The sequence below is a fragment of the Lyngbya sp. PCC 8106 genome (assembly GCF_000169095.1).
Lineage (GTDB): Bacteria > Cyanobacteriota > Cyanobacteriia > Cyanobacteriales > Microcoleaceae > Capilliphycus.
This window is the reverse complement of record NZ_AAVU01000021.1, coordinates 1-57671: the sequence shown is the minus strand read 5'-3', so window position 1 is coordinate 57671 and position 57671 is coordinate 1. Positions and strand designations below refer to the sequence as shown.

Sequence of the window (57671 nt, the reverse complement as noted above, 5' to 3'; positions counted from 1 at the left end):
TTCAAATCAGTAATCGCTTTTTGTGGTGCTTCTGAAGTCATGCGACTCGGACGTTCTAACCAAGCCGCCCCCTCATGTCCCATAACCTGAGCAATTTCTCGACCCATATAAAACTTACCAATTCCATCAGGACTGTGAACAAATCGTTCCTGATAAACGTCATCAGAATGCAAAATAGAAATAGACTCGAACAGAGTACAAGCGTTGAGTCCGACTGCGAATAGAACAGAGAGGAAAATCAGCGCGACTCGATGAAAAGGTTGACTGAAAATTTGCATGATAATAAGTAACTAAATTGAGGTAATCTTAACCTATTGTATAAGAGGATAGCAATTAATGCGTCAAGAACATAATAAACTGGTGCGCGATCTAATTCCCGAAATTATTCGCCAAGCCGGTCATCAGTGCGATACCATTATCCTTTCTGAAGGCGAATATCGTCAAGCATTGCGGGATAAACTCCTAGAAGAAGCCCAAGAAGCAGCTACCGCAAATGGCGAGGATTTAATTGAGGAGTTGGCGGATTTATTGGATGTGATTGATGCTTTGATTGAGAGTCATAATATTAATCAAGAATCAATTTTATTAACTCGCGACCAAAAACGTGCGGAAAAAGGAGGATTTACTCAGAAAGTAAAGTTATTATGGACTGAGTAAATTTGAGTTAAAATCCAATCAAATTCGAGGTTAATTATGTTTTCTGACGTTCAAAATTATTGGGCTAAATCGTGCATTATTGAGTTAGCTAGACGCAATCTCGTTAGCGGTTATCCCGATGGAACCTTTCGTCCTGAAAAAGATATTAATCGCGCCGAATTTGCGGTTTTAATGTGTAATATATTTCCAGATGCACCGATCAGACGTAAACAGATTAAATTCAAAGATGTTGCTGAAAAATATTGGGCATATAACGCAATAAAAATGGCTTCAGAAAAGGGATTTTTTGCAGGTTATCCAGACGAAACTTTTAGACCAAAACAGAACATTACCCGAGTTCAAGCAATTGCTGTTTTAGGTGCTTATCTACAATATATTTCTTTCTCAGATGTCGAGAGAATGCTGGATAAAATTTTTATAGATTCAGCTTTAATTCCTAACTACGCTACAGCCTATGTAGCCGAAGCAATTAGAGCCGCAATTATTGTAAATTATCCTGATATTCAAGAATTTAGACCTAATGAAAATACGACCAGAGGAGAAGTTACTGCATTACTTTGTCGAGTTTTAAATTTGGGCGGAGTTCCTCTTGAATCTATTGTTGGTTTGAATATTAAACCTACAGAAATTCGCCCTTTACCCGGTCAATTAGATACTCTCCCCACATTGAACAGCAATAGCCCTGAACTTGTACTCACAGAAGGCATTTTACTCTCCACATTTCCCCCGAATAACAAACAAGTTCCACAAGCTCATCTTAACTTTGCCTTTACGGGGAGATTTGATATTTTTTCTCATCATATTACCCGAGCAGAAACAAAATCAGAAACCCATCCTTTCTATCAAGGAATTATTCTTTACAATCCAACCGATAATCCTATTCAAGTTCAAATCTTAGCGGCTGCGAGTTATCTTAGTACACCTGATGCACCCTATATTAACTTACCTGAACAGCAAAAAAATTTGGAAGGAACGGTTTATTCTGGGCCGGGAAGTCGCACAATGAATGAGGTTCTACGAGGCGGTCAACAGGATATATTTCCTGAAGAATTGCGTCTTGAACCCGGACAGTATAAAATGCTGATGAATTTACCGATTCCTATTCCCGATTTCCCTGCTTCAAATGGTCGTTCAACAATGATACGTCTCTCTACAACAGACCAAATATATGTAGCAGATTTAGCCCAAAAAGCCTCTTTAAATTCTGATAATACCTATCGTCCTCCAACATTATCAGAATGGATTGAATTATTAAATAATAAAGGACTTGCTGAACCTCGTGATGCAACTCCTACTCCACTCGAACCTGAGGTGACTTTACCCATTGTTTTTAGTCGCGTTGCGGGTGTATCTCAAGGAACACAATGGCAAGCTGAAATTAGTGATAATTCCGAATCAAATCTTCTGAGTATTCCTCAACTCGGACAAGCTTTTTCTTATGGGATTGGAACCCTTCATAAAATTACACTCGGCACTCAACAAATTCAAAGTGCTAAAATGTTAGTTCGGTATCCAGATACGGCTTATTTTGCTCATGCAAATTATGGAATTGAGTACAAAATAGGTTTCACCTTATATAATAAGTTTAGTCAATATCAAACGGTTCAGATTATCTTTTCCTCTCCTTTAAAAAATAATGAAGCAGATCTCTTTCAAAATCAGCTACTCTTTCTAAAATATTCCTCAGACTCTACTTTTTTTCGTGGAACCGTTAAAGTTAGCTATGATAATCAAGTAGGTGAGTCTCAAACTCACTATCTTCATCTAACACAACGACGTGGACAACTCGGTCAACCCCTAGTAACATTCTTCATGTCTGCGAACTCCCGTCAACGGGTTGAGATTAATTTTCTCTATCCACCCGACTCAACACCTCCCCAAGTTATTACCATTCAAAATAATGCCATCTAAACCCCATCTTGCAGTAACATTAGGCGATCCGGCTGGAATTGGCCCGGAAGTTATTTTAAAAGCTTTAGCCGATAAAACTTTAACTTCCGAATGTGAAATTACCTTAATTGGTCATCGCCAAATTTTACAACAAACCTATGAAAAATTAAAGTCTATTTGCTCAGATTTAGCGCATCCCGATGATTTTAATCTATTAGAAATTGAACAGAATGAATACCTCGATAAAATCACACTTGGAAGCGGAAATATTGCCAGTGGTGCAGCGAGTTTTGCTTATTTAGAAACAGCAATTACCCAAACTTTAGCCGGAAAATATCACGCCATTGTCACCGCACCCATCGCTAAAACCCACTGGAAAGCTGCCGGACATCACTATCCGGGTCAAACGGAATTACTGGCTGAAAAAGCAGGAATTAAGCGGTTTGGGATGCTATTTGTGGCAAAATCTCCTCAAACAAATTGGATACTCCGCACCCTTTTAGCCACGACTCATATTCCTTTATCTGAAGTTCCGACAACTTTAACACCCGAACTTCTTAGCTTAAAATTAGACTTACTCATTGAATGTTTAGAACAAGATTTTGGGATCAAAAACCCGAAAATTGCAGTCTCAGGTTTAAACCCTCATAGTGGGGAAAATGGGCAGTTAGGAACGGAAGAAAAAGACTGGATCATTGATTGGGTAAAACAGCAAAGTATTCGCTATCCCCAACTGCAATTAGATGGCCCTATTCCACCGGATACACTATGGGTAAAACCTGGTCAAGCTTGGTATAATTCCGCAAAAAATGTCCACGATGCCTATCTTGCTCTCTACCACGATCAAGGCTTAATTCCGGTTAAATTAATGGCATTTGATCGGGCGGTTAATACTACAATTGGTTTACCTTTTATTCGGACTTCTCCCGATCATGGTACGGCTTTTGATATTGTCGGAAAAGGAATAGCAGATGCTTTGAGTATGAAAGCGGCGTTGCAATTTGCGACAGAATTGACGAGTCAAAGATTAAAAAAAATTAGCAGTTAGTTTCACAATTTACCCTTGAGAATTACCCAGGATTTATGATGAATACGACCCAACTTAATCACACCGAAAGTTTACCGCTTGTTGTACAATTGCATCCGGTAATTGAGATGACAGATGAACAATTTTTTGAATTTTGTCAAATTAATCGAGAGTTACGCATTGAACGAACCGCTCGCGGAGAATTAGTCATTATGTCGCCTACAGGCTCAGAAACGGGAGAACGCAACTTTAGCTTAATTGTACAGTTAGGAATTTGGGTTGAACGGGATGGAACAGGAGTCGGTTTTGATTCTAGTTCCGGTTTTACCCTTCCAAATGGAGCGGTGCGATCGCCCGATGCGGCTTGGATTAAAAAATATCGTTGGGAAGGGATTTCTTCAGAACAACGTCAAAAATTTGCTGCGATTTGTCCTGATTTTGTGGTTGAATTGCGTTCGGCTTCTGACCGTTTAAAACTCTTACAAGAAAAGATGGAAGAGTACATCGAAAATGGTATAAAATTAGGATGGTTAATCGATCCGATTCAAAAGCAGGTTTATATTTACCGTCCCGAAGTGGAAATGGAATGTTTGGAAAATCCCGCAACCGTTAGTGCCGATCCGGTATTGTCGGGATTTGTTTTAGATTTAAACAAAATTTGGTCGGGAATTAGTGAGACTGAAACCTAAACCAAAAAGATAGTTTGAGTGCGAGCCAAGTTATTACTGTTATCCCTAGATTTAAGGCTACATTTTCCCAACTCCAAACTCCATTAATACTGCTGGCTAACACACCTTCGATGAGAAAACTAGGAAGCACGACACCGCCTAAAGTTAACAGCATATAAAATAACAAATTACCTCGATAAATTGTAGAAATCAAGGTTAAAATTACTCCGAGAGGAATGAAAATGAGTCCGTGATAAAGCAGCCAATAAAGTTTATTATTTTGGGGATTGAGAGGCATTTTTTCAGATAATGATGAAAAAACCGTCCAAAATAAAGCGGCTTCTGGTGTAAATTTGATGGTGTACAAGTTCTCAATACTGTCTAGATAAATCTGCAATTCTGAGCCAGTATAGCTGATGACCATATGATGGGTTTTCGGCTTGGAAAATACATCAAAAATCTGAACTTCGGGTTCCATTCCATTTCGTCCAGTGATTGGATTTCGCAAACGCACCCGTAATTCTGAACCGGACTGTCCGATCATAAAATTTCGATTAATTACATCGTCAGAAATTGTGATAATCCGAGCGGGGCCATCTTGGATAGAGTTGGAAGTTGTAATTTGAGTATTGAGGGTAAATTCAGAGGTTTGTCGAATTTTTTGGCTTAACGTTTTGACGGGTTCGGTGCTGATTAAAGCGTGATTTCCACCCAGAAAAATACCTTGCTCATTGACCTGATTTGAGGGAGTTTCTATCCATTTTAAATCGGGTAGATTTCCGGTTTGATCGGAATAGCTATTTTTTAATTCGGTAAAATCGTAATCGGTAATTAACGAGTCGGCGATCGCATCACAGGAATTGTTGTCTGAAAAAAGTTGAGAAATTTGGGCGGGTGAGGCGGCTTGATTGGAAATACAAAGCCCAGTCATTTGACCTTCCCAACTGCGATATCTGATGAATTCATCACCAATAATTAAAGGAAAACTATCATCCCAATTATTCAGTTGAGTAGCGGTTTGTAAGTTCCATAATAACCAACTTACCGTAATCACATATCCAATTAATAATAATGCTAAACTCGGGAGAGAAAGCAATGGTCGAAAGAAACGATATAGAGAACCTAGAGAAGTGATAGGTATTTCTTCAAGCTGATCTCTAATCGCATAAAAACTTAAACTTCCTAAAAAACCACTGATACTATTAGAAAAAAGATCAACTGAAGTGGGCGCACGAGACGGTAAAAAAACTTGTGAAAACTCAACGGATGATGATAAAATTAGACTACACAGAAAAATAATCACAATACTCTCAGAGCGATTTAAGTCGTTTCTATCGATCAAAGCAGCCAAACTAAAGCCAAAAGGAATAAAGAGTAATAGATTTGCAAATAAATCCGTCCAGCTACTATGCTTGGTAAAGCGATCAATAATAAAATCTAAAGATAGGTTATCCGGAAAAACAAAGTTGAACGGTAAAAGTGTTGTGAATAAAATCAGCAGTATACTCACCAGAAAAATTGCACCTGCTACAGTTTTCAGTAAAGTCAAAAAATTCTTCTCTGAATCGTTATTTTTCATTGATTTTTCAGAAGTGATGAACGACGACTAGCGTTAAAACTTTCTCGTTTGATCTAGTCACAAAAAAATTATACTTTGGGCAGAGCAATTGCATTTTCGACTTGCCATCCTCCGCCCGCGTAGCAATCTTTCAACGGTTGAATCTGATATCCATAACCTTGTAAAAAGTTCTGAATTGGAGTCCGTTTTTCCGCTAATTTTTGGGGAGTGGCATCATCAACTTCATACAAAATAATCGGATGATATTGTTGAATGGTTGCAGCCATTCCCTGTAAAACCTCTAATTCAGCCCCTTCTACATCAATTTTAACCACAGATGGCGGTTCTAAAATGTGTTGTGTAACGAGATCATCAATACAAACTAATTCAACCGTTATTGCACCCTTAAGATCGGGAGGAGTACCCGCAGTTGCTAACGTGTGACCCCCTGGATATTCTGCTAGTAAAAGTTCTCCCTGTCCGCCATAATTAGAAACCGCTTTCTGAAAAAGTGTTACATTTTGAAAGTGATTCAGTTGCATATTTGCTTGTAGGCGGGTAGCATTTTGAGGATCGGGTTCAAAGGCATACACTTTTCCCTGACTTCCAACCTGCCGTGCTGTAATTGCGGTAAAAAAGCCCACATGAGCGCCAATATCGTAGAAAATGTCACCCGGTTTTAAACAGTCTACTAAGGCTTGTTGGACGGACAATTCATTCACGCCCAGGGCATAATCAGGATTTGATGTACCCGAATTAAATCTAAGTCCTGCACCCACGCCTTGCTCAATTATAACGTCACGATTTCGTATTCCCAAACGGGCTAAACGGCGAAGTGTGCGAGATGACTGAGGTTGACTCCATTTTTGTAGCAAATTCGTCGGAATAATCCGAAAACTGTACCCCAAAACATCACGGATAACATGACGAAAACTTACAGTATTCATAGTTTAAACTCTGGCAACAAAGTTATTAAATATTGTACCCATATCATCGCCTCCCCATTCCCAATTTGCCACAATGCCAACCCGACAAATCAGCAGGGGTTGTTTTAACTTCGGATAAACATCAGTTAAAGCCCGATAAAGGACAGGTTCATGATCAATAAAAGCTGTGTAATTCATCCCATCAAATACAACTCGTAATGTATGAGTTACACCCCAATTCACCCGACGCCCCACGTTAGTCCAAACTGCATCATAGACATCCTCAAATCCATTAATACAGAAAAACGACGAAATCGAAGATCCGGCATAACTCGCACTTAACCAATTCGCCACAATCAGATAATTATTTTGATCTTGCCAAAAAATCAATCCGCCTCGCCCTTCAGTTTTTTTATTTTTATACAATTTTGGGGGAGTAATATCCGCCTGTATATCTGCAAACAACGCATCATCCCAGTCAATTGTGTAAGCGGTTCTACCCGGATTCGGATTTTGCCAACTGGCTTCTACTTTTGCCCGACCTTTTCCAGTAAGTTTGATCACTCCTTTCCCTAATTCTTTTTGCCAAATCTTATTTCCAGTTGTTGTTTTTTTTGTCGTTAATTCTTGCGCTAAACCTTCAAATTTTTCAGAAACAATCACCTTTTTTCCCTTCTCCATCCAAGGCGAACCCAAGTCAATTTCTGTCGGGATCGCAATACTACGGGGATGAACTTCAAACTCTCTAAAACAAAGCTGATCATTCGATATTTCTGATCCCAAGCCCACACCTGTAGCGTTTTGAAATCGGGAGTCTTTAAAGGAACTATCAAATATCAACTTACCATTTAGATAAAGATTAAAAGTATTACCATCATCCAAAATTTGGACTGAATAAATTTGATTCGGTTTCAAATATAAAGCATTACTAACTGCAATACTATTCCAACTCCCTTCTTGCTTGATTTGGAGTTGACATTGAGTTTCACTTAGCCACAAACCCCAGAGATTTTCTTGATCTTGTACTCGCCACAAAATTGCAACAGGTGTGATGATTTCCGAAGTAGCAATTAAAGTGTGAATCAGTCCACTGGTTTGACGAGGATTTAAAACAGCAAAACTCTCTGCTTTAATGGCGATCGCACCTTGAGAAGATAACTGAAAATCCCCTTGAAAAACCTGCCATTTGCCGCCAACTTCTGCGAACTTCTGATTGAGTGAACCTTCACCCACTAATCGATCAGCCCCATGAGCAGTACCATACCACGTTGCAAAGGTTGGAATTGCCGCAATTTGTGTACCATAAACTCGGGTATCAATGCTAAAGCCAATTTGCCCCAAAACGCTTTGATAGATCGCCGCATAGACCGTTTCATCGGTGTTAAAGGGATCGATCGCCAAAGGACGCAAATCAGGATAAGCCGTCAGCCCTAAAGCATTGGGGACAGAGGCAGCGTAGTAGGCGGCTCCTTTTTCTCGTAAAATAACCACATAGTAAACTTGCAGGTTTTGCAAGCCTTTGAAAGCAGACTGAAGACTGTCACCCACACGAGTCCAAAGTTCACCGTTTTCAGGGCCAGTTGCATGAACGATAAAGGCATTTCCCTCGCGCACCGGATCTGTCGGAACCGCACTAGAAAACCAACCCACCGCCAAATTTTCATCTAGACGCGGTTGCTGAAACTGTTGAGGCGTGTTGTTGGCCCAATATTGCCATCGCCGCCACATTCGTTGTTTGTAGGGACTGGCCGCCAAACCCAACAACTGTTGGATAGGGGCGCGTGAACCACTCCCGGCGACCCAACGCAATGATCGTCGCAGGAGAGACTGGTGAATATGGCCTGTTTGCGAGGTGTTATGACCGTTCAGCATGAACACCGCTAGGGTCAAACCATTACAGCGACGGTAAGGGCCGTAAGCAATGCCTTGACGTCCCCAGGCGGGTTGAACTAAAAAAGGCAGACGCAAAGCCTCGTTATCAATCGTGATCGCGCTTTCTGCATCGCTTCCCTGACGCTTAACCCCACTCGGAGAGAGAGTTCCAATGGTTTGACCGGCCAAACGTTCATCAGAATAGGAGTCTGTTATTACCTCTTGAACGGTAATTAATGGGTCTACTTTTTTCATTGTTGAACTCATTTTTTTATACTCCAAAATGGATTAATTTAATTTTTGAGAGATGATTTTAGACGGGTAAAAAAATTCATAGTCTTGAAAAAAACAATCTAAAAATTCACCTTTTGATAAGTCACCTAAAGTCATCCAACTGGAATCATCAACCAATCGCTGGATTTGAGAACGATGTTCTTCGAGAGCCATTTTTTTCTGTTCTAACACATCTGCGACATAGACAGAACAGTTTAAATCAGTTAAAAATTTATATCCAAACCCTGAACTCCAAGTATTTTTTAGACAAGATAAAATCTCACGAGGACGACCCACTAAACTTGTCCAAGGCCATTGTCGCCAAAACCAGATTGGATATTCATAAACAGTGAGATTGAAGGTAGATTGTTGGAGTGCAGATTGGACAATTTTATAAGTTGCCCAGTGATCAGACGGTTCTTCTTTCGAGTAGGGTATAAAAACTTCTTCTGGATCAAAATTGGTTAAAATTTCCAGAACTTTAGGAAGGGCTTTTTGTTGATTAAATTTTAGGGTTCCGTCTTGAAAATCTAAAAAGAAGATATCACTGCGATCTAATCCTAAAACTTCTGCTGCTTCTAGGGCTTCATTCCTGCGTAAAGTCTTTAATTTTTGGGGATTCATCAGATGAGCATGAGAACCGCTTCCATCTGTCATAAATACGATTTTTATATCAGCCCCCGCTTGTTTTTTGCGAATAATTGTTCCTCCACAACCCAGGGTTTCATCATCTTGATGGGGAGAAAAGATAATCGCTGATTTTCTAAAATTTTGGGGATGATAGTCTTGGCGATTATTGGTTACTAAGTAGCGATACAATTGACGAGCTGGATTCATATTTTTTTGATTTTAAATTAATTATATTTTTTGATAATGTTGCTCAAGTTGTTGAGCTATTTTCTCCCAAGAAAAGTATTCGATTACGCGCTCACGTCCGGCTTTACCCATCGAGGTTCTCAAGTTTTCATCGTCTAATAAATGTAAAATGGCTTTGGCAAGATCGGAAGCGTTATTCGACTCAAAAAATAAACCCGTTTGACCGTTTAAAATTACATCTTGCATTCCACCCACTCGCGCCCCAATGACAGGTGTTTCTGTCGCCATCGCTTCAATTAAACTCATCCCAAATGCTTCACTCAAGGAGGGATTAATTAAAATATCGGCTTCTTGATAAAGTTGAGGTAATATGGTCTGCGAAACGCCTCCTGTAAATATTACTCTATCTTTAACTGCTGTATGAATTGCATTTTTGAGTTGTTGTAAATAACTTCCTTTATAAAACCGTTTCAACTCTGCAACTTGTGGATTATCACTTAATCCTACTAATAATTCTTGACCGGGAACAGCTTCGGGACCAACAATTTTTAGTTGATATTCTGGATATTGACGAGCGACAATATTAAAGGCTTCAATGAGAACATGAACTCCTTTTTCGGGAGACACTCGACCGACATAAAGAAGTTGTTTTGGGGATTGATTAGAACTCTCATTCGGCTGATTAGGAGAGAATATATCAACATCTACTCCATTAAAAACAGTTTGACATCGGTTTGCATATTCTGGAAAGCGATCACGAATTTTTTGAGTAATATATTCACTACAACCTAAGACTAAATCCGCAGAACTTAAGCGTTGTGCAATTTGATCTCGATCAAGCTGAGTTAACCATTCACAGTGCATATGTAAAACGATTTTAGAGTTGGGGTTTAGTTGCTTGACAATCGGAACAAATTGAGGATAATTGTGAAGGTGAATAATATTACAGTTTTGTTGTTTTAGGTCTTGAGCAATTTGCCGAATATGTCCTAAATTATAGAGTCGAGAGGCAAAAATAGGGCGTTTCGGATTAACAATTCTATAACGATCAAGAACTCTTAAAGGCTTTAACCATTGATCTAGAGAACTCGGAGAAATCCCACGATACTGAATTCCTTCTTCAGAATAAGAAATCACTTTTGAGGGATCATTTTTAAATTTAGGAGGTTTCTTCCCATAAAAAATGACTTCATTAGATGAACTCAAGCGAAGTGCAACTCGGTAAGTCCAGATTCCGAGCGAGTCACAGCCTTTTATGGGAACTGCTAATGTTGACGGCTGGTTAATAAAAGCAATTTTCACAGTTTTTACTCCTGGCTTCTCCAATATATCGGAGTTAACTTAACTCAGATTAGTCTTTTAGTTTTAAACTTTTTTAGTCTTTTTCAGGACAATTAAACTTTTAGACTCAATTCTAAATCCAGATGATTTAACCTACGCCCAATTCTCTTTTAAACTTACAATTTTTAACTGGACAACCACTCAAAAAAAACTTTGGTATTAATACCAACCATAATACAACCCTTCTTGAAAAACAATCATTCAATCACACTTTGATAAAATCTTTACAATTTGGGGCTGACTTGACTATTCATCTTTACAAAGCAAGGTGTTATGTAAAGTTGCAGCTTATATTTGTCTAGACATTTTCGCTTCTCTGTTCAGGAGAGAGAGCGTACTTAATCAGTTTTAGTTTTCATTGATTAAAAAATTATCGGTTTAAGTAGGAGGAAGTTCGGTTTCAGTCACCTGTTCTTGGGATGCAAAATAATAAGGCCAAAGGCGATCGCAAAAGAATAAAGTTCCCGAAGCAACACAAATCGGAATTGCCAGTAAATTCAAAAATGGAATAGTAATTAACCCAAAGCAAACCAAAGCAAAACTCCCACTCGCAGGTAAAGCTAACCGAATCATTTTCAACTTTTCTCGAAACTTTAACCGTCGCCGTTCTAAAGGGGCATCTAAAAAGTCCAGACAAACCACCGTTGTCGCGAGTGAAACTCCTCCAATTGTAAATAAAATTGAGCCATAAACAGGTAAAAAATTAAGCAGTAATAAGGGCAATCCAAACACCAATTGCAGAGCTAACTTTTTAACTTCAAACAAAATCGCTCGTCCAATATCTTGAAAAATACTCGTTAAACTATTTGGGGGAAGAACTGCGGGTTTACCTGTTCTTAATTCTTCCAATTTTTCAGACAATTGACCATACCAAGGCGCACCTAAAATTCCCCCAAATTGCAGTAATAAAAACCCAATGACTAACAGTAAACTGGTCACTAAAAAAATTCGGAGTAACCAACCCAAAATCACGGCAGATAGATCTAAATACCGCAGCCATGTCGGTAAATTCGCCACCCAAGTATCAATCTGATTGTCTAAATTAGAAACAAGAACCTCAATCCCATTCAAACCCGGAAACAGTAACCCTACATACAGGAGAATCCCGACAATAATATTAATAAAAACAGGAACAACCACATACCCCCAGAGTTTAGGTGTTCGGATAAATAAACCCAAAGCTCTAAAGGGGTAAGTGAAGCCAGAAATTAATCCTACAGGGGCATGAATAAGCGAGGGTGATTGTTTTGATTTTTGCGAGTTCATGCTCAACTAAAAACTAAAATTAAACTCGGACAACCCAACCGTGAGGGTCTTCACATTTAGCCGTTTTAATGTCTTCCAATTTTTGACCGACAGCATTACTATACTTAAATTCAGCAACCGTCGGGAAAGTCAAATCTCGTCCTTGATAATTAATCGTTGAAATCGGAGCAATGGTTGCGGCCGTACCCATCCCAAAAGCTTCCATCAAAATACCGCGATCATAAGCCTCAGCAATTTCATCAATAGAAATTAATCTTTCTTCAACAGCAACCCCCATATCTCTAAACAAAGTTAACACACTATGACGAGTAATTCCATTTAAAATCGTTCCCGTGAGTTGGGGAGTCACAACAACATTATCAATCACAAACGCCAAATTCATCGTACCGCATTCTTCAATATATTTTCGATGAATGGCATCTAACCAAATCACATTATCATAACCTTGAGCTTTCGCTTCTTTATCAGCTAATAAACTCGCCGCATAATTTCCCGCGACCTTCGCCGCACCAGTTCCCCCTTCACAAGCCCGAATATATTTGTCTGAGACGATTAATTTAACAGGTTGAGAATAATAAGCACCCACCGGACAAGTAATAATAAAAAATTTGTAACTATCAGATGGCTTTAACCCAATCAATTCATCCGCAGCAAAATAAATAGGTCGGATATATAAACTTCCTTCTCCCGAGGGAATCCAATTGGCATCAAGGCGAATTAATTCAGTTAAACCCGACATAAAAACCTCTTTTGAAATCGGAGGCATACATAATCGTTGAGCCGATAAATTAATCCGTTCAAAATTGGCGTCTGGTCGAAATAATAACGGTTCTCCCGCCTGACTTCTATAGGCTTTCATCCCCTCAAAAACCGCTTGACCATAGTGCAGTGCAGACAAAGAAGGTGCCATCTCAATGCGTCCATAGGGGACAATTTTCGCCTCTTGCCAATTGCCATTTTCGTAGGACGCCACAAACATATGATCACTGAAAACCTTTCCAAAGGCAACCTGTTCACCCTTCAGTTCGTTGAGGCGAGAATGGGTAACTTTTTCAACCGAGAGATGAGGAGCGAGTGTTGACATAAAGAGTTCTATCCTGAAATAACCTTAATTTGATCTAGGATAACCTTTCTGAGTCGAACCCGCCCCGACAAAACTTAAGCTTTGGTTGTTCCCTTCCCAAAGAACTTAGGCGGTTCAGCGAGGGTGTACACTTCAGTTTCCTCTGCGATCGCTTTGCGGATATGCAAAGGAACTTGCATCATTCCCAAAAACGCCACCCCATCAAACATCCGTAACCCACCTGTAGTTTTCTCGGCGATCAGTTGATCGACTTGACTGGGATCAGGGCGAGTATTAATCGGTTTCGCCGACGCTACCGCAAACCCCCAAGGAGCGCCATAGGTCGAAATATAGCTACTGTAGGGAACAACATGAGGAAACACCGCGTTAACGGTATGGACGAGGCGGACATGAAGTTTCATGCTTCCCGGCGAGACGGGGCCTGCTTGAATTACAAGAAAACCATCGGGCGCCAGACAGTTGCGAATTTTCTCAAAATATTCTTTCGTAAACAGCTTGAATGATGGCCCTTCTTCAATCGGATCGGACAGATCAGAAATAACCACATCCCACGGTTCATCGCTGCTATCGAGAAATTCTAACGCATCACCGATCACCAGTTGCAGTCGCGGATCATCAAAAGCGTTGGCGTGCATTTCCGGGAGATATTCTCGACAGGCTTCGACGACTTCTCCATCAATATCAACCATCGCCACCTGTTCAACCGTTTTCCAGCGCAACACTTCCCGAATAGTTGCCCCTTCTCCACCCCCCAAAACCAACACCCGACGAGGTGAGGCGTGAGCGATCATCGCCGGGTGAACTAGAGGTTCATGGTAGAGAAACTCATCCCCTGTACAAGACTGCCATTTTCCATCGAGAACTAGACCTTTGCCATAGGCTCCAGTTTCTACAATATACATCTCTTGATATGCTGTTTTTTTGTAGGCTAATACGTTCGTGACCCCGTGAGCATATATATCCCAAGGTGTGATGTACTCCGTAATCCAAAAATCGGCTTGAAGTTCGTTACCAGACATGAAGCGCCTCCCGTTCGAGCAATTAGATTGCCATCTAGCCAACAGTCTGTAGTTTTTATCACAAAATGAGTCAAAATTCAATCTCTCTAGGGTTGAAAATTGGCGAATTGAATGTAAAATCTTTCAAAAGGCTTGATTATGTATAACTTTGAGCTAGGGAGTAAAATCTAGATTAAAGTAGTCCTTGTTTAGTGTTTTTTCTACCTACAAAATCTAAAAAATTCCTTTACTCCATGAGTATTCCTACTGATTTGCTGTATTTAAACCCTGATCCCCAGAGTATGAATTGTGAAACTGTCGTGAAAAGCGATCAAACCGATTGTATAGTCAAAGAGAGTTTTACCCGGAGCAAGCCCCTTGATGACGATACCGTTTAAACTTTGTTAAACTTAAAAAAAGTTTATCAATAAATACTGCATACTGTTAACCAAAGACCCAACTCCTAAGCGTCGAATGAGTATCAAGACAGCCAACAACACAAAGACCCCCATTCTTAATGATTGGGATGTCCATCTTTACGATGATCGCCACCGTTATGTCTCTCACCTCGCCACTGACTTACTACAATTACTTCATCCCACTCAGGGAGAACACATCCTTGACTTGGGTTGTGGAACAGGCCATCTGACCTATCGGATCACAGGTTGCGGAGCAGAGGTCACTGGTGTTGATAATGCCGTTTCCATGATCGAGCGAGCCAATCATTCCTACCCTCACCTCAAGTTTGCCGTTGTTAATGCTTCTGCTTTGGGGATGAATGAACAATTTGATGGTGTGTTTTCCAATGCGGTTTTACATTGGATCAAAGAACCCGAGAAAGTGATAGAAGGAGTTTGGCAGGCTTTAAAACCGGGAGGACGGTTTGTGGCTGAGTTTGGAGGTCAGGGAAATGTTGAAACGATTATTAGTGGGATTTGTGAAGCGTTAGATGAGGCTGGATATCCAGAAAATCAAAGCTTTAATCCCTGGTATTTTCCGAGTATTGCAGAATACGGCACCCTTTTGGAACGTCAAGGCTTTCAATTACAAGTTGCAACTTTGTTTGAGCGACCAACTCGTTTAGAAGAAGGAAAAAATGGTCTGCGAAATTGGATTGAAATGTTTGCTAGTTGCTTCTTTCACAATATTCCGGCTGAACAACAAGAACAAATTTTAAAGCGGATTGAGAAGAAGTTGCACTCGAAGTTGTATCAAGAGGGAAGCTGGATCGCTGACTACAAACGACTTCGGATCAAAGCGATTAAACGTGGTTAAAAACAACAAACAAAATTAGGGATTTTCCTTAATTTCTTATCTGTTTTTCTTCCCCTCACGACTCAACACTTGACTAATAGAATCAGCTAATTGTTCGGCGCTGTCTATTACCGCTAAAGAGGCTGTTGCTTCTGCCATTTGTTGGAGTTGTTGAGGGGATGTCAGCAGATGTGATACCTTGCTTTGGAGAATTTCGCCAGTGAGGTCGTTTTGAGGCAGCAATAATCCAGCATTCGCCTCTGCAAACACTTTGGCGTTATGGGTTTGATGATCTTCTGCGGCGAACGGATAGGGAATCAAGATTGAAGGTGTCTGAGTAACGGCTAATTCAGTTAGGGTTCCCGCCCCCGCCCGACTAATAGCTAAATTGGCTCGTTTGAATAAAGCTGCCATATTGTCATAAAATGGCATTGCTAAGTATTGGGGATGCTTTAAATCATCAGTATGGGGATCGTTGGTTCCCGTTAGATGCACGACCCAAGCCCCGAGATCAAACCAAGCGGATGCGGCTTCTCGAACTAACTGGTTTACAGCAACCGCCCCCTGACTTCCACCGACAACAACAATCAGCGGCGCATTTTCGGGGATAGAAAAGGATAACGGTTCAGTTTCGGCTAAAAAGGCAGATCGCACCGGAGTTCCCACAATCGCCGTTTTTTGGGCGCGAGGTAAATACTGGGTGGAACATTCAAACCCTAACGCCACTAAGTTACACCACCCACTCAGTAGACGGGTAACTTTTCCCGGTAAAGCGTTCGACTCATGCAAGATGACAGGTAAACCCAACGAACGGGCTGCTAAAATCGCAGGGGCGGCGATATAACCTCCGGTTGAGAAGACTCCTTGAAAGTTCCCTTGTTTGAGGAGACGGCGAACTTGTAAAATGGAAGCGGTTAAACGGCTCAAGGTTCGGAGTGTTCCTAAGCCAAATCGCTGCTGAAACCCTTGAACACTAATCGTATGGAGAGGGTATTGCTCAGGAACAAGCTGTGTTTCTAAGCGGTCAGGTACGCCTAGCCATTCGATTTGATAATCTTCTAACTGGGCGGCCGTTGCGATCGCTGGAAACAAATGTCCGCCTGTACCACTAGCTGCAATCAATAATCGCATGAGTGTTTTGAATTGGGTGTATCCTAAACAGAGCTGTAAGTTTTAAGTTACCATTAAAGTTACCATTATTGGGTATCGAAAACCGGATAACTGACAACTGTACATTGGGGTTAACGGGTAGATAAAGCCGCTAATTCAATATTTATCGACTTAATTACTAACAACAAAACCGTTTCTTATGACGATTTTTCCTTCTCTGCAACTTCCTTCGCTTGTGTCTCGTCGCCGTCAAACGTTTTCTCCGATGCTTTCTGTTCTACTCGGTCTGGTGTTGTGGGGAATGACAGGTGTTGATTCGAGTCGAGTTCACGCCCAAGAACCACCCGAAACCGCCCCTTCAGAACTGACGACTTTAATAACAGGAATAGAAGCCGCAGCAAATCGTCAGGATGTTGACGGGGTACTAGAATTTTATAGTGAAGATTTTAGCACAACTGAGGGGTTAGATCGTCGGAGTTTAGAGCAGGTTTTAAACCAGCTTTGGCAAAATTATTCTAATATTAATTATCAGACTCAGTTGCAATCCTGGGAAAAAGACGGATCAGCGATTTTAGCAACGACAGTTACAGAAATTACCGGAACTCAAGACTTAAATGGTCGAGAATTTCAACTCAATTCTACGATTACTTCACAGCAACGAGTGGAAAATCAAAAGGTTGTTCAGCAAGAAGTCTTAGCCGAACGCAATCAATTAACCAGCGGACAAGAACCCCCAACGGTGACATTAATTGTACCCGAACAAGTAAAAACAGGTCAAGAATATAGCATTGATGCGATTGTTGAAGAACCTCTCGGCGATCAGATTATGATCGGAACCGCTATCGAAGAACGAGTCACACCGAGAGCGTATTTAACCGAGTTTCCTTTAGAGTTGGAGTTCTTACCCTCTGGGGGTGTATTTAAAATTGGAACGGCACCGAAAACACCGGGAAATAATTGGATTTCTGCCATTTTAATGCGTCCGGGCGGGATTACGATGGTAACACAAAGATTGAAAATTGTTGAGCGGTAAATACAAATCAGTAGGGTGCGTCAAAAAATTAGGCTTAGAATTCCCAACAGAAAACCCGAACAATTGACGCACCATATTATATTGTTAATCTTATCAATTTGTTGCCAGATCAGTCAGGGATTAAAATCCCCGCCTCAAAACCCAAGTCCTCTCAAGAGGACTAACACATAATATTATCATTTTTTCAGTCAGTTTCAACTGACTTCATTTATCAGACCGGAAATTGATTTCCGGGCGAGAGGACTATAAGAACTCTCCAAACCTCAAATTATTCCTCCTCACCCAACGCCTCTAAATCTTCTGACGAGAACCGATTTTCCGACCCTTCAAATTCAGATTGTTCTTTCCACTTTTCTGGTACGTTTATAGCTTCTTCTAACCCAACAACGTTAGACCATTTTGTGTCACTGTCCCATCGAATATTATTGAGGTTGACACCACTGAGGTTTGCACCACTGAGGTTGGCAGCGCCGAGGTTGGCAGCACCGAGGTTGGCACTACTGAAGTCGGCAACACTGAGGTCGGCACCACTGAGGTCGGCACCACTGAGGTCGGCACTTCTGAGGTTAGCACCACTGAGGTCGGCATCATTGAGGTTGGCATCATTGAGGTTGGCTCTTCTGAGGTCGGCACTGTTGAGGTAGACACCACTGAGGTTTGCACCACTGAGGTTTGCACTTCTGAGGTTGGCATCACTGAGGTTGGCACGAATGAGGTTGGCGCTTCTGAGGTCGGCAGTTCTAAGGTCGGCACCACTGAGGTCAGAGGTTCTGAGGTTGGCATCACTGAGAAACTGACCGACAATGGCTAAAAAAGCACGCACTATCAGACTATCAGCATACCCGATAATTTTTAATAATCGATATGGGTGAAACTCCTCGCTTTCCGGTTGACCACAGGGATGAAACTGTAATTTCTCTTTGAGTTCCTCTTTTGACTGTCCATAACGATGCAACTCAAACAGCAAAATCATCACGTTTAAGCCCGTATAAATATCAACCTGTCGTTGTCCGCGTTCGATGTCTTGTTGTTGGAGTTGTCGGGCTTTTTTCTGAGGTAGTGTTTCTTCAGTAGCTTCTATAAATTCTCCATCACACCACCGCAGATAAAATTCATGAAGTCGTTCAAATAGCACTGCAAAGTAAATCTCATTTTTAATGAATTTTTTAAGTAATAATGCCATCAAATATTCCACAATCTCAGCAGTCAGATTTCCATAGCCAAACAAATCATAAACTTGCCACTCTAACTCTTTTGTAGTTACTGTATAAGAAGTCTTGCGTCGTTTGACCGTTTTTTGTGTCCATTCCTTTAACGTTTCTGTCATGCGTTCGGCACAGAGAAATTCCCCAAAACTCTTATGAAAAAACTCAACAGAATTATCAGCCGTTCCCGACTTGAGATAAAAAGCAGCCAGGGCATTTTTCAACGCTTCCTCTGAACCCGTTTGACGTGCCTTTTCTATTAGTTCCTTTGCACCCTCATCTTCTTTTTCCAGGAGTCGGCTTTCAATCATTTGAATTTTCGCAAATTCCCGTCCAGACTGCACCACACAGAGTCCGGCTTCGGCTAATAAACTGCGTAAATCTTCCGGTTCTAAACCTGTATATTTCGGATTAAGATTGTCTCCATCTTCCGTTCGTTGCTTGTTCAAAACCCACTCTAACGCCTGTTCATAAATCAGAATTTTAGCTTGACCTACATTAGCATTTTCAAACATATCAATGTGGAGTTGTTCGTCACGATGCAAAACGGCTAACAAGTAAAGTAACAGGGGTTCTTTCGCCAAATCTTTTGCTTGCTGCGGACAACGTTCATCCTGTAAAAATTGCCAAAAATTATCCGTTTTTGTTTCTGCAATTGTTGGGTCAGAATCAACGACCGTTTTCCATTTTTCCAACCACTGCTGCTGAATGGTTTCATCCATTGGGATAATTTCAACCCGTTCTAAATTTGTTGGCATTAACCGTTCAATGCCGTACAATGCTAAAGGTCTACCTGTAATTAAAACTTGATGACCCTGTTCATTATTCCTTGAACAACGTTTTTGAAAATCTGCAACTTGCTCGAGAAAGAATTTTAAATCATTCCCTTTTCCTCGTTCTAAAAGTAACTCATCAAACCCATCCAATAAAAATAGAAAGCGAGTATTTTGGTCAGTTAACCAACCCCGATCAATTCTGGTAAAATCTCGATCAATTACAGTGGCGAGTGTTTCATTAATATCATTGGAAAAACTTTTTATATCCCGCAATCGAATTAAAATCGGGGTATAAATCGGATCAAGTTCTCGTCGTACCCAGTCGGAAAACATTCGACAAAATACACTTTTTCCCCGTCCTGGCCCTCCTTGAATAAACAGAACTTGACCTTTTTTGTGGTCATTGAGTAATGTTGTTTTTGCCCACTGTTCGATATTTTGCGGATCAGAATCTTTTCTAACTTCTCCATTAGAATTAACGAGTTTCACATTCATCGGAACGTAAATTTGCCGAAAACTAAACTTCTCATCAAAAACCTTTTCTTCTGGTTTTGTAGCAATAACTTCTTCTAAATATTGGTCGATGCTGTGGTAAGCTTCGATATCTTTTTGCCAACCGTCTCCATAAATTCCCGCCAACTTTTTCGCTGAGTCTCGCACTTCTGTAACGGCTTCTTTCATGTAGCGGTGAGTCTTGCGAGAAATTCGTTCTGTTATGGTTTTTGCGGTGTTTTCATCCAGTCCAGATTCTTGAAAACGTTCGACGAGAATAGCATTAAAGACTTTTGCTAAAGGAGAATTATGGAAACAAACTAGAGTTTTTCTAGCTTCTCGATCATCTAAGTTAATTTCTTCGCCATCAACTTCTAGAGTTTCACCCAACTTTTTAATCTTTTTAGCCACTTTTTCCGATGCGGTATTTTCAATTAATTCTAGTTTGGGATGTTTTTCTAAAAAAATAGGTAAAAATTGCCGTAAACTTTCCAAATAGGCAACTTGAGAAACTAACTGAACGGAATCTTCTAAACTGGGTTCACTGCGAGTTTGTTCAGCAATATAACTTAAAATCCCTGTAGCAATGGGAAGAAAAGGTAACGTAGCCTTTGCAACCTCTCCCAAAGGGGAATTGAGAACATCCAATAACGAATCAATATTTTTAATGATGGGGGCGAGTTCTTTGGCGTTTTTATTCTCTTGTAACGCTTTGGCGAGTTCAAAAACCGCTTTTCCCCCTTCCACACCTGCGGAAACCGTCCCCGTTAAAGAGAGTTCAATGTCTGTGTTGAGAACCTTCCAAATATTGCGCCAGAGTTTTCCCGCCATTGTTAAATTTTCCTAAAAATTATCTGGTGAGTTGAGATGAACCTTTTCAATTTTAACATCGTTTAAAAACGTGACATTATCAAGTATAAATATTTAACCTTTAGTTAGACCTTACACTGGATTTGCAGTTCGTTAAAATTAGAAGCTAAAATTATAAAAGCATCAATAGCCATCAGAAACACCAAAGTTCTATGATGTAGATAGAAGACAGAACTTGACTGAGATTTCAAACTAACCTACATTTTACCGACGCTTAACCGATGAAAAATCTGAATCTGCAACCCTTCGAGGGAACTACCGGAAACCGCAACCAAATGGGGATAAGCTGGCTAATTGGTGCCGCTGCTGTTACCCTCGTTTTGTGGCAATTTTCCTGGGGAGACTATATCCTTTATCCCTTTTCAATTCTCGCCACTTGGTTTCACGAAATGGGTCACGGACTAACAGCATTACTCCTGGGAGGAGACTTCCAAAAATTAGTCATGCTTCCCAATGGTTCCGGCTTTGCGGTACATTCGGGTTCGTTATTTTTAGGTCGAATTGGACGGGCGTTAGTGGCTGCGGGCGGCCCGTTGGGGCCTGCGTTTGCGGGAGGATTATTTATTATTTCTAGTCGTCGCTACAAAAACGCTCAGATTTGTTTAATGATTCTTAGCGGTTTATTACTCTTTTCTGTGTTAGTCTGGGTGCGATCGCTATTTGGGATTTTGGCAATTTCTCTCTGGGGGGCTGGCTTATTATTCACTGCCCTAAAAACCCCTCATTGGTTCCAAGGATGGGCGATTCAGTTTTTAGGTGTACAAGCGATTATTAGCACCTACCATCAACGGGGTTATTTGTTTATGAATAAAGCCGTAATCGGAGGTCAAATGATTATTTCTGATACCGGACAAATTGCTCAACAACTGTTTCTACCCCATTGGTTTTGGGCTTGTTTAATTATTCTGATTTCTGTAGGAATTTTTGTTCAGAGTCTCAGAATTGCTTACCGCGACCAACAACAAAACTTGCTCAAATAACCTAGAAAATTGCATAAAAAATCAGCCCATATTTCACAGCAAAAAGCATTGAAATCCTGATATTTTCTGGCGTGTATCCAGGGGAGGCTTCTATGGTTTCAAACTTATATATCGCAGCAGTAGACTCCGACAGTGGTAAATCTCTTGTGCTACTGGGCATAATGGAATTGCTGTCTAAACGCATTGGTCGATTAGGTGTTTTTCGTCCGATTATTCATCGTCGAGATCAACCTGATCCCGATATTGAATTAATTCGCACCCGTTATCAACTTGATTTTCCCTATGAATCTCTCTACGCTTTAAATCACGAACAAGCCCAACATATTGTCGCCGAGGGACATTATGATCAACTCCTCAAAGTTATTCTAGAAAAATATAAAACCCTAGAACAACAGTGTGATTTTATTGTTTGTGAAGGCGCTGATACAGTTGATGTAACTTCCGCTTTTGATTTTGATTTGAATGTTCAAGTCGCCAATGATTTAGGTTCAGCAATTATTATTGTCGCGAATGGACAGGAAAAAACACCCGAAGAAGTCGTTGATGGAGTTCGCTCCGAACGAGAAGCTTTTATCGAGGAAGGATGTACAATTGCAGCCACAATTGTTAACCGAGTTTTACCCGAAAATGTTAGCACAATTACCGAAAAATTTCAAAACTGTTGGTCGTCTGAAGATCCGGTTTTTGTGTTACCTGAAGAAGAAATTCTTTGGAAACCAACCATTGGAGAAGTTGCTCAAAAAATTAACGCAAAATTCATTCATGGCGATGGAGATCAACTCAATCGTGAAGTCCATGATTGCAAAGTGGCGGCGATGCAAGTTCCTCATTTCCTCGAACACATCGACGAAGGAAGTTTAATCGTCACTCCCGGAGATCGGGCTGATATTTTGTTAAGTTGTTTAGTGGCAACTTTATCAGATAATTATCCCAATATTGCCGGAATTATCTTAACGGGAAATATCCAAATTCCTCTGAGTATTTATAAACTCATTGATGGGTTTAGCCAGTGGAGTGTACCGATTATGATGGTTAAAGAAGATACGTTTGAAACCGCAACGAAAATCAGTCAAGTTCGAGCGAGAATAACCGCAGATAATCCTCGTAAAATTGCCACCGCTTTAGGAATATTTGAGTCCTATGTGCAGGGTTCAAAAATAGAAGAACGCATCTCTGTTTCTCGCTCTCATCGCCGAACTCCGTTGATGTTTGAATATGAGTTAATTGAACGAGCTAGAAAGAATAAAAAGCATATTGTCTTACCCGAAGGAAACGAAGAACGGATTTTACAAGCCAGTGAGATTTTATTACGACGAGGTGTTGTTGATATCACGCTGTTAGGTCAAGAGTTAGAAATTCGTCAAAAAATTGCGGCTTTAGGATTAAGTTTAGATGGTGTTAATATTGTTGATCCGAATACTTCAGATTGGTATAAAGACTATGCAGAAACCTATTTTGAACTGCGAAAACATAAAGGAATTAGTCGAGATTGTGCCGCCGATGTCATGCACGATAATAGTTATTTTGCAACAATGATGGTGTATAAAGGGGTTGCAGATGGAATGGTTTCAGGAGCGGTTCATACAACGGCTCACACGATTCGTCCAGCCCTAGAATTTATTAAAACTCAGCCGGGATGTTCGATTGTTTCGAGTGTGTTTTTAATGAGTTTAGAAGATCGGGTTTTGGTGTATGGAGATTGTGCAGTAAATCCAAATCCAAATCCTCAACAATTAGCCGATATTGCCATTAGTTCAGCACTCACTGCGAAGATGTTTGGAATTGAACCTTTAGTGGCAATGTTGTCTTATTCGACGGGAGAATCAGGGAAAGGAGAAGATGTGGATAAAGTTCGGGAAGCTACTCAAATTGCTCAACAATTACGCCCGGATTTAAAACTAGAAGGGCCGATTCAATATGATGCCGCCGTTGATGAAAGTGTCGCGAAAACAAAGTTACCGGGAAGTGAAGTTGCCGGACACGCAACCGTGTTTATTTTCCCTGATTTAAACACCGGAAACAACACCTATAAAGCGGTTCAACGTTCAGCAAATGCGGTCGCCATAGGTCCGGTTTTACAAGGGTTGAAAAAACCTGTCAATGATCTCAGTCGCGGGTGTACAATTACCGATATTGTTAATACTGTTGCTATTACCGCCATTCAAGCTCAATCTCAGGGAATTAACTATTAGTTCGTAGTTGCGCTTTAGGGAAGTTAACACAGGCTGAAGCACAACTACAAACTGTTTTAACTCAACTATTTAAAAGGGCTTTTTTAAGTCAGGTATTTGAGAGTTATTATCCCCCACAATTGCTTTCATTCCCTCTAATGTTGCGGGAATACTACGCGGATCAATAAACATCACCTTACTGCTGTCACTATTCCCAATTGTTGTTCCCATATCCATATAATTTTGAGCGAGTAAAAATTGCAACGCTTCTTTGGCTTTAGGATCGCTGTTGAGAACCTTGGTAATAATTTGCAGCGCTTCAGAAGTGGCGTGGGCTTTCAACACTTGAGTTTGACGGTGGGCTTCAGCTTCTAAAATCATCGCCTTTTTATGGGCTTCTGCATCCAAAACTTGGGCTTCTGCATGACCTCGCGCACTATTAACCGCAGAATCTCGTTCCCCTTCAGACTTTAAAATTGCCGCCCGTTTTTGACGTTCTGCCGACATTTGCAACTCCATCGCATCCATGACTGCTTTCGCTGGACAAATATCACGCAACTCTACCCGAGTCACTTTCACACCCCAAGGATCGGTAGCAATATCGAGATCCCGCAACAACATTTCATTGACTTCTGTACGGGCGGTAAACGTTTGATCGAGTTCAAGTTGACCCATTTCCGAACGAATTTGAGTACGGACTAAATTCTCCATCGCTGCTTGCAAATGATTGACTTTGTAGCACGCTTTTTCTAAGTCCATAATCCGCCAATAGACCACTGCATCGACACTAATCGAAACATTATCGCGAGTAATACATTGTTGGGGGGGAATATCTAAAACCTGTTCTCGAATCGTTTCTTTATACGCCATTCGATCCAAAAAAGGAATCACAAAACTCAGACCCGGCTTCAGTTTTCGACCGTTATATTTTCCCAACGTTTCGACTAACGCTTCATCACCTTGATTAACAATTTTGACCGATCCGGCAAGACCAGAACCTCCCAATGCCAGCAGAACCAATAACAAAAAATTTTCCATTTTAAATTCCCTCAATATTTAGTCATCTTTAGCAGGCAGAAATCAGTTGAATGACCGATTATCCATGAAAAAATACAAAAATATAACAAAGACTCCTCTAATTTTAGATCTACAGTTTCAAAAGGTCTAATCTCGGAAATCACCAATTCTAAACCAAACCTCAAAGATTAATTATTCCGAAGCATTGAGTAACTGTTCTGAGATCACAATCAATGTATTGCCTTCCCTTCCAATCACAATTACCCTTTGATGAGGAGCGATGGCGATTTCACTTCCATCACAACGCGCTCGCCAAGAATTCCCTTCGTACAAAACTCGACCCGTTTGACCCGGTAAAATTTCGGTTAAAGTTTCAGCTTCTTGTGCATCTTCAATCGTCGGAACTCGGTGACTCGGAAGCCATCGTCGCAAGCCAACAATTGAACCGACCGATAAAATCATCCACAATAACACTTGTACATTGGCATAGGGAACAATTAACGATACTCCCGCCACCACAAGCGCACTCAATCCCATCATTAATTCGACAAAAGCCGTCGGAATAAACAACTCCATCATACAAAGCAACACGCCAGCGAGTAACCAAAAGATTGTCGGGTTGAGTAACATAAGCGATGGGTGTGTGGGAGAACGCAGACATCAGCACCCCAGGGGTGAAGTTTGAGCAATTATTCTATTATGTACAACTCAGAACAATCCAGCCTTGGGCTACAATCATTTTATATTTGAATTTTTCTAAGTTAAGTCCTTAAGCAATATATCTTGACTCGTGTCTTTACAAAAACTGTTCCAAATTAGTAGTGCATCGCAACCCCCGATTTACTGTCCCAACCCCACCTGTCCTCAGCCTCGCAACGCTCTTGGTCGTCAAGTTTGTGAGACGTGTCAAACTCAATTGAGTTATCGTTATCTGTGGGCTGTGGGTTCAACGGCGAGTCAAATTCAACCCGGACAAGTTGTTGGAAATCGTTATTATGTCGGGGCGACTCAAGTTTGGTTGGATACTAAACCTGCTGTACCGCCAACGATTCCTGAGTCAATCAGCGATGTGATCTTGCCTTATTTGCACCTGTATTCTCATCGTTTACACCTGCCGGGAGTTCATGGGATTTATAACTTAGGTACGACTTCTCAAAGCGAAGAAATTTTATTATTAGATAATATTCCCACCGATTCTCAGGGTACAATTTTGCCGTCAATGGCGGAAGTTTGGCCGAAAACGAAAAGTGTCCGTCAAGTGTATTGGCTGTGGCAAATGTTGCAACTTTGGACACCGTTATCCGAACAAGGGGCAGCTTATAGTCTTTTAGTTAAAGATAATCTTCGGGTTGAGAGTTGGCGAATTCGATTAATACAATTGCATCAAGGGAAAGTCAAACCCACTTTGAAAGATTTGGCAGAATTTTGGTCTGCTTTTATTGAAACGGCTGACGATGAAGTGCAGCAACCGTTACAAAAAATTTCTCAACTGATGCAAAGTTATCAGGCTTCTCTTGAAACGATTTCTGGTGAATTGAACCAACTTTTATTACAACAAGCGGCTCAATTACCTTTACATTTAGCAGTTGCGGGTCATAGTGATACGGGGCCTTTGCGATCGCACAATGAAGATAGTTGTTATCCCCGAAAAGTTGATTTAGAACAGATTGATAGCTATCCCCATAATCAGTTAATTCCTCATTTAAGTCTAATTTGTGACGGAGTTGGGGGTCACGAAGGTGGAGAAATTGCCAGTCAGTTAGCGGTGAAATCAATGCAACCGTTAATTGCAACTTTTATGAGCGAAATTAATGAGCAAGAAGGCTTAACCTCTCCCGACTTAATCATCAATCAACTCCAAGAAATTACCCGAGTGATTAATAATGTTATTTCTGCCCAAAATAATGACCAAAAGCGCTCCCTACGTCAACGGATGGGAACAACTTTAGTTATGGCGTTACAGCTTCCCCAAAAGTTAAAAACTGCCAAAAGTTTAGAGTTTAAAAATGCTCACGAATTGTATATTGTTAATGTGGGAGATAGTCGCGCCTATTGGATTACTCGGGAGTCTTGTCAAGCCCTCACCATTGATGATGATGTGATTACCCGAGAAGTGAAACAGGGTCGGAGTTTGTATTGGGAAGCCTCTCAACGTCAGGATTCTGGGGCATTAACTCAAGCAGTTGGTACCCGAGAAGCAGAATTTTTGCGTCCAACAGTACAGCGATTTATTATCGAAGAAGATGGTTTATTGTTGTTATGTTCTGATGGCTTAAGTGATAATGATTGGGTGGAAAAATCTTGGGCGGCTTATGCCCCGGCTGTCTTGCAAGGTGAAAAGTCTTTGGAGTCTGCTGTAGAAGGATGGATTAATTTAGCCAATACTCACAATGGTCATGATAATACTTCTGTTATTTTAACTTATTGTGGGGTTTCACAGCAGAAATTAATTTTGATTGATACTGTCGCTAAACCCAGTATTCCCAATGAGATTGAGTCGGAACCCACCGAAGCTTCTAAGGCGTTAATGTACGACGAGGAAGAATCCGAAAAACAACCCCAAGCAACAACTTCAGGTTTGAAAAAATGGCAACAAATTCTACTTGTTATTGGTATTGCAATATTAGTCGTTGGGGGCGGTTTAGCCCTGTGGTGGCAAATTAATCGTTCTACTGAACCTGAACCCCCAAAAGAAACCGTACAAAGAAGTTCAGTCGTCGGTTAAAAGTAGCGTAGAGGCGGGTTTATTGATGTTATTTGTTGTGATTTGTTCAAAACATAAATTCACCCCGAACCCGCCCCGACAAATTAAACCTCCACCGAAACCTGTTCCCTGTTCCCTGTTCCCTGTTCCCTATCTTGTGACGAATTCGCCCGTGTAGCCCGGAACATCCCAAAGCGGCAAAGTCCCGCACCAAAGGCTAACCGCATTAACAGCAAGGTGGGTACTTCTCGCACAGATTTGATAAAACCCGACAACCCAAAACCCAGCCATCCCTGGGGCCGAATTATTCCCTGCCAAATCGAATCTATCCAAGAGGGAAGGGTTTGTTTTGTCCAATCTGCGGTGATTACCTCGCCCTCCACGAGTCCTGTTTCCGCCAAAAGTTCAGAAAAGCCCTCAATACTCGAAAACGCCGGATGTGACCATTGATCGAGGAGTTGACGCATCACAGGTTTTTCCCAAACATTTAGGGGAATTTGACGGTCATCCCGTTGGTTCCAGTCCGCGACCACTAACACTCCACCGGGTTTGAGGACTCGCAGCAACTCTTTAGCAAAAATCGCTTTATCCGGCATATGTGGCCCTGCTTCAATTGACCAAACCACATCAAAACTCTCATCAGGGAAAGAAAGGTTCATCGCATCATCCACCTGAAATTTAGCGCTGAGTCCTTCTGGGGTCAACTCCTGGGCGCGTTTAACCTGTTGGGGGCTGATGGTGACACCTGTGACCGCAAACCCATAATCTTGGGCTAAAATGCGGCTACTTCCCCCAATTCCACAACCGACATCCAAAACCGTTGTATTTGGGGGTAATTGACCTAAGCCTCCCCAACGCACCATTTCATGTACAAAGTCTTCTTTAGCCGTGATAAAATCCTTTTGTTGGGGTGGTGAACCATAATGACCGAGGTGAATATGTTCGCCCCAGTAGTATTCTAAAATGCCGTCTTCAGTCCATTCGTCGTAGGAATTGGCAACAGAATCAGACGATTGATAACGACGGGCGCTGATTAGGTAGAATACAATGGCTAGCGTTAGGATGATTAGGAAAAATCCCAGGGTATAAAATAAATTCATTTGAAATTTAACTAAAATGACATTCAAAAAATCGACAACTCAGTTCACTACAATGGGTGACTGATTCACTTTTCTGATTCCACTTTATAATAGTCTTTCCCTCAACAAATTTTCAACTCCTAAAGTCTCCATCTGTGCTTGGTCAATGATCCTTCTATACTGTAATCTCCACTGCAAAGCATTAGAAATCGTTAGATAGCCAAGTTCAGGAGGTTGATCGATAATCCGATCAGCTAATAATTCACGCCCAATCTCATCTAAAGGTAGATTACGTTCTTCTAAAAAAGCAATAATATCATCTTTGTTCCCTTGACGTCGTAGAATCTCTCTTAAACCGTATGTTGTTTGATAGTCTCCCGTCCGTTTCTTTTCCACAAAAATAGCGTGTTGAAAATTTAAAGTGGCAGTCCGAGATTCGTGAATATCTAGTTTTTCATAAGCAAAAACAAGGAGATGATAGCCGAGTCCATATACTTTCTGACTTGCATCGCGAAATGGACAGGAAGATTGAGGTTGACGAATTGAGGTAACTTTTAAATCAACTTCTAATTCAGGAAAATCAATTCCACTAGCAGCATTTCCTAAATTATATAAGTATTTAATTCCCAAATATTGGTTAAATGTTTGTTCTACATAAGTTCCTACCGCCTTCCCATCCGTGATACCGTAAAGTTGAGGAATGGCTCTTTTTTTCAACTCTTGAACAAAGTTTCCCGCTTCTATTTTGAGAAGGGATAAAGTCAGCACTCTTGTCATAATCTTAATAATTCTAACTTAAATGGGTAATTTTAATTGTTCCCAGGTTCTTGATTTAAGCTGAATATTCTGCTGACCTATTCGTTGACAAATCCATTCTACACAAGCGGGAACCACCGCATTTCCATATAGCCTATATTGATCATAAACTCTAGCAACTCGACACCAATCATCAGGAAATCCCATAAGTCGAGCATACTCTATATTAGTCAACCGCCGAAACTTGTTTCCCACTTGGTAACGTTCATAATGTCTAGACGTTGATGCAGTTAGAGTTGAAGCTACCCCATTGACTCCAAAGATTGTATAGCCCAAACGAGCGCCTCCTCCTTGATTGTACAGAATCTCAACACCGTTACAATACCGATTTACAACTGTACTTTTTTTAATTCGTTCTTGGGTATCTGCGGTAAAATCAAACTGTGCATTTATCTCCCGTTCATCTTGAAGAATATCTTTGAGTTTTGTCTGTATTTTTTGGTTAACTAAAGCAGGTATTTCCTGAGTATACATTTTATTTTGATATGCAATTCCCCAGTTATAATTTTTAGTTTGTTGTTTGAAAACAATCGGCTGAAGACATTTTTCTAACGTTTCAACGCCCATCTCTAAAACATCACAATCCCCTTGAGTAAGTAAAACAAGATATTTTTCAATATTCGGTAAAGGGTTCTTTGTTGTCGATTTTGTTCCCAAAATAAACACGCGATCGCGATTTTGAGGAATTCCAAAATGAAGCGGATTAATCAACCGCCATTCGATCAAATAATCTAAGGTCGCTAAAGCATTTAAAATCACCCGAAAGTGATAACCTTGTTCCATTGTGAGGATTCTTTTGACATTTTCCAATAAAAAATATTGGGGTTGTTTGTCTTTGATAATTTCAACAATTCGTTCAAATAACGTTCCTCGAACTTGATCTCGAATTCCTTGCTTTTTTCCCGCAGGACTAAACGGTTGACAGGGAAACCCGGCCGTGAGAAAATCATGGTGAGGAATATCTGATAAATCAATTTGGGTAATATCTGCTAAAACAATTGAATTTTGACCGAAATTACTTTCATAAACTCGACAACTCAATTCACTGCTATCATTTGCCCAAACGGTTTCAATATTAGCCCCTTTCATTCCCAGACGAAAGCCACCAATTCCCGCAAATAATTCAATCGCCTTCAATACACTTTTCCTCAACCATTAAAATTAGCTTCCCGACTGACAACTTAATACCGCTTCTCGCAAATTCCCCTGAAACTTTTCTAACAACTTTTCTCCGTCTTCTGCTTCTAACCCAGTCCAATACATCAACAAAGCCAACTTCACAGACAAACCACTTTTATCTAATAAAACCCCGGCTTCTTTGCGACTAATTCCAGTTAAATCGGCAATCATTCTTAAGGCGCGATCGCGTAATTTCTTATTCGTTACCGCCACATCAACCATCCGATTTCCATAGACTTTCCCCAACTTTACCATCACCCCAGTTGAGAGAATATTTAACGCCATCTTTGTTACTGTTCCCGCTTTTAACCGAGTTGAACCTGCAAGAATTTCCGCCCCTACTAACAAACGAATATCTACATCAACCTCAATTTGAACTTGTTCTTGGGGAACACAAGCAATAAAAATCGTTTTCGCCCCTCGCTGACGCGCCCCCTCCAACGCCCCGTGAACATAGGGAGTTGTCCCCCCGGCGGTAATTCCCACCACCACATCGAGATCAGTAATTTCCCGATGGGCTACAGCCTGTTTACCATCTTCGTTGCTATCTTCGAGATCTTCGGAACTCCGCACCAAAGCCGCAGCACCCCCGGCGATAATGCCCTGTACCAACTCGGGAGGAGTGCAGAAGGTAGGGGGACATTCAGCCGCATCCAACACCCCTAAACGCCCGCTAGTCCCCGCTCCGACATAAAATAAACGCCCACCGTGACGCATGGCTGCTGCTATGATATCGATAGCCTGAGCTAAATCTTCACGAGAATGAGCGATCGCCAATAAAGTTTGAATATCTTCTCGATTAAATAAATCGACTAATTCTAGGGAAGTTAACTGATCTAAGTTCTGACTACTGGCATTAATTTGTTCTGTTAAAAGATGTCCTCGCGTCTGAGAATCATTCATGTTTTTGCCTTGTTGAAAATTTTTGTAATTTCATCTAGAGTAAAAAAAATCGGTTTTCGGCATTTTTATTTAACCCTAACTTCCTCCAACAGATGCCTTAAAAATTTAGCGGTTTGAATTGATATCGCCAATCAAAAATACCTATTATTTTATAATAACCCTTCCAATCGACGTCGAATATTATCGAGTTCATCTGAAGAATATTCTAAGTCAGAGTCAGACTTTTCAGCTTTTTTCTCACCCTGTTGTTCATCTTTGTTTTCTTCGGGTTGCCAATCTGTCTGTTCTACGTTACTGTCAGGAGGGACAGCCAACTCGCCCGCCTGAATGAGTTGCCAGTCATAGTTAACACTGCGACAAAATTCTTTAATTTCTTCATCCTCTAGGGCTTCAACGCTGGGAGTCGGAAAATCTTGAGCTTCTAGCAGGACACCGAAGCGAGTTGCATCCTCCTCTTCCTCAAACATTAGCACAGTGTTACGATCGCCCATCTGGATGGTATGAATTCCTTCGTTCTCTGTTCCGGCATTAAACAGTAGTACGTATACGCGCATAGCTTCCCGACTTTGTGATAATTACTTTTCTTTCTGTACTGCTCTGATGCCCGTTAGTGAACGAGCAACTTACCTCACCATACAATATCATTATTGGGGTTCAGTTTCAATTTTTTCCGGTTTCAGCAGGGAGTATAATTAAATCTCGGATCAGCACGATTAATTTATGGACAATTTTCTTTCACCTTTTTCCTTTCTTTTATACAACTCTATAAAGTTATGATCATATGATTCTTAATAATTTTCAGCAACTTGATCCAGCTTTGCAAACATTCATTCAAGATCAAGTCCAATTTCCCCTAGAATTCAAGTCGGTTATCAATAAACAGGATGAAATGTATTTGTTTGCTCTCCAAAATCATCTAATTCCTGAAAAAGCTAGAATTAGATATTATTTCAATGGTCGGCGCATTTTTGATGCAGTTCGTCAGGTTGTTCAGTGGAAATTTAAAAGCTTTAATCCAATCAACTCTTTTTTGGATTTTGCCAGTGGCTACGGACGTTTTACTCGGTTTCTATTGCAAGAAATCCATCCCGAAAAAGTTTGGGTTTCTGATATTTATACAGATGCAGTCAAGTTTCAACAAGATAATTTTGGAGTAAATGGTATTATTTCAACGGTGAATCCTGCTGAATATTCAGTTGATCAAAAATTTGATTGTATATTAGCCTGTTCTTTTTTTAGTCATATTCCCGAAAAAACCTTCACACTCTGGATGAAAACCCTTTATAACTTAATTAACCCCGCAGGGATATTAATGTTTAGTGTTCATGATCGAGACTTATTACCCTCCGAGTCAAAAATCCAATCCGATGAACTTTTATTTATCTCTCAAAGCGAAAGTAATTCTCTCGATGTCAATGAATACGGCACCTCTTATGTCGGCGAAGAATTTGTTTATAATATCGTTAATATGATTAGTGAAGGAAAAGCAATTTGTTATCGTATTCCTCAAGGAATTTGTCGCTATCAGGATTTGTATTTAGTCGCAAAACCTCCAACTCCTGAGTTTTCAACTTTACAATTTAGTCATCACCCCTGGGGACGTTTAGAACAAATTAATCTCACCGCAGAAGGTAGACTTCAGATGAGTGGATGGGTGTCTGAAATTAACCCTAATAGTAAAATTGAAGCGATTTCTGTCTCGATTAATAATCACATTGTTCAAACAGTAAAACCGATTTCCAATTCTCCTTTAGATTCTAGATTATCTTGGTCGATTCAGATTAATCTTTCGAGTATTTCTCCTCAAGATGTTATCTTAATTAAAGCGATCAATACTCGAGGTTTAGAATGGGTTTTTGAAGCAGCACCTTTAGAAGTATTGCTGGCTAATAACCCCTAACACCCGAAAATAAATCCCCCCAAATAGCAAAGCAGACAGTCGAGAGACTGTCCTAAACAGAGATGTCAAAAAAACAGCCAGCTTCTAAAATTTCTAAATTTTTTAGACAAAAAGGAACAAAAATGTGTTAAAAACTATCCTGAAATCTAATCAACAGAAGTGAACAAACATTTTAGCTGTATACTCTTAAAACCTCATGTCTAATCACACTCCAGAAATTTTTACAGAAGAAATTGATACCCTATTAGGGGGTGCGGATGCTGATACTTTTACACTGCGGAACAACGGCGATCAAATCAATGTCTTATTATTAACTCCTCCGGCTACTCAGGAAGGTACTTCTCAGTCTGAAGAAATCCTGGGTACTAGCGGAAACGATAACATTTATGGTCGTCGAGGAGATGACACCTTATCGAGTTTTACAGGCGATGACTTCCTCAATGGAGAATTTGGGGATGATTTGCTCTTTGCGGGTCAAAATGATGATATCTTGATTGGAGATTCCGGTGAAGATACATTATTTGGCGATCGCGGTTTCGATACGCTCTATGGTGGATCAGGAGCCGATGTTTTATTTGGTAATAACAACAATGATATAGTGTTTGGCGATCGCGGTGATGATACAATCTATGGCGGTCAAGGTGATGATGAACTTACAGGTGGTACGGGTAGTGACTTAATTTTAGGCGATCGTGGAAAAGATACATTAACAGGCGTTACCGGACGGGGTAAAGGTTATACGTTTATTGAAGACTTTAACCCTCAAGAAGATACCATACAATTAGTTGGAAATATCGATACTTATGAGTTGGTGAATACTCAGGACTTGCAAACCAATAATTCTGTGAGTTTACCCTCAGGAACTGCTATTATTTATGAAGATTTTGATGGTTCAACCGAAGTAATTGCCGTTGTCGCCGGAAACACCTCCCTTGATCTGAGTGCCAACTATTTTAGTTTCTTCTAATCAGGAAATCAGTAGATAGGGAGATAGCCAACTTCTATCGATTACCGATTGCCTGTTCCCTGTTCACTGTAAAATAGGGATCAGGATTTTCAGCTACCCAACCCAACTCAGAGTTATAGCGAATTTCAAAATGAAGATGAGGCTCATCGCTATCGGGTTGTCCACTGATGCCAACCTTGCCTAAAATTTCTCCAGAGGGAACGTTTTGACCGACTGTAACGGTAATCTCAGATAAGTGAGCATAACGAGTTTGTTTACCGGATTGATGATTAACCACCACTAAATTCCCATAACCCCTTCTCGCTCCGACAAAAGCAACCACACCCTCACCGACAGATAGCACAGGCGTACCAATTTTAGCAATCAAATCCACGCCACTATGAAAAACAACCCGTCCGACAGTCGGATGTAATTGCCAGCCATAACCCATTTGTACTGAGGCTTTAGCGGGGAGGGGATAGCCAGACAACACCGCCTTTGCCGGAACCACCGGGCCACCCGGAGTCCAGTTCACCCCCGGAATAAACACTAATTGGGGTTGACGTTGACAGCCATTGATTTCAAAAATCACATCCGCCTGAGCGTTATAAGCCAGAGCAATCTCCTGTAACGTACTTCCGGCCGGAATTTCCACAACAATCCCATTGTAAGGCGGAATCACAATCTCTTGTCCGACAGCCATTTGATTTTGTCGTAAAATCGGATTCATCCCCAGTAAGGTTGCTGGAATTAGGTTATATTGACGGGCAATGCTTTCGAGGCTTTCACCTGCGCCAATGCGATGGCGTTTTAAACGAGACAAAACCGGAGGTGGACAAACATTAGTCGGAGTTTGATCGCGGATAAATAAATCGTTAGCCTCCGCAGTTGTAGCTTGAAGGAGTACAACTCCCGACAAGGGAATCATCCACCCCAACAAATAAGACACAAAAATACTGAAGTATGGGCAAATCATATCGGCTTTTTTTGAGCCTCATTACACTTTGAGGATAAGCGAATCAACAAACAATATTCGAGCATTGGGTACCAAAACCCGAAAATCGAGTGATCGGATCGGGATCATTGTCCTGTTGAGAAAGAGTTCACGCTCTCCTGATCCTACCGTACCAAGGCTCCCAAAGGAGTCAAAAATTAAAAACTATCTCTCTCAGCTTAAAGATTTTTAGACTAAATTGGAAATATGAGATGAAACGGGGGATAATTCATAGGTATCTTTCCTCTGCCCCGAGTTTAATTCAGTCAACACAGGTCTGATCAACGGGTGAAAGCAGGAAAGGAAAATGGGGAATCTAACCGAGAACTCTGGTCTGATCGATAATTGTTCTGGATGCTTACCGTTTATCGCTGACATCTTTTACGGTTTGAGCGTGATAGGTTCAAAAAAAGGTAGACCCGACCAGCTTGTTTAATTTCCAACTTTAAGTAAAGACTCCAGCAGATTGTTTGCTTGGGGAGATGACGTATCCATCGGAAAAGTGCAGATGAACTTGTCTATAAAACAACTCACAGTATACTTGGCTTTACTCTCCATCGGTGGAGGCACAGGATGGTTAGGAAATCGGTATATACAAGCGAAAAACTTCACTCAAAACTCTCTGGCTGTTCCTGTGGTTCGTCAGCTACCTGCTGATACTCAACCTCTAGTTCCAGAAAGACGAGTGGTTGAACGCAGCAGTCCTAACTTTATTGCCGAAGCTGCCGAAATTGTCGGCCCGGCTGTCGTGCGAATTGATGCCGCTCGTCCATCCAAAAACGGGCCGGGTGCTTTGAATAACCCACTTTTTAAGCGGTTTTTTGGCGACCAAGTTCCAGAGTCTAGCGAACGAGTACGACGAGGAACAGGTTCCGGCTTTATTGTAGCCTCGGATGGTCGGTTGATTACCAATGCTCACGTGGTTGATGGGGCGGAAACGGTACTTGTTACCCTCAAAGATGGTCGCACTTTTGAAGGTAAAGTTAAAGGGATTGATGATTTAACCGATGTTGCGGCGATCAAAATCGATGTTAAAGACTTACCGATAGCCCCAATGGGGCGTTCTGATCGGATTGTTCCTGGACAGTGGGCGATTGCGATTGGCAATCCTTTAGGGTTAGATAATACGGTAACTGTGGGGATTATTAGTGCCACAGGTCGATCGAGTTCTCAGGTGGGGATTCCCAAAAAGCGGGTGCGGTTTATTCAAACCGATGCGGCGATTAATCCGGGGAATTCAGGGGGGCCGTTATTGAATGATCAAGGAGAAGTGATTGGGGTAAATACGGCGATTCGAGCCAATGCACAGGGGTTGGGGTTTGCGATTCCCATTGAAACGGCGGTCAGAATTGCCAATCAGCTCTTTGAAAAGGGAAAAGCTGATCATCCCTTCTTAGGGGTGCAAATGGTGGAGTTAACGCCTAAAATCAAAGGGGAAATGAGCGAACAGCTTGAAGTGAAGTTGTCTGAAGACCGAGGTGTATTGGTCGTTCGGGTTGTCGAAGATTCTCCTGCCGCCAAAGCCGGAATTTTAAAAGGAGATATTCTCCTAAAAGTTAGCGGTCTTGCGGTCATTACTCCCACTCAAGTTCAAGAAGAAGTCGAAATGCGGGAAATTGGCGAGGAGTTGGCGATTGAAGTTAACCGCGAAGGAAAGGTTCAAACCCTCAAACTGAAAACCGCCACCTTTCCCGATTCCGCTTTATCGGGGGATTGACTCTTATTGAGGGTGTAAGGGAAGTAGACAAGGGATTGACGTACTCTAAGACTAAGCTTGCGCTATAGTCTTAGATTCTCGAAGGACGTTAACCCTTACAGGCTGCGTCAAACAGACCCTAGACACTCGCTCAAAAGAGAGTTTGTGTTTACTTTTTAGACCAATACAACAACTACCGTTAGCATCCGCATTAATTAAATGACCGCTTTTTGTTCGGTACAATCCACGCTTAACTCGCTTTCCTGAAAACTTAGGTTGGGCAGGATTATCAGCGTTATAAACAGGGATTTCATCACGCTCAAGACTAGATGCTTTTGAAGTGTAACTTTCTTCTTGTTCAACATAGTTTAACCCGTATCGCTCACAGAGGCTTTTCAGCTTGGCACGAAGAGTAAAGATCGGAATTTGAACAAAGTTTTGATTGTTGCGTTTGCCCAAATTAGTGTTTTGTTTAAGGGTTGGGTTATATCCCACAACAATCGTTCCAATCTTTCTACTAAGACAGAAGTTCACAACATATCTAGCTGCTTTGTTTAAATAGTCATTGACTTGATTTTTCCGTCGATAAGACAACCAAGCCTCTTGCTTGGTAAAATGCTCAATCCCCTGTTTTTCTTGGTGAGAAATTAGTCTAGCTCGACGCTTATTAAACCATTGATTAACTGATTTTAACCAACGACCATCAATGATAAAAGATTCCGAAGTAGAACTAACAACCGTTGCCAGATTATTCAATCCCAAGTCAATAGAAATCGCTTTTTCTGGATTAACATCTGCTGGTTGTTGGTTAGACTCGTAAATAAAAGCAGCGTCTAATAATCTCCCTTTTTGCTTGGGGAGAATTCGGATTTCTTTGATTCGATTTCCTCTCAAATTAGGAGGAATTGTTATGTAAACCGCCCCCTGTTCTCTGGTGTATTTACGAGAGGTAGGAATCTTGATTTTCCAGTTGTCTTTGGCAAAATTATGTCTGGCTCTAATTGGAATAATCAAGGGAAAAAAGCCATCTTTGGGCAGGTATCTAGGAAGATTAATTTTCTCTTGTAATACACCTTCTTTTTTCATTGATAGGAGTTTCAAGAATGCCTGAAAGCATCTATCAACGTATTTGAGGGTTTGTTGACCGCAATCAGTTGCTAAGAGTTGATAATTTTCATTCTCCTTGCATAGATGATAATTAGACTCATAACTGAGGTACTTGTTTTCCTGAAAAAAATCTTGACGAATTGTATAAAGCCCAACATTAAACAAGTTTTTGGACAAGTGACACAGGTTAGCCAAATTATCTTTTTCGGACTGATTCAGTTTAAGTCTAACTGTCTGAGTTAACAACATGAGCTGATCCGCTATATGTTCTTTATATAAGCGGAAACTTATCTAGATGTCAACTAGACCCTGACCGAAATTCCCCTACGACCAAGCTCCGCTATGGTCGCAGTACCCTTTCTCCGGAGCGATGGGATAACACTAATTAATCACCAATCCCTACTTCTGAATTTCTACTCTCGTTTTTCTCTTTTGGGGGAATTAGGAGAGGTTGAGGAGACTTGACCAAAACTTTCATCCAAGTGCATCCGTTGTTCCATCTGACGCAGAAAATATCCGGTCATCATCGCTGAGGCTAACAGCCCTGCTAGGTTCTCCCGGCTAGTTGTAATCTGCACATCAAAGTCATCAGAGGGTAATACACCAATCAATCCCTGAACATTTTTGGAAATGATTTCTTTGATTTCTGGGCTAGCGGATTGGGCAATGTGAGATAGGATCTCTGGATGTTGGTGTTGTAAATAACTCAATAAAGCGTTTTCTGAGGTTTCGTTACCATTGGATTTGATGAAGTCGGAGTAAAAGACCATGAGGTGATTCCGAATGTCTGCCTGCTGTACTTAATAGTTTAAACCACGACGGAAGAAATGGTTAGAGAAAATCTGAAAAAAAGATGAGATAGTAGAATTTTATTGATGATCATTATCGAGTCTACTCTAGTTTGAGTTGATTTGAAGCACCCTCTCACCAATCACTCACTCAATTTTTGCTTCCGCTTGAGAGTCGTAATGACGATATTGATCACGATTAGTGCGCGCAGGATCTAAACACTCTAATTTTAGTGTCATCGAAACTACTCGATCTTAAGATAGCATAACTTGACCCCTCTTTTCAAAAAAACGACTATCGAGATTGTTTTAACTCAGTGTTATACGGTGATTGAGCTTGGAAAACACTTAATCACTTCTGTGATCCTGAGATGATTGATGGGGAGTTGAGGAGATTGATCTAGATCATTATTTTTTCACTTTTATATGATTTAGGGAAATATTAAATAATAGAAGGGTTTGAACATTCGCTCCAATTCCTTGAAGTTATCTTAAAAATACAAAAAGGGAGATAAAATAATTTTCCTCCCTAAGTGTCTTTTTTGCTAAATTTTATTCAGTTTTTATCACCGGGGATTGATAGGAGTTATAGCCAACTCGAATCACTCACAATTCCACTAGCGAACGGCTCACTCATAGCGATCATGGGATGATGAATAGTCTCATCCAATTGTGGTGTTGTACAAACCATTTGATCTACAACAATTAGACTCGGATCAATAGCTATCGGATCAATAATGATCATCTCGTCTGACACTAGCTCATTCATCTCATCTGTTAAGGGATTAACAATATCTTCTGGGATGATTTGTAAGTGACTCTCGATCACCAGATCAACTTGTTCAAGCAGATCATTGATCAGAGGATCAACTCCATCAATCACTTGATCAATTCGGGTATCTGTTTCTGCATTTAAGCCTTCACTGAGAATCTCACTGACTTGATTCATAATCTGATCGATGCTCTGATGAAGACTCTCTATAATGGGATCGAGAGTTCCCTGAAGATCTTCAACGAGAAGATTAGGATTTACGGAGTTAACATTTTCTGAAGACTGTAAATCTTGAAAAAATTCAGTAGCCATGTGTCAGTTCTCCTATTAACAAAAATCAAGTATTAACAAAAATCTAGCTTGAGTCGGGTGAAAAATTCAGTTGATTGATGCTTTAGAGAAAAGAACATAGAAATCCGATTGGACTCGGAAAATTCAAATATCCAAATTTTAGGCTGCTGCAAAAATCGGGAAACCTGATCTTCACAAATCCATGAAGACTGCTACATTAAGTTTTACCAAAACCCCAGGAATAACAGTGAGTCTGATCAAATAAAACTCTAGTGCTGTTATTTACCAGTATATCTATTTTTCGCTGCCATTTTGATCCGGTTCATCACCACCCTGAACGGGAAAACTGAGAGACAATTGCTGAGGAAGCTTATCCACCTGAAAATATTGGTGAAACTTTTTCGTCACTTGTAACCAATAAGAGCGGGTGTCTTTTTGTTTGCGCTTGTGAATAAATCCTAATTCCACTAATTCGTGAACCTGTTGATAAGCCCCTGAACCTCGCAGATCAACAAGATCAGTTTGAGCAATTCCGTCATTAAGTGCGATCGCCGCCAAAGTTCTTAAGGCTCCGACTCCCAACTCCGGTTGTATCAAAGTATCGACTAAATCTGCATAGGTTTGACGTAATTGTAAAGCATAGTATCCCTTCTTCATTTCTAGCACTTCTAAGGCACTTTCTCGATGAGCATAATCAGACATCAGTTGAATTAAAGCGTCTTCGACTTCCCCGCGATCGCATTTAATCAGTTCCGCCAGATCACTTAAGGAAACGGGTTCTCCCTTCAGATATAAAATAGCTTCGACTTTGGCTAGTATACTCATTTAATCAACAAAAAAATCCAACAATCAAAACGAATCGCTGTTGTCGTCTATTAAACCGTGATCATTTTGACCAAGTTAAAAAAAACTAAAATTTTCACAGCAAATTATTCTCGCTGTCTGGCTAACTTTCTTTCCCGAATAGCTTCTAAATGTTGTTTCAGTAATGTAAGCTGTTCGCCCTTGTCCTGTTGTCCATAAAATTCACTCGCACTGAGCAGATTAACAACACTATCATCATCTTGACGCAAATTTGCATAAGCCAGTCCGCGATTGTGATAAGCTTCAGCTAGAGTAGAAACTTGTTGAATTGATCGACTAAAGTAATCAATTGCTTTGCGATAATTTTTTTGCTGATAGGCGCTATAGCCCTGCTGAAACTGAACTGCCGCTTCAGTACCCGCGTCCGAGTCCGGGAGTATTGCAGGCAATGGAATCGCGTCTTCAAATAAAATCGAAAGACTACCTGCACCCCAGTAGGCATAAATCATCGCACCAATCCCAACCCCCGCAACGACAATCACCAATGTCAACCAGGTTAGAAAGCTTGCTATCTCCATAGGGCAGGGAATCTCAGGTTAATTAACGAGTCAACTCAAAGATGATAGCATTTTCGCTCAGAAGTTCAGAAATCACGAATCAACAGAGAGATGTAATCTAGTATACGATTTGCGTTACTTTGAGTGGCTTCAAGGTATTTTCTGAATGTGATACAATCAAAAAACGCGAAAACCAAGCGATTAAAGCATTTAAGGCTTGACATCCCAGAGAATTCTTGTCTAGTGGGCAGCCTGTAAAAAGGTAACTGAGTAAAGCCATCAGTTTTAAATTTCCTGAAAATAGTGGAGTAGAGATCCAAAGTTGTGATTGAAAACTCAATAATAGGTTGGGTTCCAGCCGATTTTCAGCCTGTGGACAGGGTGCTGCCGACAGTCCTGGTTTGAAACAGGAAGCAAACAGTGCAAAAGTGTTGTAATGCGACGTTTTGTACAGGTTTTGTAGAACAGTCAACCGTAACCCTTAACAAAACAGGACTGTGCGCGTTCTAACCCTAAAACTTGATTTGTGGGGAGGTTGGGAAGTGGGGAGGTTGGGAAGTGGGGAGGTTGGGAGGTCGGGAGGTCGGGAGGTCGGGAGGTCGGGAAGTCGGGAGGTCGGGAGGATTTTTATTAATAAAAAGTTATTTTTCATCTTCAAAAAGACCTCTCCCCACCACCCCCGTCACCCCATCAACCTCGGCAATTTTTAACTCGGGAAGCGAGTCATCCGCAAGCACCGCCAATTCAGAGGCGGTGAACGGATAACTGAGAATGAAACAGCCCTGCTTAACAAAAGAGGGATTATTGATCAATGCTCCTGATGGTGACGATAAAAGCTGATCTTCGGTGAGTTCTGACCATTTACTGCAAAATGACCCATAATAGGACAAAATAGGACAAAGAGGAATTGGATATGATAGTCAGATCTATCTACTAAACCTCGATTCGTGTGAGGAGAGAGAGTAATGTCAGAACGATCATTGAACGCTTGGCTATGGAGTCCGGCTGTTTTAGGCGCAAGTTTGATCGCGTCATCCCCTGTATTTGCGGAAATCTCTGTTACCCCAGAAGCAGAATCAAAACGATTAGAAATCGCCACAGATGCTTCTCGATTTCCCACAACTTATCTTGAACCCACAAGATCACAACCATCGGAACAGTTAGCTCAAGTTCCTGTTAATCCTCATAGTGGTGGTGTTGGTTCGCCGCAAAACGTCAGTCAAGTTCAGGTGTCTGATTTGGATACTTCCCTTGATGGTGCTGAAGCTGATTCTTCTCAACAGCTTAATGATTATTTTCGAGAGGGTCGAGGTTCTAAGAAAAAACAGCAAGTCACCTCTGTTTCCCAACTGTCAGATGTTCAACCCACAGACTGGGCTTTTCAGGCGTTACAGTCTCTAGTCGAACGCTATGGCTGTATTGCGGGATATCCGGATGGTACATTCAAAGGAAACCGGGCTTTAACTCGTTATGAGTTTGCGGCGGGTATCAACGCTTGTTTAGAACGAATTAACGAACTGATTAATGCGTCTACTGCGGACTTGGTGACGCGCGAAGATTTGGCGAAATTGCAACGGTTAATGGAAGAATTCGCCGCCGAACTTGCCGCTTTAAGAGGTCGGGTCACGGTTCTCGAAGCCCGGGCGTCTGAACTCGAAGCCAATCAATTCTCCACAACCACCAAGTTAAGAGGGGAAGTGATCTTCTTTATCGGGGATACATTTGGCGATCGCGCCGAATATACGACTGTCGGAGGGCCAAACGTTGAAGATAGTGACGACCCGACACAAAGCTATTTCGGTTATCGGGCGCGTTTAAACTTCGATACCAGCTTTACTGGGGAAGACTTACTGCGAACTCGTTTGGAAGCCAAAGACGTTCCCAACTTGAGTCGTGAAGGCCTGACCAATACTCTGATGACTCGTCTCGGTACTGATGGCGGAGATGGAGACTTTACTCTTGATGACCTTTATTATCGCTTCCCGATTATGAACGGTAAAGGTCAAGTTTACTTCGGTGCCAAGAGTTTGGATTTAGACGATGTTCAAGATCCTCTTAGCCCCTTCCAGAGTACAGGTGGCGGTTCGTCCTCTCGCTTCGGTCGTTACAACCCCACTTCATTGCGGGGACCGGAAGGAACGGGTTTGGCACTCAAGTATCAGCTTAATGATAGAATCCGTATAAATCTTGGATATCTCGCCAGTCAAGATGATGCTCCCGATCCCACTGAAGGTCGAGGTTTGTTTGATGGTAGCCACTCGGCAGCCATTCAAGTTGTCTTTGAACCGACGGATAATATAGCGCTCGCTCTCGATTATAACCGTCGTTATTTCCGCGAGGGTGATGTCAGTGTTAGTGGCGGAACCGGAAGTTTCCTCGCCAACCGTCCCTTTGGCGATAACCCTACAACTAGCGATAACTTGGGCTTCCAGGCGAATTGGAGAATTTCCGATAGTTTTGAGTTAGGCGGTTGGTTGGGTGTCGCGTGGGCTGATGATAAGCCGACTGGCGAAGGGGATGACCTCGATGCAACCATCCTCAACTTTGCGGTAACATTAGCGTTCCCGGATCTCCTCAAAGAAGGGGACTTGGGCGGTATTATCGTGGGGATGCAGCCGAAAGTGGTTTATCACACCCTTGATAATTTAGAAGAAGAAAAAACCGGGATTCACATTGAGGCGTTATATCGTTTCCAACTCAGCGAATACATTGCTTTAATTCCGGCGGTTTTCATTATTACTGACCCTGAACATACCGATGACAATGACACGATTGTTGTAACAACGTTTAGAACTCAATTCCGTTTCTAAAACTAGCGGTTGATTGATTTTAAGTCTCCCATAAACCTGATTTCTTTGAGAAGTCGGGTTTTTTTGTTTTTATTGATAGTCATAAAAATTTCCCGTCAATCTCTAAAAAAACAGATAATGACGGTGATCAAAGAAAGGCTTTTAAATTAAAAATGAGGGTAAATCTATGTAATTGAAGACGAATTAAAAAATCAAAAGTTCCCTCATAAATATCCGGTTTTATTCAAAAAAAGTTGAAGAATAGCTAGAGAAGATCTAACAGAATCATAGAGTGAAACTAAAAACAGCAATTGACCAGGATTTAGGCGTGACTTAACCCTTCTTAAACCCGAAGTTAATTCGTTTTAAGCTCTTGATCTCTGATCACTTCTCCTCACGGCAAAAAAAATCATCAAACTCAGTTTGTTTCGTGTGAGGAAATTAGACGTGTCTAGAACAATTTTACATTTAGGGTTACTCAGCCCCTTTCTTTTGGGTATAACTGCAATTATGGGATCAGGGGCGATCGCAGAAACGTCTCCAACTCCGGCTGAAAACCCTGAATTTGCAGAGTCTCAAACCGATGAACCCACTCAACAATTTGCCCAAGTTTCCAACTCAAATCGCCTTGACCAACTCAACGAATATACCTCCGAAAGTCAAACTCAATCTCAGGTTACTTCCGTTAACCAACTCTCTGATGTACAACCCACAGACTGGGCATTTCAAGCATTACAATCTCTAGTCGAACGCTATGGTTGTATAGCGGGTTATCCGGATGGTACATTCAAAGGAAATCGTGCTTTAACTCGTTATGAATTCGCGGCTGGACTGAATGCTTGTTTAGATCAAGTCACCGAACTCTTAGGGGCTGCAACTTCTAATTTAGTCACTCGTGAAGACTTGGCACTCTTGCAACGTTTACAAGAAGAATTTGCCGCAGAATTAGCCAGTATTCGAGGACGAGTTCTAGCTTTAGAAAGCCGTACTGCTGAACTCGAAGCCAATCAATTTTCAACCACAACTAAACTCACTGGAGAGGTGATCTTTCAGATTGGGGATACTTTTGGCGATCGCTCATTATATAATGTTGCAGGTGGCCCCAACACCGAGGATAGCGATGACCCGACCCAAACCTATTTCGGCTATCGGGCGCGTTTGAACTTTGACACCAGTTTTACCGGGGAAGACTTGCTGAGAACCCGTCTCGAAGCTAAGGATATCCCTAATTTAAGTGATGTCGGCTTGAATAATAGCCTGATGACGCGCACGGGTACTGATGGGATCACAGATGGTTTTGAATTGGATGATTTGTATTATCGCTTTCCTCTGGCCAATGGTCGCGCCCAAGCGTATATTGGGGTCAACAGTCTGGACTTAGACGATATTCAAGATCCCGTTACACCATTTCAAAGTACAGGGGCGGGGGCTGTGTCTCGCTTTGGACGCTATAACCCGACTTCCTTTAGAGGGCCTGAAGGAACGGGTGCTGCGGTAAAATATGCCTTGAATGATAAGGTTCAGGTGAATGTTGGCTATTTGGCGAGTGATGAAGATGCGCCAGATGCGACTGAAGGACGAGGGTTATTTAATGGCAGTAATACGGCGTCTGCACAGGTGTTATTTGAACCGAGTGATCGCATTGGAATTGGCTTAGAATATAACCGTCGTTATTTCCGTGATGGGGATGTGAATGTTAGCGGGGGAACGGGAAGTTTTATTGCAAATCGTCCGTTTGGAGAGAATGCGACGACCAGTGATAATTTAGGGGTACAAGTTAACTGGAAGCTGTTAAAAAACTTTGAACTGGGCGGTTGGTTTGGTTCGAGTTGGGCGCATCAAGAAACCGGGGGCGAAGATGAAGCAACAATTTTGAATTGGGCGGTAACGTTGGCGTTTCCAGATGCTATTCGAGAGGGAGATTTAGGGGGAGTTATTGTCGGAATGCCGCCGAAAGTTGTTGATCACGATATTAACAATTTAGAAGATCGGGATACTTCGGTTCATCTTGAGGCGTTTTATCGCTTTCAATTGAATGATAATGTGGGGATTATTCCGGGATTTTATATGGTTACTGATCCGGATCACAATAGCGACAATGATACCACTTGGGTCGGTACATTGAGAACTCAATTTCGCTTTTAAAGACTTTTGACTTTTGTAGAGGCGTTGCATTCTATTTAATGATAGTCAACGTCTCTCAGTCGTCAAACAAAATTATAGCAGGTCGTACTGGTGTATTGACAAATAAATGAAATTGAGAAACTCTCAAACCTTTACTGAAAGAGCTTTTAAACTTCCTATTGTCTTTTGCCTGATAACTGCTTTACATTTCTGCTTAATGCTATAACTCACTTCTTTCTATACAAAAATGCTTAAATCTACAGCGATAGTTAAATCGTATCAAGAGATTTAAGCCTTTTGAATAAATTTAGCAGCTCAAAGCAGAAGATATTAATAAGCTTCTACAAAAACCGCATTCATCTTGAGCGAACGGGGATAATTTCCGAGTCTTGAATCAACCAAGATTGTATTGATTTTTGTTTGTTTAAACTAATTTTTCTGGAAGTCGAAGATAAAGAATTTTGAGACTGAACAGAATGTTTTTCAACCTGATTTACAAATGCTTGAGTCTTAATCCAATTGCCAAAATTAGGCATTTCTTGCTTACAATGGGGACAATACCAATAAATTTGGGAATGACGGATATGACGAAGTAGAGTAGATGAGCAGCAAGGACAATTATTCATAATTCAACTTCGTTAAAATTTGGATAGGATGTGAAAATCAATTAAACAATTAAAGGACTCATTAACGTTTAGCTTTGACTAAAACAGTCAGCCTGCAAAAATTCGGTAAATAAAAGACGTTCCTTAAAAGAAGTTTCCGCCTGTAAAAGTTGTTTGGCTGGATCACTGAGTCGGAGTTGACCATTTGTTGTTAATCTAAAATCTTCACCGAGAATTAATGGACTATTCTTCAGTTTGGATAAAGCTAATTGTTGTGCCAACCCTTTTAAATCCAGTTCAGGCATGAGATAATCAGGATGCTGTACAATCCAGCGATAAGTTTGAGGATCAGTTTGGGCAACATGATGAACCGCTTCTGCTAAAACTTTTTCAATCTCTGTTAAACTCGGTAAACTGATCAAAAAGTTTTTCAAAATCTCCAGCTTGGCTTGGTTTTGAACCTGGAGGACATCAACAGCAATTTCAATGTAGGATTGATACTCCTGGGGCTGAGATTGGCATAAAACGGATCGATAATTGGTTAAAAGAGAGAATGGGTTCAATGCTATTTTCTGTTTTAATCAAGATAAGGTTGTTTAAAGGGACTCAGAGTGAATAGATGATTTCCAAAATCAAGGGGTTATCTAGTTTATTAACCGTTCTCAATGAAAATCATCTCAGCTCTGGGGTGTTTGACTATAGTTCTTATGGTAACTGATCAATGTGAGGATTTTGTGAGGGGAAATCCGTACAATTTTAAGTTTTTCTTAACAAGATTTAACTTGAAGTTTACTTTATTTTTTGATATACCACAAGATATACGATGAGTTGGATAACCTCATACCTAAATATCCCACACCAAAAATTCTCGAATTTGATCAACTAAGTTCTGCGCCTCAAAGGGTTTAATAATGATACCACTGACCCCTAAATTGGCATATTCTTGTTGTTCACTACCTTTTGCCTTCGCTGTTAAGAAAATAGTTGGAATGTGTTGAGTTTGGGAATGGGCTTGTAATTGTTTAAAGGTAGCTGGCCCGTCTAAATTGGGCATCATCACATCCAATAAAATCGCATCTGGTTGTTGGGCGATCGCTATTTTTAGCCCTTCTTGTCCACCCGAAGCCGTCATCACTTCCCATCGGGCGACAGCTTCTAAAGTAATTTGAATAATATCACGCACACCATCTTCATCATCAATCACCAAAATCCGTTTATTATTCATGGTAATTTTCCTCAGATATCTTCACCGGAATACTAAAATAAAAACAACTTTCTTGATCAAGAACGCTTTCAACCCAAATTATACCGCCATGTTGTTCAACAATACTTCGACAAATCGCCAAACCTAAACCTGTTCCTCCTTTTTGGCGAGAGTCTGACGCATCAACTTGCTGAAAGCGCTCAAAAATACTCTCCATTTTCTCTAGGGGAATTCCTCGACCTTGATCACGAACACAAAACAATACACTCGCGATCGGAGTCTCACCACCAAATGTCCGCCATTCCGCTTCTACACTTAACTGAATCGTTGATCCACTGTCTGAGAATTTAATCGCATTACTAATCAAATTGGTCAACACTTGAATCATGCGATCGCCATCGGCTTCAAATTCAATATCTTGGGGTAATATCTCCAGTTTAATCCCCGTGCGATTTGCCATCACCTGCATTTGATCTTGAGCCACTCGCAATAACTGAGCCGCATTAACGCAATGTTTAACCAGTTTAATTCGGCCACATTCTAAGCGTTCTAACTCTAGAATATCATTGACTAATCTGACTAAACGTTCGGTACTTTCTGCGGCAATTTTAATCACGTGTTGTCCTCGGGGAGATTCCGGTGCAACCAAACCTGTTGATAATAAATTGAGAGCGCCATGAATTGCGGTTAGGGGAGTTCGTAATTCGTGACTAACAACCGAGATAAACTCATTTTTCATCCGTTCAATGGCATAACGTTCGGTAATATCTTCTCCGATGCTCATGGTACCTAAAGCATCTCCTTGTAAACTTTGTAGGCGAGTATTATTCCAAGCAATAATTTTTTCTTCTCCTGATTTCGTGAGAATCGTATTTTGATAATAGGAATTAAGTTGCTGTTTGAGGATTTCTTGGAAATATTGATACACTGGAGATCTTTGAGAAGCAGGTAAAAAAGTTGTAAACCAATCTTGTCCTAAAAGTTCAGTTTGAGTATATCCAGTTAATTCTAAGAAAAAGGGATTAACATAGTCAATGATTCCTTGATCATTTAAACCAACAACGGCTAAATGAACATTTTCCAATAAAGAGCGCCAACGTCGTTCAGATTCCTGTAACGTTGCTTCGGCTTGTTTGCGATCATTAATATCAGTAATTGAACCCACAAACCCTTTGATTTCTCCTTTTATATCTATTTCTACGACAGCTTGACCAAACACCCAAGTAATCATTCCATCAGTTCGTTGAAAGCGATATTCTAACTGAAAAGAACAGCGATCACACACGGCTTGTTTCCAAGCTTGAATCACTCGATCTCGATCATCAGGATGGAGGGTTTGTATCCAACCTTGACCTAAAGATTGTTCTAGGGAAAGTCCAGCAATTTGACACCAGCGTTCATTGACATACAAACAGTTTCCCACAGCATCGCTGCGAAAAATACCCACAGGAGAAACTTCAGCTAAAGTTGCATAACGTTGTTCACTTTCTCGCAAGGCGGTTTCAGCCTGTTGACGTTCTTTAAAGGCGGCGACTCGTTCACTAATATCTCGTAAAATTGCGGTGTAGGTAATCGTATTTCCTAATTGTAGTCGAGAAATAGAAGCTTCGGCCGGAAATTCCTGACCATTCTGACGACGCCCCGAAATTTCTCTATTTTCTCCCATATTACGGGCGGTTTGAGAGTGTTTTCTAAAGGTTTTAATATGTTCACAGTGAGTTGCTGAAAAGCGTCGGGGGAGTAATAGATCTAAAGCTTGATTTAAAACTTCTTCAGATTGATAACCAAAGATTTTTTCTGCTCCTTTATTAAAGAGAATAATTTGATGAGCTTCGTTGACTGAAATAATCGCATCATTGGCATTATCTAATATTCCGGCTAAACGAGCTTCTGAGGCTAATAATTCTTCGGCTAAAATGGCTCTGGCTTCTATTTCTCGCTGAAGTTTGGCATTGCTCTTTTCGAGTTGACTGGTGCGTTGATCAACTAAATATTCTAAGTGATCGCGGTATTGTTGTAACTCGAGTTCGGCTTGTTTGCGATCGCTAATATCGTGATAAACTCCGATCACGGCCACTGTTTCCCCTTGGTGATCAAAAATAGGAACAACAATTGTATCACAAATTCCTTGAGTTTTATTTTCCCGAATAAAGGTCATTTCACTCAACCAATAGCCTTGTTTTTTGATGTGTTCGAGCATTGTTTGAGTGGGCATTGGAGTTTGTTCAGGATAATGAACTAAGGCTGAAGTTTTACCCACAACTTCACTGTGACTATAGCCAAACATTCTTTCTGCGCCGGGGTTCCAGTCAATAATTCGACCTGTAAGGTCGGTCATAATTACCCCATCATAAATTTGTTCAAAAATCAGAGCGTGTCGTTGCAAGGTTTGTTCGGCTTGTTTGTACTCGCTAATATCAGTCGCAATAAAAACAACGCTGTTAAAGGTACTATTCATCCAAATTGGAGCAAGTTGAGCTGTATAGGCGCGAATTTCTCCAGTGGAGTTAGGAATAATATATTCTAGACTTTGTACCTGTCCAGTCGTAAAAACTTGTTCGATAATTTGAGTGATGTTGGGTTGCTTTTCGGGCGGAAAACAATCAATTAATAAATTTCCTAAAACTTGTTCTTGGGTGACATTTTCATAAGTACGATTCGCAAATAAAACTCTGCCTTGGCGGTCTAATTCATAGATATAAATAGGAGCATTAGAGGTGATTGAATGTAAGCGTTGAGCGAGACTACGATAGCGAATTTCACTGTCTTTGAGAGCAAACTGAGCCTGTTTGCGGACGTTAATATCGATCCAATACCCCACAATTTCTAGGGGTTTTCCTTGTGAATCAGTGACTAATCGGAGTTCATCTTGTATCCAGTGATAAGTTCCATCTCCATGTAAAAAACGGTATTCATAGCTATGTTTTCCTTGTTCAAAAACGCGAGGGAATTCAGCAAAGATTCGGCAAGCATCTTCAGGATGAATATGTGTTGCCCAAAAGCCTGTATCTGCAAATTTTTGACTCTCATAACCTAAAACGGACTGCACATTATCGCTGATAAAAGTTATACATTCATGTCCAGAAGTTGGACTCGAATAAATCACTACAGGACTAGATTGAATCAGGTGTTGCAGTCGGGCTTGAGCCATTTGTAACTGATCTTTGTTGAGTTGATGTTCATTGAGGTCTTGTAAAACTTTTTGATTGGCTTTAGCGAGGGTTTGAATTGAGAGAGAGAGTTGTTGTTCGAGTTTGGTTTGAGTGGTTTTCAACTTGTTAATTTGGGCGAGATATTGAGCGGTTTTCTGCCCAATAAAAATACCAACTATTCCCAGAATTATTAGAGTTAAACCCGCTTCCCATAAACTCACTGTAGGAGCAGTTAGAGTTAAATAAACAAAATAGATAATAATCGGTACAATACTGAGTAATACCGTTCTGAGTCCTCCCCAACTGGCAATTAAAGCAATTACCCCAATCATCCCCAACTTAGTATGGGGTAAAAATTCAACTTTTGGATCAAAAACGGCAAGAAACAGGGTTAAAATCAGTGTTATTATTCCTCCTGTCCACAGAGAAGGTTTTAAGTGAAATCGGGAGGTTAGCCAAATGAAAGGGGAAGGAAACATCACAAATTATTTATACCTAAGCTGGAATAGACACTCTATCCCAATTTTGATCTATTGATATTTTTTTAATCGCTCGTTATTTTTCGTCGCAGTTGATTCCGTTCTAAACAATTGAGAACTCGAGCAATAAATTCAGGTTCAACGAGGGGTTTTTGAATATAATCATCAGCCCCGGCATTCCAAACCTGCTCAACAATTTGACGGTTGCGTTCCTCTGAGAGAATAATAATCGATAAATCTTGCCAACGGGGATCATTGCGAACAACTTGGCAAAGTTCAACCCCACTGAGATCAGGCATGGCAAAATCTAAAATTAACAATTCTGGTGTAGATTGTTCTAAAGTTTGCCAAAATTGTTGTGGATCATCGAGTAAAATTAAGTAAAATCCCCAAGGTTCTAACACACTTCTGATCCGATCTAAAATCTCCGGTTCATTGTCAACAATTAGAATACTCGCTCGTTTAGGAGAACTTGGAGATAATACTCGTGTGATGGTATCCAAAACTTGAGACGGAGAAATCGGTTTTTGCAGAAATCCTCGTCCACCCAAACGTGCAACTTTAACGCGATCCGCAAAGCTTTCTTTTGCTGTAAATACAATCACAGGTAAAGATGTAGAATGAGAGTTGAGTTCTTCAAGCAGTTCAAATCCGGCTTCTGTGGAGTCTGGAAAACTCAAGTCTAATAAAACAATATCCAGTGGATTTTCTGCAATTAAAGTTCGCGCTTGTTGGGGAGAAATAGCAATTTCGGTATAAATTTTACGGGTGTTTGCAACTGTTGCAATTCCTTCAGCTAGAGCGAGATCATCATCGACAATTAATAATCGAGTCGTTGAACTCTCCGAAAGTTCCTCCACATTAACCGTCGGTTCCAATAAAATAGAAGGCATAACCTCAGGATCAGAAACACTCAATTCACTGTTGATATCCAGCAACAAAGCAGACAATTGTACAATTCTTTCTGGAGAGAGTAGAGTCTCCCCGTTTAACATTTGTTCGATTTCACGACAGTATTGAGACGCCTGACTAAACCCAAAACTTCCTAAAGAACCGGCCAGAGTGTGAGCTTGTTCGAGGGCTTGTTGCTGTAAACTGCTATCAAGAAGACCTGTTTTTAACGCTTTAGTCGCTTGTTCGAGGATCGCAATTCGGGTGAGATAGCTTTCTCGGTGTTTTTTCCAAATCGTGCTTAAATTAAAAGTTGTTGGTGAATTAGCAATCGCCGGAGTTGATTCAGGGGGAGCCAGTGTATCATTGGGTGGAGCAGTTGATTTGAGTCGATATCCCAACCCATAAACCGTTTCAATCAGATCCCGAACGGCGCCGCTTTGTTTAAGTTTTTGTCGCAAACCTTTAATTTGGGTTCGCACAGCCGACTCTGAGGGCGGATCATCAAAAGACCAAAGATGATCAAGTAATGCACTTTGGCTGAAAATTCGATGGGGATGACGCAAAAATAATTCTAAGAGTTCGTATTCCTTGGCGGTGAGTTTCAGCAGTTTGTCGCCGTAGGTGACTTGACAATTTTTCGGATCAAGTCGTAAACTTCCCCATTCCAAGATAGGGGATAAAGCGCTGTTACCCCGACGCAACAAAGCGCGAATTCTAGCTAAAAGTTCGGAGACTTCAAAGGGTTTAACCAGATAATCATCTGCTCCGGCGTCCAATCCTTCGACTTTTTGAGAGCTACTATTTTGAGCAGTCATCAATAACACCGGGGTAAAATCACCTTGATTTCTCAACCGTTTACAGAAGTTAATCCCATCGAGTTTGGGGAGCAGTAAGTCAAGCAAAATCAAATCATAGGTTAATGCTTCTGCTAATTCCCAACCCATTAGACCATCCCATGCGAGATCAACGGCGTAACGTTGATGGGTGAGTGCATCTTCGAGTCCTTGCGCTAGTCCTTTGTCATCTTCCACCAACAGAATTCTCACGGCGACTGATTCTCCTCCCTTTGAGCATAATCGACTTCTTTTTGTCGCTCCCAGATCAAGGCTGATTTGAAGAAAGTGTCTTGATCCCAAGAGTGATAGGCGAAGAGCGGGTTCTGTTTACTTGTGATTAAGGACGATTTGAATTTCTGGTATTTTTATATTGTAGAGGACAAAAAGCATTTTGGAGCTGACTCAACAAAACAGCTCCCAAAGCCTACGCCCTGGAAGCTGTCTTGTTTATACTAACCCGTCTCTATATCAGATTTGGCTGACGGGATTGATCGGCTAGTCTTTTTATCAACTTTGACTAGCGGGATTTATGAGGATTTTTATCAGTGTTTATACAATAACGAAAGATTGTGAGGATTTTGTGAGGGTGGCGGTGGTAACGGATGGGTTGATTGTGGGTTTTTGGATTTTGGCTTTTTTAACGGATGGGGTTCGGGAATGGATGGGGTTCGGTAACGGATGGGTTGATTGTGGGTTTTTGGATTTTGGCTTTTTTAACGGATGGGTTGATTGTGGGTTTTTGGGGTTGATGCTGTTGGAAGCGGATGGGGTAACGGATGGGTTAATTGTGGGTTTTTTGGATTTTGGCTTTTTTAACGGATGGGGTAATTGTGGGTTTTTGGGGTTGATGCTGTTGGAAGCGGATGGGGTAACGGATGGGTTAATTGTGGGTTTTTTGGATTTTGGCTTTTTTAACGGATGGGGTAATTGTGGGTTTTTGGGGTTGATGCTGTTGGAAGCGGATGGGGTAACGGATGGGTTAATTGTGGGTTTTTTGGATTTTGGCTTTTTTAACGGATGGGGTAATTGTGGGTTTTTGGGGTTGATGCTGTTGGAAGCGGATGGGGTAACGGATGGGTTAATTGTGGGTTTTTTGGATTTTGGCTTTTTTAACGGATGGGGTAATTGTGGGTTGTGTTGGGGTGTGGTGAGGTTAATGGGTTGGGAATGGATGGGATAAATGGGGGGAATCAGAATATAATCGTTAAGCGTATGAGTTTGGGGTTTAAGCTGAAGGCTATTTTAGCTCAAAATGCGAATCTTTGGTTTTTGAGTCCTGTTTGAATTATAAATGAACGTTCTAGGTGTAAAACTGTATCAACTCTAACACCTGTTTCGCTCCTCTGATTACTGAGTTTGCTCGCCTTTTTGATGAAGTGCAATGATTAATTCTCGTATTCGAGTGGCGGTTGTCCTCGGAACTCGCCCTGAAGCGATAAAACTGGCTCCTGTCATTCAACAGTTACAACTATCTTCTGACTTTGAGACTCATGTTATTTTAACGGGTCAGCATCGAGAAATGGTTAAACAGGTGATGCAACTGTTTGACTTAGATGCCGATTATAATTTAGAGATTATGCAGCGATCGCAAACGTTAACCGATATTACTTGGCGGAGTTTGCAGGGGCTAGAGGGTTTATTCCAACAGTTACGTCCTGATATTATTATTGTTCAGGGAGACACCACAACGGCGTTTGCAGCGGCTTTGGCTGCTTTTTATCAAAAAATCCCGGTCGGTCATGTAGAAGCGGGGTTACGCACCAATGATCTGCTGAACCCCTATCCGGAAGAAGCAAACCGACGTCTGATTTCTCAACTAACTCAGTTTCATTTTGCACCCACAACCCAAGCGGTGGACAATTTGCGGAATTCGGGGGTTTTGGGGGAAGTTCATCACACTGGAAATACGGTAATTGATGCGTTGTTATCGGTGGTGAAATGTCAACCCGAGTTAAAAGTTGCTGAGGGGAGTTGGAGTCAATATCGACTGATTTTAGCCACGGTTCATCGTCGGGAAAATTGGGGAATTCCTCTGACTCAAATTGCGGAAAGTTTTTTAAAGATTTTAGATGATTTTCCTGATACAGCTTTACTTTTACCTTTACATCGTAATCCGACTGTCCGAGAACCGTTACAAAAAATATTAGGAAATCATCCGAGAATATTTTTAACAGAACCACTTGATTATGCTGAATTAGTGGCTGCAATTGATCGGTGTTATTTTGTCTTAACTGATTCGGGAGGACTACAAGAAGAAGCCCCCAGTTTAGGAAAACCCGTCTTGGTTTTACGAAAAACGACAGAACGACCGGAAGCGATTACTGCGGGAACAGCCAAATTAGTTGGCACAGAAACAGCAGAAATTGTGGAAGCAGCAACCGAATTATTGAATAATATAAATACCTATCAAAAAATGGCAACCGCCATTAATCCGTTTGGAGATGGTCATGCTGCCGAATACATCGTTCAGATTATTAGGAGTCATTTTGAGGGGAAAGATCGATCTTAAAGAACTCCTAAAAGTCTTGGAAAACTTTGAGTCGATGTTTGAGTTAACCTCCAGCAACCGCCGGAACAATACTCACCTCATCCCCATCTTTTAGTTCGGTTTTTGTTCCGTCTAAAAAGCGGATATCTTCGCTATTCACATAAAAGTTGAGAAAGCGGCGAGGTTCACCTTTTTCATCACAAAGGCTATTTTTGATTCCCGGACAATGGGTTTCTAAGGAATCAATCAATTCAAGAATATTGCTGCCTTCACATTGCAGAGTGGCTTGATTATTCGTGAATTTTTGCAAAGGAGTCGGGACTAATACTTTAACCGCCATATCGATTTTTGAGAGTAATATTTGGATAAATTTACAGTGAACAATCCGGTCAAGTTTAGGGACAGGTTTATTAACCCATCCCCTGAGTTTTTGGAATTAAACCAAAACTTCTTGCCATTCTAAACGGTCTAAGGTGCGGGCGCGTTCTAAAGCGTTTTCAAAGCTTTCTAACTTCGCGTCAATGGTTAGAGGTTCGCCCACATAACCCTGAACTGCTTCTTGAGTCTTTAAGCCATTGCCCGTAATGTAAACAACCGTTGTTTCATCGGGATCAATTTTACCCGCTTCGACTAATTTTTTCAATACGGCAATTGTGGTTCCGCCTGCGGTTTCTGTGAAAATACCTTCAGTTTCCGCTAAAAGCTTCATGCCTTCAATCACTTCAGCATCGTTAACGGACTCAATATGACCGTTTGTTTTGCGGGCGACTTCTAGGGCATAAACTCCATCTGCTGGATTTCCAATTGCAATTGATTTTGCAATAGTATTCGGTTTAACTGGAGTGATAAAATCTCGGCCTTCTGCAAATGCTTGGGCGACGGGAGAACATCCTTCTGCTTGGGCGCCACTGAAGCGAACGGCTTTATCTTCCACTAAGCCAACTTTGACAAATTCTTGGAATCCTTTATAGATTTTAGTATACAAAGAACCAGAGGCAATCGGTGCCACAACATGATCAGGAAGTTTCCATCCTAACTGTTCAGCGACTTCATAACCGAGGGTTTTTGAACCTTCTGAATAGTAGGGACGCAGGTTAATATTTACAAATCCCCAACCGTGAGTATTTGCAACTTCTGAACAGAGGCGGTTTACTTGGTCATAGTTGCCTTTGACGGCCATCAAAATCGGGTTGTAAATTAAAGTCCCGAGGATTTTTCCGGCTTCTAAGTCAGAGGGAATAAATACACAACAGTCAAGCCCTGCTTTCGCAGCAATAGCA

General features: G+C 41.1%; 48 protein-coding genes (1 of these 48 running past the window's edge). 16 read left to right on the top strand and 32 right to left on the bottom strand.

What is annotated here, in order from left to right:
• A protein-coding gene (locus L8106_RS15380; RefSeq protein WP_009785266.1) for a class I SAM-dependent methyltransferase crosses the window boundary here: on the bottom strand, positions 1 to 278 show its start. It extends 490 nt beyond the left edge of the window; only the first 278 of its 768 coding nucleotides appear in the window; it begins with the start codon at positions 276 to 278; its stop codon lies off the left edge, out of view.
• Positions 279 to 336: 58 nt separating this feature from the next.
• Between L8106_RS15380 and L8106_RS15375 the strand changes: the two genes are divergently transcribed.
• The 4 genes from L8106_RS15375 to L8106_RS15360 are packed head-to-tail and all read left to right on the top strand — an operon-like array spanning position 337 to position 4263.
• Complete coding sequence (locus L8106_RS15375; RefSeq protein WP_009785265.1) at positions 337 to 657, top strand: nucleoside triphosphate pyrophosphohydrolase; 321 nt, start codon at positions 337 to 339, stop codon at positions 655 to 657.
• A 36-nt stretch (positions 658 to 693) separates the two neighbouring features.
• Positions 694 to 2568, top strand: a complete 1875-nt coding sequence (locus L8106_RS15370) for a DUF3370 family protein (protein ID WP_009785264.1) — start codon at positions 694 to 696, stop codon at positions 2566 to 2568.
• Complete coding sequence (pdxA, locus tag L8106_RS15365) at positions 2558 to 3595, top strand: 4-hydroxythreonine-4-phosphate dehydrogenase PdxA (RefSeq protein WP_009785263.1); 1038 nt, start codon at positions 2558 to 2560, stop codon at positions 3593 to 3595. The genes L8106_RS15370 and pdxA overlap by 11 nt, the downstream gene beginning before the upstream one ends.
• A 38-nt stretch (positions 3596 to 3633) precedes the next feature.
• Complete coding sequence (locus tag L8106_RS15360; protein ID WP_039896451.1) at positions 3634 to 4263, top strand: Uma2 family endonuclease; 630 nt, start codon at positions 3634 to 3636, stop codon at positions 4261 to 4263.
• Here L8106_RS15360 and L8106_RS15355 read toward each other — a convergent pair.
• The 8 genes from L8106_RS15355 to speE all read right to left on the bottom strand — a co-directional run bounded on the left by L8106_RS15355 (position 4244) and on the right by speE (position 14397).
• Positions 4244 to 5821 (bottom strand): VanZ family protein, encoded by a 1578-nt coding sequence (locus L8106_RS15355; RefSeq protein ID WP_009785261.1) that lies wholly within the window; start codon positions 5819 to 5821, stop codon positions 4244 to 4246. The two genes, L8106_RS15360 and L8106_RS15355, sit on opposite strands and share 20 nt — an antisense overlap.
• A 68-nt stretch (positions 5822 to 5889) precedes the next feature.
• Positions 5890 to 6747 (bottom strand): FkbM family methyltransferase, encoded by an 858-nt coding sequence (locus L8106_RS15350; protein WP_009785260.1) that lies wholly within the window; start codon positions 6745 to 6747, stop codon positions 5890 to 5892.
• 3 nt (positions 6748 to 6750) lie between these two features.
• Complete coding sequence (locus tag L8106_RS15345; protein ID WP_009785259.1) at positions 6751 to 8865, bottom strand: hypothetical protein; 2115 nt, start codon at positions 8863 to 8865, stop codon at positions 6751 to 6753.
• A 21-nt stretch (positions 8866 to 8886) separates the two neighbouring features.
• Complete coding sequence (locus tag L8106_RS15340) at positions 8887 to 9708, bottom strand: PIG-L deacetylase family protein (RefSeq protein ID WP_009785258.1); 822 nt, start codon at positions 9706 to 9708, stop codon at positions 8887 to 8889.
• A 21-nt stretch (positions 9709 to 9729) separates the two neighbouring features.
• On the bottom strand, positions 9730 to 10989 hold the full coding sequence (locus tag L8106_RS15335) for a glycosyltransferase family 4 protein (protein ID WP_009785257.1): 1260 nt from the start codon (positions 10987 to 10989) through the stop codon (positions 9730 to 9732).
• Positions 10990 to 11406: 417 nt separating this feature from the next.
• The gene (locus L8106_RS15330; protein WP_009785256.1) at positions 11407 to 12294 is read right to left on the bottom strand and encodes an EI24 domain-containing protein; all 888 of its coding nucleotides are present in this window, start codon (positions 12292 to 12294) and stop codon (positions 11407 to 11409) included.
• Between the two features lie 19 nt (positions 12295 to 12313).
• Positions 12314 to 13378 carry a branched-chain amino acid aminotransferase gene (locus L8106_RS15325; RefSeq protein WP_009785255.1) on the bottom strand — a complete coding sequence of 355 codons (1065 nt, stop codon included), beginning with the start codon at positions 13376 to 13378 and terminating at the stop codon, positions 12314 to 12316.
• Between the two features lie 74 nt (positions 13379 to 13452).
• On the bottom strand, positions 13453 to 14397 hold the full coding sequence (gene speE / locus L8106_RS15320) for a polyamine aminopropyltransferase (RefSeq protein ID WP_009785254.1): 945 nt from the start codon (positions 14395 to 14397) through the stop codon (positions 13453 to 13455).
• 453 nt (positions 14398 to 14850) lie between these two features.
• Between speE and L8106_RS15315 the strand changes: the two genes are divergently transcribed.
• Positions 14851 to 15651, top strand: a complete 801-nt coding sequence (locus L8106_RS15315; protein WP_009785253.1) for a trans-aconitate 2-methyltransferase — start codon at positions 14851 to 14853, stop codon at positions 15649 to 15651.
• A 36-nt stretch (positions 15652 to 15687) separates the two neighbouring features.
• On the opposite strand, the gene murG is transcribed toward L8106_RS15315, so the two are convergent.
• Positions 15688 to 16761, bottom strand: coding sequence for an undecaprenyldiphospho-muramoylpentapeptide beta-N-acetylglucosaminyltransferase (murG, locus tag L8106_RS15310; protein WP_009785252.1), 1074 nt, complete (start codon positions 16759 to 16761; stop codon positions 15688 to 15690).
• 178 nt (positions 16762 to 16939) lie between these two features.
• Between murG and L8106_RS15305 the strand changes: the two genes are divergently transcribed.
• Positions 16940 to 17773 (top strand): nuclear transport factor 2 family protein, encoded by an 834-nt coding sequence (locus L8106_RS15305; RefSeq protein ID WP_009785251.1) that lies wholly within the window; start codon positions 16940 to 16942, stop codon positions 17771 to 17773.
• A 268-nt stretch (positions 17774 to 18041) separates the two neighbouring features.
• On the opposite strand, the gene L8106_RS15300 is transcribed toward L8106_RS15305, so the two are convergent.
• Positions 18042 to 21077, bottom strand: a complete 3036-nt coding sequence (locus L8106_RS15300; RefSeq protein WP_009785250.1) for a pentapeptide repeat-containing protein — start codon at positions 21075 to 21077, stop codon at positions 18042 to 18044.
• A 260-nt stretch (positions 21078 to 21337) separates the two neighbouring features.
• On the opposite strand from L8106_RS15300, the gene L8106_RS15295 reads away from it, so the two are divergent.
• Together L8106_RS15295 and pta are read left to right on the top strand one after the other, a co-directional pair.
• A complete protein-coding gene (locus L8106_RS15295; RefSeq protein WP_009785249.1) occupies positions 21338 to 22096 on the top strand; it encodes a M50 family metallopeptidase in 759 nt (252 codons plus the stop codon).
• A gap of 92 nt (positions 22097 to 22188) precedes the next feature.
• Complete coding sequence (gene pta, locus L8106_RS15290; protein WP_039896430.1) at positions 22189 to 24288, top strand: phosphate acetyltransferase; 2100 nt, start codon at positions 22189 to 22191, stop codon at positions 24286 to 24288.
• A gap of 69 nt (positions 24289 to 24357) precedes the next feature.
• Here the strand turns inward: pta and L8106_RS15285 are convergent, their stop codons facing one another.
• Positions 24358 to 25305: an SPFH domain-containing protein gene (locus L8106_RS15285; protein WP_009785247.1), complete on the bottom strand. Its 948-nt coding sequence runs from the start codon at positions 25303 to 25305 to the stop codon at positions 24358 to 24360.
• Between the two features lie 171 nt (positions 25306 to 25476).
• Positions 25477 to 25914, bottom strand: coding sequence for an NfeD family protein (locus L8106_RS15280; RefSeq protein ID WP_009785246.1), 438 nt, complete (start codon positions 25912 to 25914; stop codon positions 25477 to 25479).
• A 160-nt stretch (positions 25915 to 26074) separates the two neighbouring features.
• Here L8106_RS15280 and L8106_RS15275 point away from each other — a divergent pair, with 160 nt between their 5' ends.
• The gene (locus L8106_RS15275) at positions 26075 to 28009 is read left to right on the top strand and encodes a protein phosphatase 2C domain-containing protein (protein WP_009785245.1); all 1935 of its coding nucleotides are present in this window, start codon (positions 26075 to 26077) and stop codon (positions 28007 to 28009) included.
• Positions 28010 to 28092: 83 nt separating this feature from the next.
• Here L8106_RS15275 and L8106_RS15270 read toward each other — a convergent pair whose 3' ends face one another.
• From L8106_RS15270 to L8106_RS15250, 5 genes are all read right to left on the bottom strand, one after another.
• Complete coding sequence (locus tag L8106_RS15270) at positions 28093 to 29088, bottom strand: methyltransferase domain-containing protein (RefSeq protein WP_039896446.1); 996 nt, start codon at positions 29086 to 29088, stop codon at positions 28093 to 28095.
• Between the two features lie 84 nt (positions 29089 to 29172).
• Positions 29173 to 29844: a hypothetical protein gene (locus L8106_RS15265; protein ID WP_009785243.1), complete on the bottom strand. Its 672-nt coding sequence runs from the start codon at positions 29842 to 29844 to the stop codon at positions 29173 to 29175.
• An 18-nt stretch (positions 29845 to 29862) separates the two neighbouring features.
• A complete protein-coding gene (locus tag L8106_RS15260; protein WP_009785242.1) occupies positions 29863 to 31020 on the bottom strand; it encodes a DNA cytosine methyltransferase in 1158 nt (385 codons plus the stop codon).
• 24 nt (positions 31021 to 31044) lie between these two features.
• Positions 31045 to 31965, bottom strand: a complete 921-nt coding sequence (gene murQ, locus L8106_RS15255) for an N-acetylmuramic acid 6-phosphate etherase (protein WP_009785241.1) — start codon at positions 31963 to 31965, stop codon at positions 31045 to 31047.
• Between the two features lie 149 nt (positions 31966 to 32114).
• The gene (locus L8106_RS15250; RefSeq protein WP_039896429.1) at positions 32115 to 32519 is read right to left on the bottom strand and encodes a DUF3110 domain-containing protein; all 405 of its coding nucleotides are present in this window, start codon (positions 32517 to 32519) and stop codon (positions 32115 to 32117) included.
• Between the two features lie 227 nt (positions 32520 to 32746).
• On the opposite strand from L8106_RS15250, the gene L8106_RS15245 reads away from it, so the two are divergent.
• Together L8106_RS15245 and L8106_RS15240 are read left to right on the top strand one after the other, a co-directional pair.
• A complete protein-coding gene (locus tag L8106_RS15245; RefSeq protein ID WP_009785239.1) occupies positions 32747 to 33865 on the top strand; it encodes a bifunctional 2-polyprenyl-6-hydroxyphenol methylase/3-demethylubiquinol 3-O-methyltransferase UbiG in 1119 nt (372 codons plus the stop codon).
• 196 nt (positions 33866 to 34061) lie between these two features.
• Positions 34062 to 34832 carry a calcium-binding protein gene (locus L8106_RS15240; RefSeq protein WP_009785238.1) on the top strand — a complete coding sequence of 257 codons (771 nt, stop codon included), beginning with the start codon at positions 34062 to 34064 and terminating at the stop codon, positions 34830 to 34832.
• A 34-nt stretch (positions 34833 to 34866) separates the two neighbouring features.
• Here L8106_RS15240 and L8106_RS15235 read toward each other — a convergent pair whose 3' ends face one another.
• Positions 34867 to 35787 carry a M23 family metallopeptidase gene (locus tag L8106_RS15235; RefSeq protein ID WP_156803690.1) on the bottom strand — a complete coding sequence of 307 codons (921 nt, stop codon included), beginning with the start codon at positions 35785 to 35787 and terminating at the stop codon, positions 34867 to 34869.
• Positions 35788 to 36313: 526 nt separating this feature from the next.
• Here L8106_RS15235 and L8106_RS15230 point away from each other — a divergent pair.
• Positions 36314 to 37522: an HhoA/HhoB/HtrA family serine endopeptidase gene (locus L8106_RS15230; protein WP_009785236.1), complete on the top strand. Its 1209-nt coding sequence runs from the start codon at positions 36314 to 36316 to the stop codon at positions 37520 to 37522.
• Positions 37523 to 37573: 51 nt separating this feature from the next.
• Here L8106_RS15230 and L8106_RS15225 read toward each other — a convergent pair whose 3' ends face one another.
• From L8106_RS15225 to L8106_RS32230, 6 genes are all read right to left on the bottom strand, one after another.
• A complete protein-coding gene (locus L8106_RS15225; RefSeq protein ID WP_009785235.1) occupies positions 37574 to 38857 on the bottom strand; it encodes an RNA-guided endonuclease TnpB family protein in 1284 nt (427 codons plus the stop codon).
• Between the two features lie 164 nt (positions 38858 to 39021).
• Entirely contained in the window at positions 39022 to 39378 is a 357-nt protein-coding gene (locus tag L8106_RS15220) for a DUF760 domain-containing protein (protein ID WP_009785234.1), read from the bottom strand.
• Positions 39379 to 39982: 604 nt separating this feature from the next.
• Positions 39983 to 40480, bottom strand: coding sequence for a hypothetical protein (locus L8106_RS15215; RefSeq protein WP_009785233.1), 498 nt, complete (start codon positions 40478 to 40480; stop codon positions 39983 to 39985).
• A 273-nt stretch (positions 40481 to 40753) separates the two neighbouring features.
• Positions 40754 to 41284: an SMC-Scp complex subunit ScpB gene (scpB, locus tag L8106_RS15210; protein ID WP_009785232.1), complete on the bottom strand. Its 531-nt coding sequence runs from the start codon at positions 41282 to 41284 to the stop codon at positions 40754 to 40756.
• Between the two features lie 104 nt (positions 41285 to 41388).
• Positions 41389 to 41841: a tetratricopeptide repeat protein gene (locus L8106_RS15205; protein WP_009785231.1), complete on the bottom strand. Its 453-nt coding sequence runs from the start codon at positions 41839 to 41841 to the stop codon at positions 41389 to 41391.
• 620 nt (positions 41842 to 42461) lie between these two features.
• Positions 42462 to 42632, bottom strand: coding sequence for a hypothetical protein (locus tag L8106_RS32230; RefSeq protein ID WP_009785230.1), 171 nt, complete (start codon positions 42630 to 42632; stop codon positions 42462 to 42464).
• Positions 42633 to 42785: 153 nt separating this feature from the next.
• Here L8106_RS32230 and L8106_RS15200 point away from each other — a divergent pair, with 153 nt between their 5' ends.
• Together L8106_RS15200 and L8106_RS15195 are read left to right on the top strand one after the other, a co-directional pair.
• Positions 42786 to 44630: an iron uptake porin gene (locus L8106_RS15200; protein ID WP_009785229.1), complete on the top strand. Its 1845-nt coding sequence runs from the start codon at positions 42786 to 42788 to the stop codon at positions 44628 to 44630.
• Between the two features lie 426 nt (positions 44631 to 45056).
• On the top strand, positions 45057 to 46754 hold the full coding sequence (locus L8106_RS15195) for an iron uptake porin (protein WP_009785228.1): 1698 nt from the start codon (positions 45057 to 45059) through the stop codon (positions 46752 to 46754).
• A 335-nt stretch (positions 46755 to 47089) separates the two neighbouring features.
• Here the strand turns inward: L8106_RS15195 and L8106_RS15190 are convergent, their stop codons facing one another.
• From L8106_RS15190 to L8106_RS15170, 5 genes are all read right to left on the bottom strand, one after another.
• On the bottom strand, positions 47090 to 47359 hold the full coding sequence (locus L8106_RS15190) for a hypothetical protein (RefSeq protein WP_071941396.1): 270 nt from the start codon (positions 47357 to 47359) through the stop codon (positions 47090 to 47092).
• A 68-nt stretch (positions 47360 to 47427) separates the two neighbouring features.
• Positions 47428 to 47901 (bottom strand): hypothetical protein, encoded by a 474-nt coding sequence (locus L8106_RS15185; protein ID WP_009785226.1) that lies wholly within the window; start codon positions 47899 to 47901, stop codon positions 47428 to 47430.
• 281 nt (positions 47902 to 48182) lie between these two features.
• A complete protein-coding gene (locus L8106_RS15180) occupies positions 48183 to 48563 on the bottom strand; it encodes a response regulator (RefSeq protein ID WP_009785224.1) in 381 nt (126 codons plus the stop codon).
• Entirely contained in the window at positions 48556 to 52173 is a 3618-nt protein-coding gene (locus tag L8106_RS29665) for a PAS domain S-box protein (RefSeq protein ID WP_009785223.1), read from the bottom strand. The genes L8106_RS15180 and L8106_RS29665 overlap by 8 nt, the downstream gene beginning before the upstream one ends.
• 65 nt (positions 52174 to 52238) lie before the next feature.
• Complete coding sequence (locus tag L8106_RS15170) at positions 52239 to 54113, bottom strand: response regulator (protein ID WP_009785222.1); 1875 nt, start codon at positions 54111 to 54113, stop codon at positions 52239 to 52241.
• A 376-nt stretch (positions 54114 to 54489) separates the two neighbouring features.
• Between L8106_RS15170 and L8106_RS15165 the strand changes: the two genes are divergently transcribed.
• Both L8106_RS15165 and wecB read left to right on the top strand, forming a co-directional pair.
• Positions 54490 to 55083 (top strand): hypothetical protein, encoded by a 594-nt coding sequence (locus tag L8106_RS15165; protein WP_009785221.1) that lies wholly within the window; start codon positions 54490 to 54492, stop codon positions 55081 to 55083.
• A 201-nt stretch (positions 55084 to 55284) separates the two neighbouring features.
• The gene (gene wecB / locus L8106_RS15160) at positions 55285 to 56412 is read left to right on the top strand and encodes a non-hydrolyzing UDP-N-acetylglucosamine 2-epimerase (RefSeq protein ID WP_009785219.1); all 1128 of its coding nucleotides are present in this window, start codon (positions 55285 to 55287) and stop codon (positions 56410 to 56412) included.
• 43 nt (positions 56413 to 56455) lie between these two features.
• Here the strand turns inward: wecB and L8106_RS15155 are convergent, their stop codons facing one another.
• Both L8106_RS15155 and thrC read right to left on the bottom strand, forming a co-directional pair.
• Positions 56456 to 56731 carry a MoaD/ThiS family protein gene (locus L8106_RS15155; RefSeq protein WP_009785218.1) on the bottom strand — a complete coding sequence of 92 codons (276 nt, stop codon included), beginning with the start codon at positions 56729 to 56731 and terminating at the stop codon, positions 56456 to 56458.
• A 96-nt stretch (positions 56732 to 56827) separates the two neighbouring features.
• A partial coding sequence (gene thrC / locus L8106_RS15150; protein WP_009785217.1) for a threonine synthase occupies positions 56828 to 57671 on the bottom strand: 844 nt, incomplete at its 5' end.

Bases quoted from the DNA above. Each gene is read 5' to 3' on its own strand.
- scpB (WP_009785232.1), bottom strand. From the start codon at position 41,284: ATGAGTATACTAGCCAAAGTCGAAGCTATTTTATATCTGAAGGGAGAA.
- speE (WP_009785254.1), bottom strand. From the start codon at position 14,397: ATGTCTGGTAACGAACTTCAAGCCGATTTTTGGATTACGGAGTACATC.
- L8106_RS15155 (WP_009785218.1), bottom strand. From the start codon at position 56,731: ATGGCGGTTAAAGTATTAGTCCCGACTCCTTTGCAAAAATTCACGAAT.
- L8106_RS15225 (WP_009785235.1), bottom strand. From the start codon at position 38,857: ATGTTGTTAACTCAGACAGTTAGACTTAAACTGAATCAGTCCGAAAAA.
- murG (WP_009785252.1), bottom strand. From the start codon at position 16,761: ATGCGATTATTGATTGCAGCTAGTGGTACAGGCGGACATTTGTTTCCA.
- wecB (WP_009785219.1), top strand. From the start codon at position 55,285: ATGATTAATTCTCGTATTCGAGTGGCGGTTGTCCTCGGAACTCGCCCT.
- L8106_RS15235 (WP_156803690.1), bottom strand. From the start codon at position 35,787: ATGATTTGCCCATACTTCAGTATTTTTGTGTCTTATTTGTTGGGGTGG.
- L8106_RS15375 (WP_009785265.1), top strand. From the start codon at position 337: ATGCGTCAAGAACATAATAAACTGGTGCGCGATCTAATTCCCGAAATT.
- L8106_RS15325 (WP_009785255.1), bottom strand. From the start codon at position 13,378: ATGTCAACACTCGCTCCTCATCTCTCGGTTGAAAAAGTTACCCATTCT.
- L8106_RS15315 (WP_009785253.1), top strand. From the start codon at position 14,851: ATGAGTATCAAGACAGCCAACAACACAAAGACCCCCATTCTTAATGAT.
- L8106_RS15370 (WP_009785264.1), top strand. From the start codon at position 694: ATGTTTTCTGACGTTCAAAATTATTGGGCTAAATCGTGCATTATTGAG.
- murQ (WP_009785241.1), bottom strand. From the start codon at position 31,965: ATGAATGATTCTCAGACGCGAGGACATCTTTTAACAGAACAAATTAAT.
- L8106_RS15305 (WP_009785251.1), top strand. From the start codon at position 16,940: ATGACGATTTTTCCTTCTCTGCAACTTCCTTCGCTTGTGTCTCGTCGC.
- L8106_RS15240 (WP_009785238.1), top strand. From the start codon at position 34,062: ATGTCTAATCACACTCCAGAAATTTTTACAGAAGAAATTGATACCCTA.
- L8106_RS15205 (WP_009785231.1), bottom strand. From the start codon at position 41,841: ATGGAGATAGCAAGCTTTCTAACCTGGTTGACATTGGTGATTGTCGTT.
- L8106_RS15300 (WP_009785250.1), bottom strand. From the start codon at position 21,077: ATGGCGGGAAAACTCTGGCGCAATATTTGGAAGGTTCTCAACACAGAC.
- L8106_RS15250 (WP_039896429.1), bottom strand. From the start codon at position 32,519: ATGCGCGTATACGTACTACTGTTTAATGCCGGAACAGAGAACGAAGGA.
- L8106_RS15230 (WP_009785236.1), top strand. From the start codon at position 36,314: ATGAACTTGTCTATAAAACAACTCACAGTATACTTGGCTTTACTCTCC.
- L8106_RS15190 (WP_071941396.1), bottom strand. From the start codon at position 47,359: ATGAATAATTGTCCTTGCTGCTCATCTACTCTACTTCGTCATATCCGT.
- L8106_RS15345 (WP_009785259.1), bottom strand. From the start codon at position 8,865: ATGAGTTCAACAATGAAAAAAGTAGACCCATTAATTACCGTTCAAGAG.
- L8106_RS15350 (WP_009785260.1), bottom strand. From the start codon at position 6,747: ATGAATACTGTAAGTTTTCGTCATGTTATCCGTGATGTTTTGGGGTAC.
- L8106_RS15245 (WP_009785239.1), top strand. From the start codon at position 32,747: ATGATTCTTAATAATTTTCAGCAACTTGATCCAGCTTTGCAAACATTC.
- L8106_RS29665 (WP_009785223.1), bottom strand. From the start codon at position 52,173: ATGTTTCCTTCCCCTTTCATTTGGCTAACCTCCCGATTTCACTTAAAA.
- L8106_RS15285 (WP_009785247.1), bottom strand. From the start codon at position 25,305: ATGGAAAATTTTTTGTTATTGGTTCTGCTGGCATTGGGAGGTTCTGGT.
- pta (WP_039896430.1), top strand. From the start codon at position 22,189: ATGGTTTCAAACTTATATATCGCAGCAGTAGACTCCGACAGTGGTAAA.
- L8106_RS15220 (WP_009785234.1), bottom strand. From the start codon at position 39,378: ATGGTCTTTTACTCCGACTTCATCAAATCCAATGGTAACGAAACCTCA.
- L8106_RS15330 (WP_009785256.1), bottom strand. From the start codon at position 12,294: ATGAACTCGCAAAAATCAAAACAATCACCCTCGCTTATTCATGCCCCT.
- L8106_RS15340 (WP_009785258.1), bottom strand. From the start codon at position 9,708: ATGAATCCAGCTCGTCAATTGTATCGCTACTTAGTAACCAATAATCGC.
- L8106_RS15295 (WP_009785249.1), top strand. From the start codon at position 21,338: ATGAAAAATCTGAATCTGCAACCCTTCGAGGGAACTACCGGAAACCGC.
- L8106_RS15215 (WP_009785233.1), bottom strand. From the start codon at position 40,480: ATGGCTACTGAATTTTTTCAAGATTTACAGTCTTCAGAAAATGTTAAC.
- L8106_RS15200 (WP_009785229.1), top strand. From the start codon at position 42,786: ATGTCAGAACGATCATTGAACGCTTGGCTATGGAGTCCGGCTGTTTTA.
- L8106_RS15360 (WP_039896451.1), top strand. From the start codon at position 3,634: ATGAATACGACCCAACTTAATCACACCGAAAGTTTACCGCTTGTTGTA.
- L8106_RS15280 (WP_009785246.1), bottom strand. From the start codon at position 25,914: ATGTTACTCAACCCGACAATCTTTTGGTTACTCGCTGGCGTGTTGCTT.
- L8106_RS15270 (WP_039896446.1), bottom strand. From the start codon at position 29,088: ATGAATTTATTTTATACCCTGGGATTTTTCCTAATCATCCTAACGCTA.
- L8106_RS15355 (WP_009785261.1), bottom strand. From the start codon at position 5,821: ATGAAAAATAACGATTCAGAGAAGAATTTTTTGACTTTACTGAAAACT.
- L8106_RS15180 (WP_009785224.1), bottom strand. From the start codon at position 48,563: ATGAATAATAAACGGATTTTGGTGATTGATGATGAAGATGGTGTGCGT.
- pdxA (WP_009785263.1), top strand. From the start codon at position 2,558: ATGCCATCTAAACCCCATCTTGCAGTAACATTAGGCGATCCGGCTGGA.
- L8106_RS15265 (WP_009785243.1), bottom strand. From the start codon at position 29,844: ATGACAAGAGTGCTGACTTTATCCCTTCTCAAAATAGAAGCGGGAAAC.